This window comes from Bacillus pretiosus, from assembly GCF_051294775.1.
In the GTDB taxonomy this organism is placed as follows: domain Bacteria; phylum Bacillota; class Bacilli; order Bacillales; family Bacillaceae_G; genus Bacillus_A; species Bacillus_A wiedmannii.
The window spans coordinates 1,294,072-1,351,742 of sequence record NZ_JBPPHF010000002.1; the positions used below are offsets into that span (position 1 = coordinate 1,294,072).

Here is a 57,671-nt window from a genome sequence, read left to right on the forward strand (position 1 = left end):
TTCTTCCGTACCTTCTTCAAATACATCTTCAATTTGGTCGTATACCATGTCCATTACTTGTGTTTTCATAATTTCAGGCATAGAGCGTTCGTACTCGACGAATTTTAAGAAGTCCTCAAAATAACGGGCGTGAGATGCTTGGTGAATTTTTAGTTCGCCTACTTCGACCATACCTTCTTCAGGCATGTACGGATATTGGATAGATTTCATGTTTTTTGTTGTGATGGCCATTTCAACGTTACGAATCAGTGTGGATTCATCTGAAATAGAAGCGACTTTCGGTTCGAAGTCACATTTCATAACGAAAACGAATGGATCATCAAAGTATTTGCGTAGTTTTGCTTGCGCAATTAAAAATACACCACCGCGTACAGCGCTTGTGTCCAGATATGTATAAACGAGAGGTTCACTCATATCTTTGAAGTTTTCTTTTGTTTCCGCAAAGCGAATGCGATTAAAGAGGTTGTAATGGGGGTTTGAATCAAGTTCGTGCCCTTCTTCTACAATGAAGCGACCGATCTTTGTCGGAGCTTGTTCTGTTTTCGCATGACGTTCTACTTTTCGCTTTGAAATTTTTAATAATTCACCATTTAAAAATTCTTTTAAGGAGCTATCTTCATACTCTTCAGCGTCTAACGTTTGAAAATGTTTGTAGCGTTTATCAACAGCTTCACCTTTTCCTTCTACTTGTACAACATAAAAGGAAAGATAATTTATTTCAAAATCCATATTTATCACCTTGTTTCATTTCATTAACTCTTATCAGTATAGAGATGGAAAAAACTTTCGTCAATTTATATAAAGGAAGGGGGAGCCCCTTCCTTTATATATTTTTTACTTTCGAAATTAAAATCCGTCTTCTAATGCTGAAAATGGAATGTTTAGTCTGTTTTCTATTGTACGTAAACGCTGGTTTAATCGGTTTAATCTACGTGTATGACGCTCAACCGTGTTTTCTAATTGACGTACTCTTTGTTCAAGCTCATTTACTCGTCTTTCTAGTTGACGGTTTCCAGTACCAGGAAAAGAGATGGGAAGTTGGAATTGTCGATTTTGATCATATGGATTAACTTGTTCTGCTGGATCTATATATTGTTGGTATTGTGCTTGTAAATCATATTGAGGTTGATAACCATTTTGGTTATATGGATCGTATGGATTGTAGGGGTACATAAAAACATCCTCCATTTCTTTAAAATAGGTTAATTCACCATAATGTATGTGTAAAAGTGGAGTGTGGCACGGCAAATACCTATTTATGTTCACAAGGTGTTCCTTTATAAATAAGAATATGGAGTTTTACATTTGTATTTCTTTTGTTTTATGGTATATACTGGATAAAAAGGTGAGGTTACATAAAGGTTACAATTCTATCGGACTCCAACTTTTATATAAATATGTATAGACATTTAGAAAAGAAAAGAGTAATTTATATAGAGTAAAAAATAACTTGTAACATTTTATAAATATATTGTAAAATGATTGTAACAAAACATACATAAAAATGAAATAATACATAAAAGTAATATTGGGAAAAAGGGGAGAGTATATTGTTCCGTAAAGTAAAGGGTATATTAGTTGGGGTGTTATGTGTAGCTATAGTGAGTGGTTGTGGTGCAAAAGTAAGTGATGTTGCATTAGTAAGTGACATTGGTGGCCACACGGTAGAGGCTAAAGCAGAGGTACAGGATTCTATTAGTTTAGTAGATGGTCGTACTGGTACGGAAGTGAAAAAGCTAGATTTATCGAGTCTAGGTTATTTTGAAGACGAAGCAAAATTTAAAAAATCGGTAACGAAGGTTGCTAGCGAGGTTGGAAAAAGCGTTGACAAAAAGATGGTCCCTTCACGTGTAGCACCTGATGGAAGTTGGCAAGAAGGAAAACCTTCTTATGAATTAATGGAAAAAGAATTAGTAGATAAATTATTAAACGTTGGCATGTGGGATTCTTCATATCAATTACCTATTGTTGAGAAAAAGCCTATCGCAACATTAAGTGATGCGCAAGGAAGTGGTACGGTAATTGGTAGATATGAAACGAATTTAGGTGGCTCAGCAGGTGGCCGTATTGAGAATATTCGCTTGTCAGCAGCGAGCATAAATGGAGTTGTATTAGCAAAGGGAGACAGTTTCTCTTTCAATGCATTAATTGGTGATACAACGCCAGATAAAGGATATCAACTAGGAAAAGAAATTGTAGATGGTAAATTAGTAGATGGATACGGCGGTGGTGTTTGTCAAACATCATCAACATTATACAATGCAGCAGATCAAGCTGGTTTGAAAATGGTAGAGAGAACGACACATTCTAAAACGGTAGGTTATGTTCCACAAGGAAGAGATGCTACAATTGCATATCCATACTTAGACTTAGTGTTTGAAAACACGAATGATGCACCTGTGAAACTTTATATGGGCATTCAGGGTGGAAAGTTAGTTGCCGAAGTACATAAACTGAAATAAGAGTTACAGCATACTGTTTTTGTAAAGTCACCTTTTCTGAAAGTTAGAAGAGGTGACTTTTTTATTATGAAAATAAAAATGTGTGTAAATTCTGACTTTTCTTATTTACATAGGATGATTTTAGTTGTATCCTTCATAGTAACGGTTATATGAAATAGGAAAATATCGGGATAAGGAGATGGAGTAATTCATGGTACAAATTCATCCGAAAACACGTATTGGTCATGTTGAATTTAAAGTGCAAGATTTAGAGCGCCAAATTGCATTTTATGAGAATGTAGTAGGCTTAGAAGTAATTAAGCAAGAGGAGAATAAAGCATATTTATCAGGAAAAGGTGGAAAGGACACGTTACTTGTTCTTGAAAAATTAGAGGACGGGGTACTGCAAGAACCGCGTACGACTGGTATATATCATGTAGCCTTTTTAATTTCGACTCGTGAGGCTTTTGCTTCGGCATTATTTGGTGTGATTCGTAATAAGAATGTAATTGATAGTCCGGCTGAGCAAGAAGGACGTTATACATATTCAAATGAAATTTTACCGATCTCAAGGTTTAATAGTGCAAGTGATCATACGTATAGCGAAGCGTTTTATTTACAAGATTTAGAGGGGAATGGTATAGAAATTTATGCAGACCGTCCGCGCGAACAATGGGGAGAAGGACCAGGAGGCAGTACGCCGCTTGATTTAAAAGAACTGGCAACACTCGTTGATTATGAGGTTGATGGGTTGCCTGCTAATACTGTCGTTGGGCACGTACATTTACGAATAGCAGATGTAGAGAAGTCACACGAGTTTTATGTAGAGACAGTAGGATTTGAAGTGCAACAGCGTGAAGATGACTGCTTATTCATTTCTGCAGGAGGATATCATCACCATATCGGTGCAAATACGTGGAACGGAGTAAATAATCCACACCCACCCGCACATGCAACTGGACTTAAAGTGTATACAATTGTATTACCACATAAAGAAGCGTTAGATGAAGTGAAAGAAAGATTAATAGAAAAACAACATAAAGTAAACGAAGGTACAAACGGATTTACAGTAGTAGATCCTAGTGGTATTACAGTGCAGTTTGAAATAGAGAAAGCATAAAAGAAGTCGGAAGGTGTATAATCACTTTCCGACTTCTTTTTGGTACGTAATCCAAGTAGCACAAGGATTGAAAGGAAAAGATTTTAATATCTCCATTGCGTATATACTCGTTGAATCGAATTCACCTTGAATGAAAGAATAACCGTGTTTACTTGTATACATAGCTTGTTTGAAAACGAGAAGTTTCAGTAAGGATAAATTTTCTGTAGTGTGAGTCCCACACCATCCTAGTTCTACCGTATTATCCTTTTCTGATGTATGGAGGAAAGAGTACGCAATAATTTTATTGTCTTCATCTATCATTACAAAGCTCCCATCTAGTAACACATCATCAGTTAAAATCTGTTCTTTCCAAGTTTCGAGCGGGTATGAGGCAACGGGATTTGCTAAGTGAGTATCCTCATAATTCGTTTTTACTAAGTGAGCTAGCTTTTCAAAGGAGCTATTATTGGATAGGATGATTGATAAGCTTTGTACAACATAATTTGAATGAAGCTTTGTATCGATAGCTATGATTTTGCGTACTTCTAATATCGGCATATATGTTCTTCGGATTTCCATAAAATTATGTTCTTCATAATAGGCTTTTAAATGAGCCGATGTTCCCCATATAGAGGTTTGTAATGGTAGTTTGAAGTTTTCTCGTTTTTGAATCTCGTTTAATAAAAATTGTTCAATGTGTACCTCTGAATAGAACGGATTTGTATACATTCGAAAGTATGTGCAGTATGGATGGAAGTTACTGTTCCACGTGAAAAAGACGCCTACTACATCTTTTTTATAGTAGGCAATATACACACATTTTGTTTTATTATCTCGTAATAAGTTAAATAGATAAGAGTCTTCATTGTATAAATCAATAAGTTGTTTTACTTTTAGCTCATTACTTCTACTATATTTCTCTATAACAAGATTATTTTCATCGGATGACTTCTTCATAGCTCAATCCAAAATCTTCTTACTACATTTCCATCTTCCTCAATGAAATCATCATCACGAAGCCCGCCGTTATGTAAAATTGTTTTTTTTGAAGCTGTATTCACTTCGTCGCAAACGACAAGTGCTTTCGTAATGTTTAATTCCTTCGTTTTTTCTAGCGATAATTCTAATAACTTCGTAGCATAACCTTTTCTTCTTTCAGAAGGGCGAATGCCATAACCGATATGACCTCCAGCGTTAAATAAATGCTCGGTTAAACTATGACGTATATTAACAGCTCCTACAATTTTATTTTCATCTGTAACGAGCCAATACGTAGAGTCTGGTACCCAAGATTCAGGGAGGTTTATTCCGTTATGCGCATCGAGCAATTCTTGAATCATAGCCGGAAAGTTAGAAGGGTCCTTTGAAATAACCCACGGAATCATCGTTTCACCGCTATCTTTCCATTCGTTATAAAAATCTAAGTATTCTTCTTGTAAATCGATAGTAGGTGTAAGTAAAGAGACGTTCATCGTTAGTAAGCTCCTTTATTTATTTAGTATGTATAAAAAAATACAGTATAAAATGTAAGCGTTTTCTTAACTTTCTCAACCTCATCTCATGTAATCCACCTTTGTTTTTTTAGAAAATTAGTGGAGTTTTAAAATTAGAAGTTATTTATTTTATGTTAATATTTAAAATATTAACATAAAACGGTCGGAGTATTAAGTGTATTTTAGCAAGATTCCTTCATATCGATAAAAGGATGTGTGTGATAATTTTTGTTTTATCTATCTATAATGAATGAAAGGGGGAAGGGCTCGTGAGTGTAAATTTTGATTTGATTATACGAATCGGTGTTGCGGGTTTGTTAGGAGCAATAATCGGTATTGAAAGGGAAATTCGATCAAAAGAAGCGGGATTAAAAACACATTTCCTAGTAGCGGTAGGAAGTGCATTAATAATGGTCGTTTCGAAATATGCTTTTTCAGATATTATGAATGAGGAACATATGGCTCTTGATCCGAGCCGTATTGCAGCACAAGTTGTAAGTGGAGTAGGGTTTTTAGGTGCAGGTACAATTATTATTCAAAAACAGGCAGTGAAAGGATTAACGACAGCGGCTGGTTTATGGGCTACAGCAGGAATTGGATTAGCAATTGGGGCTGGCATGTATGTAGTAGGCATTGGAGCGACGATTCTAGTTTTAATTGGTTTAGAGATTGTGAGTCGTATTTTTAAGGTGCAATTTTTATTTCCACAAAATATAACAGTGCAAATGTGTATAAATAAACATGAGGCGGTACAACAAATAGTAGAAACGCTACAAGTGAAAGGTATTCCAATACTGTCATATGAAGTGGAAGCTTTGCAGCGAGGTACAGAAATAGTTTATAAGGTAGGGATGCAACTGAAAAATATATCGTCAGAAGAAAAGAATGAATTTATTCAGCATATGCAAGCATTACCGGAAGTTACGTTTATAAAGTTAAAATCATAGCGTTGAAAACGAGGATAGATATAGCAGGAATTTCGCTATTATCTATCTTTTTTGATATAAAATTCACATAAAGTCAAGTGTTAATTTTGCGCGGTATGGATACATATGTGAACGTTCCCTTATTTTTTCTCAATACAGAATAAAAAGTAAGAATAGTAAAATAATGGTGCGGGACACTAAAAAATGTAAGGTAGGGGAGAGCATGAAAGGCTATTCAAAAAAAGTGTTAGTAGGGGTATGTTTTGCTAGTTTAATGTTAGGGAGTTTTCAAGGGAGCACATTGGCAGAAAGTAAAAAGGGAGAGCAAGTTTCTTATCGGAATGTGCTCAAAATGGAGCCAGTTGGTGTACAACTGCCAATGCAAGAATTAGCTCATTCATCAAAAGTGCTTGAAAATAAGTCTTTTGAGAAAAGGCTACAATTTGCTGATTTGTCGCAAAGGCCACCTGAAGTAAAAAAAGAAAGTAAGCAATTAGCTGCAGCGAAAACTTATACAATTGCTGAATTAAATCAATTAAACAATCAGCAATTAGTAGATCTACTCGTAACAATTGATTGGGAGCAAATTACGGGTCTATTTCAATTTAATAAGGATAGCCTTGCATTCTATCAAAATGATAGTAGGATGCAGGCAATTATTGATAAATTGAAGCAGCAAGGACAAGCTTATACGAAGGATGATTCTAAAGGGATTGAGACTTTAGTAGAGGTATTACGCTCAGGGTTTTATTTAGGATTTTATCATACAGAATTAAGTAAACTAAATGAGCGGAGCTATCATGATAAATGCTTACCTGCATTAAAAACGATTGCGAATAACCCGAATTTCAAACTCGGTACGTTAGAACAAAATAGAGTAGTATCATCATACGGAAAATTAATAGGAAATGCTTCGAGTGATGTGGAAACGATAACATCAGCTGCAAAGATTTTTAAACAATATAACGATAATTTTTCTACATTGGTAGACAATCTTTCAGCTGGAAATGCGATTTACGATATTATGCAAGGTGTTGATTACGACATTCAATCGTATTTGTACGATACGAGAAAAGCGCCGAAAGATACAGTATGGTACCAAAAAATTGATAGCTATATTAATGAATTAAGTCGTTTTGCTTTAATTGGAACGGTGACAGAGAAGAATGGTTGGTTAATTAATAATGGTATTTATTATACAGGTAGACTTGGTACGTTCCATAGTACAGGAACGAAAGGATTGCAAGTTGTAACGGACGCAATGAAAATGTATCCGTATTTAGGAGAGCAATATTTCGTAGCGGCTGAGCAAATTGCGACGAACTATGGCGGGAAAGATGCAAATGGAAATGTTGTGAATTTAGATCAAATACGAGAAGACGGGAAGAAAAAGTATTTGCCGAAAACGTATACGTTTGATGATGGGGCAATTGTTTTAAAGGCTGGAGATAAAGTGACAGAAGAAAAAGTAAAACGTTTATATTGGGCGGCAAAAGAAGTAAAGGCACAATTCCATCGTACAGTTGAAAGTGATCAACCTTTAGAAAAAGGAAATCCTGATGATGTATTAACGATGGTTATTTATAATAGTCCAGCTGAATATCAATTTAATCGTCAATTGTACGGATATGAAACGAATAACGGTGGCCTTTATATAGAAGGAACAGGTACGTTCTTTACTTATGAACGTACGCCAGAAGAAAGTATTTATAGTTTAGAAGAATTGTTCCGACATGAGTTTACTCATTACTTACAAGGTAGATATGAAGTACCAGGGCTTTGGGGACAAGGTAAGATGTATGAGAATGAGAGATTATCTTGGTTTGAAGAAGGGAATGCGGAGTTTTTTGCGGGGGCAACGAGAACGGATAATGTTGTACCGAGAAAGAGCATTATAGGAGGAATATCTTCAAATCCAGCAGAACGTTATACGGCAGAGCGAACGTTAAATGCAAAGTATGGAACGTGGGATTTCTATAATTATTCATTCGCTTTACAATCGTATATGTACAATAAGAGATATGATATGTTTGACAAAGTTCATGATCTTATTAGAAAAAATGATGTAACAGCATATGATGCATACCGCTCTGCATTAAGTAAAGATGCGAATTTAAATAAAGAGTATCAAGACTATATGCAAATGCTAGTCGATAACCGAGAGAAATATAATGTTCCATTAGTATCAGATGATTATTTAGCAACTCACGCACCAAAACCAGTTTCAGATATTGCGGCAGAAATTACAGCAGAAGCAAAATTAAGTAATGTATCAGTTAAGAAAAATAAATCACAGTTCTTTAATACATTTACACTGCAAGGAACGTATACAGGTACTACTGCAAAAGGGGAATATGAAGACTGGAAAACAATTACACAAAACGTAAATGATACGTTAAAACGTTTAAGTGCAAAAGAATGGACAGGCTATAAAACAGTAACAGCTTACTTTGTAAATTATCGTGTGAATGCATCAGGACAATTTGAATATGATGTTGTATTCCATGGTATGAATACAGAAGAAGGTGTTGTGAATAAAGCACCAGTTGCGGTTATAAATGGTCCATATAACGGAATTTTAAATGAAACAATTTCGTTTAAAAGCGATGGATCAAAAGATGAAGATGGAAAAATTGTTGCTTATAAATGGGAGTTTGGTGATGGTACTGTAAGCAATGAACAAAATCCAACTCACGTGTATACAAAAGAAGGAACGTACACGGCAAAATTGACAGTAACAGACGACAAAGGATTAACGAATACTGTTACAACGAATGTAACGGTTCAAAAGAAAGAAGATAACAGTGTAGAAAAAGAGCCAAATAATTCATTCCAAACAGCAAATAAGCTGCAATTAAATCAAGTTTTACGTGCTAGTTTAGGAAATGGTGATACGAGTGATTACTTTGAAATAAATGTGGAAACTGCGAAAAACCTACAAATTAATGTAACGAAGGAAAATAATATCGGAGTAAACTGGGTTCTTTATTCAGAAGCGGATTTAAATAATTATGTTACGTATGCTCAGCAAGAAGGGAATAAGTTAGTAGGAAGTTACTATACGTATCCAGGAAAATATTATTTACATGTGTATCAGTATGGCGGGGGAACAGGGAATTATACGGTAGAAGTGAAATAGCAAAAGAGAAATTGTCTTTCAATAAATGGAAATGAATTTAAGCCTATATCAAGTAATGCAGGTTACAATATCAGTTATGAAGATAAAAATTGGTATCTTTATGAATAGTAAAAAGTTAATATTTTAAATAAAAGAATAACTGTAGGTAATGTATCTAATGATATTAAGAAATCAAGTATCAAGAGATCTTATCTTGAAGTTAAGTAGACCTAATCAGTAAATGAGATACAATCGATGAATTATGATTTCATAGAGATGTGAGCAAAGTAATAAAATTTAAGTATATTTGATTTAATTAAAGGACTAGGCTATATCCGTAAAAACAGATATAGTCTGGTCCTTATTACGTTTAATTTATTCACGAAATCAAGATGATTAATGAGTTAAGTAGCGGCATTTTTGAAATTTATTTTATAAGTTAAATAGAAAAAATAATTATTTGAATAATTCCGTCATATTAGCAAGGGATACTAATGGAAAATCGTGTACCTTGGCCTAATTTACTCTCTATTTCTATATCACCGTTTAATTCTTTAATAATACTATAAGCAATCATAGTACCAAGCCCAGTTCCTTTTTCTGTTGTTGAATAGAATGGTAAAGCAATCCGCTTTATTTGTTGAGAGGACATTCCAACCCCTGAATCAATAATATCGATTATAATATTACCTTTAATTTTCTGTATATTTATTTGTAATACTCCACCATTTATCATGGCCTCAATTCCGTTTTGTATGATGTTGTTTAGACAGATCCTGAATTTTTCGGGGTCTCCATTTATATAAAAGGAATTTGTACTATTTTGTATTATTTCAACTTTGTATGATAGAGCGAGTGGTGAAATAGTGTCTTTCACTTGATTTAAAATATGATTAATATCTATTTTCTCTTTTAGGGTGTTCTGTGGTTTTGTTAAAGATAAATAGTTATTAATAGTAGATTGTATATGTTGCATTTCAATTAACATGATTTCTAAGTACTGATTCTGAGGTAGCTTAGAGGCATGTTTTTCATTTAACAATTGAGTGAATCCATGTACTGTGGTTAGTGGATTGTGGATTTCGTGTGCAATGGACGCGGCTAGTTCGCTAGCTATATAAAATTTTTCAGCCCGTTGTAGCTTTTCTTTCATTTTATACTTCTCAATCATTCCCTCTATTAAATACACTGATAATAATACTGTAAATATATTAATGATTATATAATTTAATAAAAATTCTATGAGAGTAGAGTCAATTTTACCACCTGTATTTATTTGAGTTACAATACCGCAGATAGAAAGTGAAGTTGTACATACTAAAATAAGAAGCAAGCTTAATAATATCTTTTTTTCTTTAACATACATTGGTAATAAGTAACGAAAGAGCATTGTTATAACAGAAATAATAGTAAAGATAATAAATGATGGAAGAACTCCATTTCCGCCTAAGAAAAATCGATAAGAAAGATATAAAATTCCTATAAAAACAATGTTTTTTGTATTTCCATATAGAAAAACTAATATGATAGGAATAAAACGTAAATCATAAATAAATCCAGCATGTAAATGAAAAGGAAAAGTCATGCAAAAAATAATAGCAATGGAGGAAAGGATAGAAATCAATATATTATTACATGTTTTTTTTTCTTTAAATTCTAGCCAAAATACGTGGTAGCTAAGGATACAAATTATTATTATAAAGGTATTTAATAAAAGAGTAGATATTCCCATAGGTTTGCATCTCCGATAGTTTGTATATTGGATTATGTATGAGTTAAACTTAGATGTTTAGTTATCAGTAGACTTTCTATCTAAAAAAGGAAGAGCGCTTGAAAAAGTACTATAATATTACTTTTATCCCGCATTAACGGGCAGTAAGACCCCCACCTCAAAATTCAGCGGAAGCAAAGAAGTTAGGTAGGGGATCAACTGCCCATAAAAGCCCGATTGGTTCAACTAATAATCAGTGGGGGATGAATAAAACCCCACTGATTAAAGTTTCGCTTTATTAGAATTGATAAGGACGTTAGGAAAAATAATAGATAAAAAAATCTACTTAGATATTTATACATATGAAACTAGAAATTGACTTTTGTATAAGGAAAACTAGGATTGAGTTACTAATAAAATAATAGGATTTTAAGTATGAATATTCTATGAAAAAATATATTTTGTGGATTCTATTTGTAGCCTTCGTTATATTAACATGGAATATACCAAATTATAAAGTGTAAATTTCAAAATTTTTCATTAGTATATTTTATCTAAAATGGAAACGCTATTTATTTGAGTGCTTGGTACTTAATTGTATGAATTCTCGTTAAAAAGATTTTGAAATTTACATGTTTTTTATGAATCATAATACTGTAGCTTTATCAATGTGAGTTTTTCAGTAACTATTAAGGTGTAAAGTTAAAATATATAGGTTTAAAGATATGAATTATTACATAAAAACGCACCTGAAAAAGAATGTATGATGGTAATAGATTACAAACATCAAGGGGGAACTTAAAATGAAGTTAAATAAACTAGTGCTTAGTTGTGGAGTAATTTCAGCATTAACACTTGGTGTGTTAGGAAATAATACTTATGCTGAAGAAATACACAAAACGAATGATACAATTAATATAGTCGAACATGTTCCTGTAGACTTATTATTAACTCAAACAATGGATTATAGTGGAGAGGCTGTAACTTCTTTTGTATATAATGGGAGTGAAAATTTAAGCTTCTTTATGAAAAATAATGGCCAAAATACAATGGGATATAGTGTGAAAGGTCCAAATATGGAGCTAATTGTTGGTGGTTATATAAAACCTGGAGAACAAAAAATTAATGTTACAAATGTACGGAATGCTTTATCTCCATTACCAATTGGAACATATAAAATTTACGTTTCAAATGATGATGGTTCTAAGGGACAATTCCAAGTTGCAGTAAGATCTATAAATTAAATTTAAAAAGCCTTGTTTATAAGTTAATTTAGTTTTTACTTACTAGAAAGTAACTATATTAAATCGAGAATTACACATAAAAATAAAAACGAGCACCTTATGTAATTACGAGAGGGTGCTTGCTTTTTACTATTAAACAGAAGAGAATTGTTTTCAACAATTTATAAATACATTTTGATATTTTTCTAGCTTTAGGCTATACATTTAAAATTAGGCTAAGTTAAAGTAATAAGCATTTTATTTGTTTTGATTATTTTGGTTCTGGATAATGATTGTAGTACGAAATTCTAATAAATTCTTGGTATACATTTGTTAATTTAGCAGCTCTAAGGGCATCATTGAATTTTTGCATACGGATACTACCTTGAGCATAGCCTCCACCAGGAACATAAGGGTTTCTAGCTTCAAAGTCATCCATAAAGTCTTTTAATTTTTTATAGTCCTGAGATTGATAAAAAGCAGCAGCTTCTTCGGGAGTGACATCAAAGTAAGAAGCTGATGTTGAGTTATAAGAAGCTGCTTGAGCAGTAGGTGTTTCTAGCATAGTTGCAGCCCCACCCAACATAGTAAGCGTCATAGAAGATACAATAATTTTTTTAAACATAATAAAACCTCCACGTAGAGTATTTGGATTAATAGTAATCCTGTAACTATTATAGTTACAATGAAAACGATTATCAAATGAAATATTGCATAATTCATTATTTGAACGAGAAGTCTCCTTTATCTCTACATGGAGAAGTCTAGTAGGAGATTAATAGATTAAAAGAAGTTTACATAGCATTGAGGTTAAACAGAAAATGAAATAAAAAGGATATTTTAATTGAGGAAAGTTAAAAGGATCTGTTATTAAAGACAGTGATTTTTTAAAAAGGTATGACAGTTACCAGCTAGAGAGACCATTATAGGGGAGCTAGCTACGTTTATTGGTGTTGAGAAATACATAATATATGCTGTCTGTATAAGATAAAATGAAGAAACATTTCTTTTGGATTTTACAATATGTGTAAGGGGAATCAAGATTTTGATTTGTACTTAAACAAGGGAGAAAAGTATTACTATTTAAGTAACAAAGAATGTTAAGTCTCATTCAAAATCATGTAATAGACTATAAAATAATCCTTTTAAAACAAAATATAGTTTGGCTGAAAATTAGAGGGCATCAATTCATTGGAACAGTAAAAGCTGTTTATTGGATTGGTGTCTTTTTTTGTTTAAGAACGAGAATACATTTTCTCAACAGGACAAATGGTAAATATCTATAAGTACTACTTATAAGGATAATTGGAAAATAGAAATTAATAATAAAGGGGAATGCGAAATGACAACATTAATATCTAATAGAGATCTAGCTAAAATCCGAGAGGAAGATGTAGATGTATTAAAGGTAATGGCACATCCCGTTCGATTAAAAATTGTAAATGAATTAATGCACCATAAACTGTGTAATGTTACACAGTTGACAGAAATATTAGGACTCCCACAATCCACTGTTTCACAGCATCTATCAAAATTAAGGGGAACTGTGCTCCGTGTAGAAAGACGAGGATTAGAGATGCATTATTATATTGATAATGTTAAGGCTCGCCGGATTGTAGGAATTCTAGGTTTGTAGCTTCATAATTCTTAAAAAGAGCACTTTTCAAAAGTGCTCTTTTTAAGATGGACATTAGGAATTGAAAGAGGCATCAATGATAATTTAGAAGGAGTGTGCTTTTTCTTAAAATAAAAGATAATTATTTACATTGTTTAATAATTACTTGATATATTATTAATTTTGTTACCTTACAAAAATGTAAGATTGTTTTAATTGACACTCGTATATATAAGTAACTATACTAGTTACACAATGTTGGTGAATATATGAAATAGTCTCAATCTATAAGTGTATGTCGAAGGGTTCTTTTCGGAATGATAATTCTATACTAGATTCTTTATCTTATAATAGTGATGACGCCAACTTAATCTATACTTTATTCGAATTCATATTATTTAAAGATTAACTATATTTTACATAATTTACCGACTTGTAATAATTTTTTAGAGGTGCTAAATTTTGAAGAACAAATTAATTGCTACAGGAATTCTTGCTGGAAGTTTACTATCTTATTCTACTAGTATTTTTGCAGATACTCACAAATTTCCAGATGTTCCTGCATGGGCTGACAAATCCGTTACTTATTTAGTTGATAAACAAGTATTGAGTGGTTATCCAGATGGAACTTTTGGTTCAAGTGATACACTAGATAGAGCTTCTGCAGCAACCATTATGACAAGGGCTCTTGGTATACACATTGATTTAAATGCAAAACCATCTTTTAAAGATTCACAAAACCACTGGGGAACCCCTTATATCGCCGCAGCTGAAAAGGCAGGAATAATTAAAGGTGAAGGAAATGGAATATTTAATCCTTCTGGAAAAGTTACTCGTGCTGCTATGGCTACTATGCTAGTAAATGCATATAAACTACAAAATAAAAACACTAGCAATGGACAAAGTAAATTTGAAGATTTAAAGGGACATTGGGGTGAAAAGTTCGCAAATACTTTAATTGATTTAAAAATTTCAGTTGGTACAGATAATGGTTGGCAACCAAATAGGTTCATAACACGCGCTGAAGCTGCACAACTAGCCGCAAAAACAGATATGCTTCAATATAGTCAAAGTAATCCTTTAGAAAATAAGACAATAATTATTGATCCCGGACATGGTGGCGCAGATCCTGGAAAAGACACAAAGGGATTACCTGAAAGTAAGATTGTACTTGACACTTCTTTACGTCTACAACAATTGCTTGAAAAACATACACCATTTACAGTTTTACTAACTCGTGAATCTGATACTAGACCTGGACATGATCAAAAAAGCTCTTTACAGGAACGTGTTAAATTTGCTAAACAAAATCAGGGGGATATCTTTATAAGTGTTCATGCAAATGCTTATAATGGTAATGCAAAAGGGACAGAAACATACTACTATAAATCTTCTAAATCTGAAAAAACAAATCCTCATGTGGAAGAAAGTCGTGTTTTAGCTGAAAAAATTCAAACCCGATTAGTAGACGCTCTTCAAACACGTGATAGAGGCGTTAAACATGGAGATCTTCATGTTATAAGAGAAAATGAAATGCCAGCTGTGTTAACGGAACTCGCTTTTATAGATAATGGTATTGATTACAGTAAGTTATCTACAGAAAACGGAAGGCAGGTTGCAGCAGAAGCCATTTATGAGGGGATTTTAGATTATTATGAATGGAAAGGGAATAATGTATCTGAATATAGGTTGCAATAAGTAAATGAAAATATAGTAATTCTCGAAATAAAGAATTCTATAATTTTTTTGCATTTTTTTAAACAACAATTTTAAATGTGTATTTAAAATTGTTGTTTAAATCGTTATTATGTGTTTTAATAATATTGATAATAGTTATCAGTAAAAAAAGAGATGGAAATTAGAAAAACAAGTGTTGATAGTTATTGTCATAAAGATTAATAAATTTCTACATTGTAAAGTTATGAACCTATCTCTAGTATTGAGAGCTAAAAGTAATATGTTTATACCTTTTAAATGTTTAAGAAGGAGTGGATGTCTGTATGAAAAAAGCAAAAGGAATAGCTAAAAGTGTTGCGGTAGCGTCCGTTATTATGTCTGGATCACTTGGTGCACAAGCAACATCTGCATTTGCAGATTCTAAAGGAAATGTAGAAAATCTTCAAAATGGTGGAAAAGTCTATAATAGTTTTAAAACTACTTATGACATGAAGCAGAATATCAAAAATTCAATAAAGGTTTCTTTTATTGAGGATCCTTATGCAGATAAAAAAATCGCAATTGTTACAACAGATGGTAGTAATATAGATGCTAAATATACAATTAATGGCGGATTCTATAACGCAGGTTTAAAATGGCCATCGGCTTATCATACTGAAGCAGAAATAACAAGTGGTGATAGCGCTCAATTCCATAAAGCTGCCCCAGTTAATACAATGACTTCAGCAAAGGTTACTTCTGAAGTAGGGTATACACTTGGCGGAAGTGTTAAAGTTGGGGTAAATGATAAAGGCCCAAATGCTGATGCAAGTATTACAGGTAGCTTTGCTTGGAAAGAAAGTGTATCTTATGATCAAGTAGACTATAAAACGGTATTAGAGACTCACACAGATAAAAAATTAAATTGGAAAGTAGGATTCCAATCATTTAATTACCCGGAGTGGGGAATTTATAATCGTGATTCATTTAATACTTTCTACGGTAATCAACTATTTATGAAATCACGTAGTTATAATGAAGGAACGAATAATTTTGTATCAAAAGATACAGTACCAGCTTTAACAGGATATGGTTTTTCTCCTAATGTAGTAGCAGTTATTACTGCAGATAAAACAGAATCTACATCTGATTTAAAAATAACAAATCGTAGAATATCAGATCAGTACAATATCGAATGGGTAAGTTCGAAATGGTGGGGAACAAATAATAAAGATACATATAATGAGTTCTTTACAAACAACTATAAGTTAGACTGGAAAAACCATCAAGTTACTCTTGATAACCAAAAAGCCCTTGAAGAACAAATGAGTAGTATCAACAATGTGAATAACCAACTTAACAAAGGCAAAGGGAAATTATCTTTTTCAATGAATGGAAATCAGCTCAAAGCGACATCTAGCAATGCTGGTTATGGTATTAGTTACGAGGATAAAAATTGGGGTATCTTTGTGAATGGTGAAAAGATCTATACGTTTAATGAAAAAACAACTGTAGGTAATATTTCGAATGACATTAACAAATTAAACATCAAAGGACCTTATATTGAGATTAAACAAATCTAATCAGTAAATGAATTGCAAATGAAAGGGCCAGAGTTTATCTGTAAAGATAGATAAACTCTGGCCCTTATTATTTTTTTCATTCTTATACGCAATTAGAAAAGAGCGTGAGGTATTTGAAAGCTATTCATGCCATGCAGGGGGATATTATTTTAAGTATGGTGTTTATTTTTATTTCATTTTTAAATGAATTCTTTGTATGATGACATAGGGTAGGCGATGTTCAGGAGATGTTTCTTTTTGAGGAGTATGTTGTGTGGAGAATAGTTTAAAGTAAGCAAGTCTTCATCGGTTGTTAAGTTATTACTTTAAATATATAATTAAACTTCATTAAAAAGATACTCTATTCAAAGTCCTTAGTGGATTTTTGAAGTGAAATATATATTATTTGAGGTGTGTGAAATGGGGAAATCTCGAGAGCAGACGATGGAAAATATTTTGAAGGCTGCTAAGAAAAAATTTGGAGAGCGTGGTTATGAAGGTACGAGCATACAAGAAATTGCAAAAGAAGCGAAAGTGAATGTTGCTATGGCTTCTTACTATTTTAATGGGAAAGAAAACCTATATTATGAGGTGTTTAAGAAATATGGTCTTGCTAATGAGTTACCTAATTTTCTTGAGAAGAATCAATTTAATCCTATTAATGCTCTAAAAGAATATTTAACAGTCTTTATTACACATATAAAAGAAAATCCTGAAATTGGCACATTGGCATATGAGGAGATTATTAAGGAAAGTGCAAGATTAGAAAAGATTAAACCGTATTTTGTAGGTAGTTTTGAACAGTTAAAAGAAATATTGCAGGAGGGGGAGAAACAAGGAGTATTTCATTTCTTCTCTATAAATCATACGATACATTGGATCACTTCTATTGTTTTATTTCCAAAGTTTAAAAAGTTCATTGATTCTTTAGGACCAAATGAATCGAATGATACAAATTACGAATGGATGCCAGAAGATTTGGTGAGCAGAATTATTTCTGCTTTAACAGATAAGCCTAATATGTAAATTAGTCATTGTTTATGAATCCTAATTTTCCTGTTAAAAAGCCTAATTTCTCAAAGGATTGTAGAGAAATTAGGCTTTTTTGGACACTTCATTCAAATACTTTATAGACTAATGGCTTGATTTATTAATAATTCGAGTGGAGTTACATAGATATAGTTTTCGTTGCAACGGTTTGTTGAAATGCCTTATCATGCTCAACAATAATCATTGTGGGATTAAATTGTTGAATTAGCTCTTCAATTTGCATACGTGAATAAATATCTATAAAGTTTAATGGTTCATCCCATATATACATATGGGCTTTTTCACATAAACTTTTAGCGATAAGCAGTTTTTTCTTTTGTCCACCAGAATAATGAAATATATCTTTTTCAAATTGAATTCGGTCAAAATCCATCTTTCGTAGGATGGATTTAAATAATGTCTCATCAATCTTGTTTTCTTCAATAAAATTTGATAGCGATCCTTTCAAATGAGAAGTATCTTGTTGAACATAGGAAATGGTGAGTCCTGTACCTAATGTAACTAAACCTGTATGCTGTATCGGATACCCTAGAATTAGTTTTAGGATACTGCTTTTCCCGCTCCCATTCTTGCCATCAAGCACAATTCGGTCACCTTGTTCAACTACGAAGTTAATTGGCTCATTCACGACTTGGTCATCGTACGTAACAGACACGTCAGCCAAAGTAACTAATTCATTTGACTTGAACTTCAATGCTTCTAATTTTAATGACTCAGTTTTCTCCACATTTTTTAGTAATTTTGACTTTTCTTCAATAGCTTTTTGTTGCCTTGATTCTAGGTTTTTTGCCCTTTTCATCATCTTGGCTGCTTTATGTCCTACAAATCCCTTATCCAACTTAGAACCTGAATTCCTTGTTCCATTTTTTGAAGCTTCTACATCATGAGACCAATTTGCTGAACGCTTGGAAGACTGTTTTAATCTTCCTATGTCTTTTTGTAGACGATCATTTGTAGCCTCTTCGTGCTCTTGCTGTCTATCAAAATTTAATTTCCAAGAAGAATAGTTCCCGCTTTGAACTTCAATATTTGCTCTATTTATAGATAAGATATGGTCAACGCATCCATCTAAAAAGATTCTGTCATGTGAAATTAAAATAAACCCTTTTTTCTTCCTTAGATAATCAGAGACTATTTTTCGTGCATCCGTGTCTAGGTGGTTTGTTGGTTCGTCAATTAATAGGAATTGGCCCTCATTTAAAAACAGTGCAGCAAGCAACACCTTTGTTTGTTCTCCATTTGATAAAGTTTTAAACGGTCTGTACATGACCTCGGCATCAACATTTAAATAGGATATTTCACGTAGAAATTCCCAATCTTCTGCTTGGGGACAAATTTCTTCAAGGATTTCATGAGTGAATTTGTTCTTATCTGCAACAGGGTAGGGGAAGTAATTGAATTCTACAGAAGCAAGGATTTTTCCACTATACTCGTAATTTCCTAATAATAAATTAAAGAATGTCGTTTTACCTCGTCCGTTTCTACCGATAAATCCTAGTTTCCAATCCGTATCTATTTGAAAGTTTACACCTTCAAAAATATTATCAAAGCTACCTGGGTATGAAAAAGTTAAGTCTTGAACTTTTATCATTGACATAATAATTCCTCCTTTATATATCGAAACGTTTCATATAAAGTCGGAACATCCATCCATTTTTTAATTTCTCTATATAAGTTTGATGGATATTAACGACTTATATAGAGCATTACATGTGTAACAATAGTATCTGAATTAGCCATTTTTTTCGCTCCTTTATTTGTTAGGTAAATTTAGCGATTAATAAATTTTAACTTACATAAAAGGGAATAAAAAAATCCCCCGATTTTTAACCGGAAGGATTAGTCTGTCGCTTAAGTAAGTACTTATTAATCATTTGAATCAGGACAAATAAAGTATGAAATGAATTATAAAAATGGATAGACTAACCCTATATTTTGTAGTTTGAAGTTATAAAATTCAACTTAAAATATAAATTAGTTAATCATTATTCATCCATCATTCCTTTCATCATTCTATTTTTAGAGTAACATTCTTTTTGGGGAGATGCAATATCATCTTCACTTAATGATAGATCATTTATATTTCTTTGGTTAGGTCGATATAACATTACATCTTTCTTATAAACATCTTATTTTTGTTCAAAATGTCACGTCTTTTGTCCATTAAAAGGGGAGGTATTTGAAATTGACAGCACCCTTTAATGTAACTATAATAGTTACATTAAGTTCGGTCATTTAATTCGAATTTCTAAATTAATGATAGTATATTACCCTTCTTTCTAAGTGTGACAATAAGCGAATAACTATGTTGCTATGGAAGTTTAGATTCTATCTCATATTCAAAGAACAGCTAAGTTTTATTATTCAAATTTACGATGAGTAAATACCGAAAAATAACATTTTCCATCGTATTCTTTTTGGAATGCTTAGTTAAAAAAGAAGAAGTATCTGCAGAAAGTAAATCAGGCTGTGGTATGTAGAAAGAAATCCTATAAAAAGTTCATAATATGGAATAATAAGTAAGTTCATTTTGATGAATACGAGCAGTGCAGCATCAGGTCATTTTTAATAAAAATCTAGAAAAAATTAAGAAGGTGAGTCCGTTGCGTAAACATTCACATGTGCAATTTTATGTATTGATATTAGCTCTACTAGCTTATTTAAGCTTTTGTTTTATATTTTTATTTGTTTTTCCGAATCATTATTTTGTATCAGATTTTAATATACGACTATCATCCTTAGTTGTTGAAACTACTGTATTTATCTCATTACTTTACTCTATGGTATCAAGAAAAATTAAACTAGGAGTCTTTTGGGTTTGTATTACTATTGCAATAGGGTGTTTCTTGATAGGGAATTTTATATCTGCTTTTCAAGTACTTAATGTAGAATTACCAATAGAAAATTTTAATATCTCTGATGTATTTTTGTTGTTTTTCTTATTCTTCTTTCTCCTTGCGTTCTTTTATAAAATCATTATGGAATGTAACAAGTGGGAAAAAGCGTATTTAATTTGTGATTTATGTATTGTTGTTACTGCTATTTTTACCTTAGAATGGTACCTATTTAATAAACCTTCTGCAAATATCTTATTCTTATCAATTGGAGATGTTTTTCTTTCATTTATTTTCCCAATTATAGATCTATTGCTTCTATTACTAGGAGTTAGCCTTATTTTTCGACCAGCAATTTTTAATGCGAAAAGTAAATTATTTATTTTTATCTTAGTATTAACTGGCTTGTCTATTACGGACTATTTATATTTCTATTTACAAGATGATTTATCACATCGTTCACTTATATTATTAAGGTGTTTGTATAGAGTTTTTCTATTATTTATTGCCATTGCTGCTACTATTCCAAGGAGTACATCTTCTAGAAGAGATTACTTTATTATTAATCCGACATTTGGAAAGAAACTTCTTGTCATATTTCCTTATCTTTCAGTTGCAATTTTAATTGGTTTTACTTTCAAAGAGCAAACTTCTTCCTCTACACTGATTACGGGAAATTGTATTGCCTTTGTATTTGTACTGATTCGTCATACAATTGTACGAATGCAAAACAAAGATTTAACCGAAACATTAAAAGTGTTTAATAATCAATTAGAGCAAAAAGTATCTAAAAGAACAGCAGATTTAATAAAAAAATCTAATGATTTGGTGAAAAATCAAGAGAGGTTTAAGTCTTTATATGAGTACCATCCAGATCCTATATTAACAATTGATTCAAATGGTACCGTATTAAATATAAACCAGTCTGGAAGTATGTTATTAGGAAAAGACAGTGCAGCATTAATAGGAAAAGAGTGCTTTTCTATTTTTTTAGATGAAGATAAACCTGAATTGGAAGCAGCTCTAAAGATGGGGAAACGATGTAGTTCGTCTGCGTTACAGTTACGTGTGAAAAATAATAATGAGAAGGATATACATTTTTGGTACGTTACTATTGTTCCTATCATGATAGAAGGACAAACTTTTGGGAGTTATATAATGGTAAAAGACATAACGAGGATGAAGCAACAACAGGATGAGATAAACTATCTAGCATTTCATGATACAGTGACGGGGATTGGAAATCGAATATTCTTCCAACAAGAATTAGACAGATCTATTGAGCGTGTACAAAAAACACAGGATAAGTTTGGACTTCTGTATATAGATTTAAACCGCTTTAAGACCATTAATGATACACTGGGGCATGCAATTGGTGACAGTGTTTTAAAAGAAGTTGCCAAACGTTTTAGGACATGTCTGTCACCAGCTATTCCTTTAGCAAGAATAGGGGGAGATGAGTTTGCAATCATTGTCCATAACAAAACAGAGCAACAGCTATTAGATTTGTGCGAAATATTATTTCGTATAACTGAAGAACCATTTGTAATAAATCAACACAGCTTTTATTTATCCCTTAGTATAGGAATAGCGTTGTATCCATTTGGAGGAACAAATGCCACAACACTTTTACAACATGCTGATATCGCTATGTATAGCGCAAAGGAAGAAGGTAGCAATGCTGTTTGTATATACGACGAGACATTATCTCTAAAAATAACAAGACGATTACAATTAGAGCAAGATTTACCGAATGCAATTGAAAATAATGAGTTGTTTTTATTGTACCAACCACAAGTTGATAGTAAGGCAGGAAAGGTTATTGGTGCAGAGGCATTAATACGTTGGCAACATCCAGAGCTGGGGCTAATTTCACCTTTTGAGTTTATACCTATCGCGGAAGAAACATCACAGATTATTACAATTGGGAAATGGACGCTACAGCAAGCGTGTTCACAACTGAAAGAATGGCATTCTGCAGGTTATACAAATCTAAAAATGGGGATAAATTTATCAGCTATAGAGTTTGAACAGAAAGATTTTGTTCAAACGATTATATCTACCATAGAAGAAATAAGAGTACCAGCTAATTTGATTGATTTGGAATTAACAGAGCGAATTGCCATGGTAGATGAAAAAGAAACTTTATTGAAGTTAAAAGCATTAAAATCATATGGTGTACATTTATCAATTGATGATTTTGGTACAGGATATTCTTCATTAGCATATCTACCTTTATATCCAATTGATACTTTGAAAATTCCAAGAGAATTTGTGAATAGGATTGGAACTTCGAATGATGGAGATGAAATTATACAAACTATTATTTCGCTAGCTCATACTTTAAATATGAAAGTGATTGCGGAAGGAGTAGAAACGAAGAAACAATTAACAGTGTTACAACAAAATGCATGCTATTTAATTCAAGGCTATTATTACAGTAAACCTGTAAATGAAGATGAGTTTCTCAAGTTTTTAAGCAGGGAATAAGTGAGAACTATGTACTTGTGAAGTAAAGGGAAAAGAAGTTCTACCTATATTAAGTAGAACTTCTTTTTTAGTTAACTAGCAGTTAGGTGTCCAAAATATTTTGCATTAAGATGTATCATTACTCAAGCTGTTATCTTGTTCTTAAGTGATTCCTTTTTCATGACTTGTCTTCTCGTCAAGAAATTTGAAGGGATCGTATTAAAGGTGCAGGTCATACTGTCTAAAGTCATTTTATTATTTATCGTTTATTACATTTGAAATGACTTTTAATGTGTATATAAGCACGTGATAAGTAAATTAAATAAACAAAAGGCCCTGTAAAAAATACAGGGCCGGATACAGGGTTAAGGGAACGCATAGTTTCTTATTAATATATTAGCATAAACTTTTCATGTAGCTACATAAGAGTTTTGACAACTTTAAGAACAAAATAGAGTGTTTGTAAGAATAAATACACTAATTTAAATTAGAATTGTGATTTAAATTAGTGTGGTTATAATGTGAAAAAACAGATGAGTATTTTAATCATAATAACTTTTAGGAATGTATATGTAAGAAATATTTTTTGATTAGATTAAAAGTGAACTCTGACAATTTATTATATGTTATACCCAAATAACTTTAAGTTTTCTCCAGAGTCTGAAATTATCTCTTCGAACTGAAATCCTACTTTTTCTAAAAGATTTCCTGAATTGATGTTATCAATAGTAGTAATTGCTACAATTCGTTTCAGCGCGAGCTTTTGTACACCGTAGTCGATTACAGCAGAAGCTGATTCAAAGCCATACCCCTTCGAACGGAATTTCTCTAAAAAGGCAAAACCGATATCGACATCTTCTAATGAATCTCTTTTAATAAGTCCGCACATACCAAGTGGAGTGAAATCTTCTTTTCGTTCAACTAAGTAAAGACCAAATCCCATTTTATTATACATATCAACTGGTCCGTTTAAGATATATTTTTTTGCATCTTCTAAGTTTTTAATCCTTTTATCACCAATAAACTGAATCCAGGCAGGATCGTTTACTAATTCAAGAATAAATGGAGCGTCTTTTATATGAAACCAGCGAAGAACGAGTCGTTCAGTTTCAAGAACTATCAAGCTATTGCACCACCTTTAACATTTATAATAATTAGTATGGAGTGTGTAATACGAAATCGCAACATATTTTAAAATAGACCTGCTTGTTCACATAAAGTTCGTTTGTTTTGTATAAAGGGATATCCTATAATTAAAATTGATTGTAAAGAGTGAGATGCTTATACAATGACTCCTAGGTGACTAGGAGTTTTTACTATATAACTATCATTATTACTAAATATGACACACTACACATTCTACTCAAGGAGGTACATAATGAAGAAATTATATAATGCATCGTTTACGTATTTGATTATCGGTTTATTATCAGGAATTTTCGCCAGGGAGTATGGAAAGTATAAGGGGATTTTAGGTTCTACTTTGTTAAATTTATTGCATACACATACACTTGTACTTGGCTTTTTCTTCTTTTTAATTGCTTTAGGATTAGCAAAAGTATTCGCGTTTCATGAAGCGAAAAGTTTTAATAAGTGGTTTGTTGTACATAATATCGCATTAATTTTAATGTTAGGTTCATTGGCCGCAAGAGGGCTTCTTCAGTTAAATGGAGCGGACTTTAATGGATTAACTTATATTGTTGGGTTTTCTCATTCGCTGATGGCAGGTACTTTAGTTTGGTTTATGTTGTTAATAAAGAAGTCATTTAAAATGTAGTTTTATAGTAAAGAACTTGCGATAGGTATTGCAAGTTCTTTTTGTTTATTCGACAGTATGAAACTTGCATATGTATAAAACTTGAATTATTTAATTTTTCGGATTATTATGTATAAAATAGTTAACATATTTTGTAATTCAAATGTATAGAAAGTAGGAGAGTGTACGATGGAAATAACGGTAGAGCGTTTAGTAAATGAATTAAAGGGTGTACTTCCCGAAGATCGAGTAGTTGTAAATACGACAGTAAGAGAGTTACATAGTAAAGATGAATCTTATCATACTAGTAGTTTACCTGATGTAGTAGTTTTTCCAAAAACGACTGAAGAGGTTAGTAAATTAATGAAAGTAGCGAGTGAGCATAAAAAACCTGTCGTTCCTTTCGGTGTAGGCTCTAGCTTAGAAGGCCACGTTATTCCATATGAAAAAGGAATTACAGTGGACTTTTCGCTTATGAATAAAATACTCGAAATAAGAGAGAAAGATTTCCTTGTAAGAGTACAGCCGGGAGTGACTCGCTCTCAGCTTAATAAAGAATTGAAAAAGTATGGATTGTTTTTTAGTGTGGATCCAGGAGCAGATGCAACGTTAGGTGGAATGGCTGCTACAAATGCGAGCGGAACGACAGCAGTTAAGTATGGTGTAATGCGTGATCAAGTTCGTGATTTAGAAGTCGTTCTTGCTGATGGGGAAGTAATACATACTGGAAATTTAGCGGCGAAGTCATCATCAGGTTACCATTTAAATGGTGTTTTCGTAGGATCAGAAGGTACGCTTGGATGCTTTACAGAGTTAACATTAAAAGTATACGGCATACCAGAGCATATTATGGCTGCGAGAGCATCGTTTCCAACTATAAATGATGCAGTAGAAGCTGTAATTAATATACTACAAGCGGGTATTCCAATTGCGAGAATTGAACTTGTAGATGAATTATCTATGAAACAAGTAAATCATTATAATGAAACAAGTTACAGAGAAGAACCTACACTGTTTTTAGAATTTCATGGCAATGAAGCAGGGCTTAAGCAAGATATTGAATTCACGAAGGAAATTGTTTTTGATCATAAATGTAAAGAAGTTGCTTTTGAAACGGAAACTGCGGCGAGAAATAAATTATGGGATGCACGGCATAATCTAGCATACTCTTACGTTCATAGCTATCCTGGTAAAAAGCTTATGAGTACAGACGTATGTGTACCCATTTCAGAATTAGCTGGTGCAATCCAACATGCGAAAGAGACGTTAGATAAAGTAGGGCTTGTCGGTGGTATTCTCGGTCATGTAGGAGACGGTAATTTCCACGTGCTCTTAATGATTGATCAGAACGATAAAGAAGAAGTGGAAAAGGGTGACGAAATAAATGAAAGTATCGTTTTATATGCTCTTAAACGAGGTGGAACGTGTACGGGAGAACATGGCGTTGGAATCGGAAAACGGAAGTATCAAGAAGAAGAACATGGGGCGGCATTGCTCGTAATGGAAAAAATAAAAAAAGCTCTTGACCCGCAAAATATTTTGAATCCGAATAAAGTTTTTCAGTTGAAGGATAGGGGATGATGGGGTGAAAGTACTAGAAGCGATAAGTAATATAGCTGGAAAATATTTTGCATTTTGGGTTATTTGTATGGCAGCTATTGCATATTTCATTCCTGGACCATTTCTTGGGTTAACTAGTTACATCACAATTTTACTCGGGGTTGTAATGTTTGGGATGGGATTAACATTAAAGGCTGTTGATTTTAAGATCATTGCTACAAAACCATTGCCAGTTATTATCGGTGTATGTGCTCAGTTTATTATTATGCCACTTGTCGCATACGTACTAGCTTACGTTATGAATCTGCCAGCTGAATTAGCAGCTGGATTAGTGTTGCTCGGTTCAGTACCGGGTGGCACTGCGTCAAATGTTATGGTTTATTTAGCGAAAGGGAACTTAGCGTTGTCTATTGCAATGACGTCATTATCAACGTTACTAGCACCAATTGCTACACCTCTTATTTTATTATTACTTGCAGGACAATGGATGCCAGTGAATGCTATGTCTATGTTTCTTTCTATCGTACAAGTTATTATCCTACCAATTATTTTAGGATTAGTAGTGAAGAAGTTTTTCCCTAAAACTGTTACGAAAGGAATGACTGTTATTCCTTTAATATCAGTTGTAGCAATTATTATTATTGTTTCTGCAGTTGTTTCAGCGAATGTAAGTAGCATTACTTCTTCAGGCCTGCTTATCTTTATTGCAGTAATGCTTCATAATGCATTTGGTTTTTTACTCGGATATATAACAGCGTTCGTACTTGGACTAGACGAAGGAACAAGAAGGGCTATTTCAATAGAAGTAGGAATGCAAAATTCAGGCTTAGGAGTTGCGCTGGCAACAGCACATTTTGGACCAGCAGCTGCGCTTCCGAGTGTATTAGCGGCAGTGTGGCATAACATTGCAGGACCGATTTTAGCAACTATCTGGTCAAAAAATGCAAAGAATACTTTCAGTGATGAAAATGTATCTGTAAATATAGAAAAATAGGGATGGTAAAGAATGCAAAAGCGTATTTTACATTTTGAAGGACTAGTTGTTTTCTTAGCCACGATTTATGCGTATTCAATATATGAATTTAGTTGGATTATATTTTTTGTATTCCTTTTAGCTCCGGATTTATCAATGTTAGCGTATAGTATAAATAATCATGTAGGCGCTAAAATTTATAATATTTTTCACACGTATATTATATCAATAGTAATAGCTATCATAGGTGTCTATTTTAAGGTAGATACAGTTATAATGATTGGCTTAATATGGACAGCGCATATTGGAATGGATCGAATGTTTGGATATGGATTGAAATATGAGACGGATTTTAAGGATACTCATATTCAACGGTTATAATTTGTTTTGAGAAGAGGGATAGGTTGAAACAGAGAATTGCTATCGAAGAATATAATGTCAAATGGGAAAGTGAATTTAATAAAATACACACTCTTATTAACAATGTAATGGAAGACAGCATTGTAGTTATTGAACATGTTGGGAGTACATCTGTTAAAGGACTTGTAGCAAAACCAATATTAGATATTGATATAGTAATAGAAGAGTACGAAATTTTTCCTGAAGTAGTAAAAAGGCTTGAAACGATAGGATACTATCATCAGGCAGAATGGAGTTACAAAGGGAGAGAGGCGTTTGGTAGAAAGGATGCTTTCGTTCCGTGGAGTGAAGAAAATACAGTTTGGATGGAACATCATTTATATGTGTGTGACAAAAATAGCGAAGAGTTAAGAAAACATATAGCGTTTCGGGATTACCTTCGTGAACATGAAGACGTTGCTGTTGAATATGGTCGTTTAAAGGAAGGGTTAGCAAGAGAATCGAAAAATCGATCCAGTTATAGTGAAGGTAAGACTGCATTTATTACAAATATATTGGAAAAAATAAACTAAGGTCGCATTGAGTATATGCGGCCTATTCTTTCTAAATTGAAAGCTGCCACTATAAAATAATGGCAAACTGTCCCTGTTGATTGATGCGATTACTAAATATAATAGGAAATAAAATAGAAAAGACCGGAAAAGAGGGAGCTTATGTACGTACCAAAATATTTCGCAATAGAAGATGAAAAGATGAAGTATGAGATAATGGAACAAAATAGCTTTGCAACATTATTTTCTCAACATAACGGGGAACCATATGCAACGCATTTGCCGTTGTTATTAAATAGGGAGACTCTAACTTTACATGGTCATTTCGCACGTCCGAATGAACAGTGGAAAGATAGTGAGAATCAAGAAGTGTTAGCTATATTCCAAGGACCACATAGCTACATATCTCCATCGTGGTATGAAACAAACAATGCAGTACCAACATGGAATTACGTTGCAGTGCATGTATATGGGGAATTAGAAATTGTTGAGGATGAACAGGAATTATTAAATTCTCTTCAAGAGTTAGTACATAAATATGAAGATCCAGAGAGCACCTACTCACTTAATGATGTAGATCCGAATTATATGGGAGGATTAAGTAAAGGGATAGTTGGTTTTAAAATTAAGATTAGTAAAATAGAAGGAAAAGCGAAATTAAGTCAAAATCATTCTGTGGCAAGAAGAAAATTAGTTGTGGAGGAACTTGAGAAAGTTGGTAGTGAGGGGAGTAGGGGGATTGCGGAGTTGATGAAAGAAATAAAATGAGTTTTGTGAAAAAAGGTAATTTGCTAATTTTGTAGAAAATATATTTTACTTAAAAGAAAACTGCCTCCGTAGCTCTAGAAGGGAAGAGCAACGGAAAACATGTCGCACCGGGTCGCAAGGCGAAGGTTTCAGAAGCACCGAAAAGCAAATAAGCTGAGACAGGTGGAATTCCTGTCGGTGAAATTCCGTAGGGAAGCGTGTTCCCCTTAGCCTATGCTAACGAAAGGAGTGCGGGTTCGAATCCCGTCGGAGGCATATAGTGAACCCCTGTATGAAGAAAGAGATTATTTATGTTATTCTTATTTAATGGTAAAATTAAAGTTAGGGTGTTTTATAGGAGAAAACAAAATGGAAGTGTTTTTAGTAGCTACTTTTTCAGCTATTATCATAATGATGGGTGTTTTTGTTATAATAAAAGCTTGTTTTACTGGGTACAAGAGGAATGATATATCATTTCGGAAATTTATCCTTTTATCCAGTGCTTCCATTGTGATGGGTTGCTTAGTGTCATTGGTACTACCATTTGGATATGAAAAAATATTCGAATACATTAACTAAATAAGTGCTTTAAAAAACGAAAGACCTTCTGAATTGAAGGTCTTTCATTTTTTAAAGTGTTTTTTCAGCTGTTGTTGAGATGTAGTCTTTACTTGCGTCAACGGATTGAACAAAGTCAGGTTTTTGTGGTGCCGGGAAATCTGCATGGCCTGCTTGATATGTAAATGAACTATTTAGACCAATAGATACAATACCTAGTACAGATAATCCTAAAACGATAGAACTAATTTTCTTTATCATTTTAATGCCCCTTTCTCAAACGTTTTTTCTTTTGCTTGTAACGCTTTATGAAAATACTCACTTGCTTTTATATGGTTATTTTCATCGTAAAGTTTAACGGCTAACTTTTCTGAATATTCCTGAGTGTAGTTATATAAAGATTCTTTGTCGAAATACGTAATTCCTTCAAGAATAATTTTTTCTAAGTCTTCAGTTGATTCATTATTGTTAAGGGACTCTAAAATTTTAAAGTGAAGCATATATTCTTCATTGTTAAGTTCTGTACAAATTTTTAATCCTTTTTTAATAAATTTTGAAGCGATATTTATTTCACCAAGTTTAGAATGTTCCCTTGCTTGTAAGAAAATTGCTTTAAAATGTGTAGGCATTTTTGTTGTCACTTCAGATAGATGACGAATAGCTAATGTTGATAAGTTTTGATTAGCATATAGCCAACCTAAGTTATTACGCACTCTTAACAGTAATGATTCTTCACCCTGTTTCTGTAAAATATTGATTGCTGAATTATATTTTTCCTCTGCTTGCTCGTATTGTTTTAAATATACAAATGCTGCACCTAATACGCTTTCACAAGAAGCGACATTCTTTTCATACCCTACAGCTTTTATGAAGAATTCTTTTGCTTTGGTTGCATATTCAATAGCCTCAATTGGCTGGTAAAAATGATAATAGAAGATAGCCATTCGATAATTAAATTCCCCTTTTTCTAGATCATCAGTGGCATTTACCAGTAGTCTCTCAGCTTTTTCATAATGTTCACTTGCTAAATTATAATTTGTTGTTAAAGTAGCATGAATTGCTTTAAATAAATGATAGTAGTAAGAAAGTTGGTGATTAGGTGAAATCGCGTAAGAATCTATTTTATTGAAACTGTCTTTTGTGATGCTTAAACCATCAGTTAAAACTTTGAAACGAAAATCTAGTAGAGAATAGTATAATGCTAAGTTTTCATCTTCTTCAAAGTTTAGTTCCTTTTCCTCAATTTCATGCTTTAAGTTTGTCGCCTGGGACACACCTTGTTTAAGCATAGCTAAATACCAATCATTAAATAATTTCGTAATTTGTTCATTACCTTGTAGTTGAACGTTCATGAAATCCCCTCACTTTTTGAATATTCTTATAAAATATATTATCAAAAATAACAATATTTAGAAATGTAATTTTTATTTCTCAATATTTGTTTAACGAGCTTATGAGTAAGTCTATTGGAATAGTTTAATTTTTGTTTTGGAGTAAAGAAAAGGAATCGGGAAAGGTGCATTTTAAAGTTCTAGTTGAGAGGGGAGAATATAAAAAAGTGTGTTCACACAATCTGTATGAACACACCTTTTTACATGTTAAACAATCAAGTCCCACAAAAAGTACGATAAGGACGATTCGTCGGTGCAGGTGGAACACAGTATTCTTCTTGATCTGTAGCATACGCATAAGGATTGGATAGAGCTTCAAGAAGTTTTTCCATTACGCTATAGTCGCCATTTGTGACAGCTGCTTCTAGTGCTTCTTCTACGCGGTGGTTCCTTGGGATGACCGATGGGTTATTATTTTTCATCATTTCGTAGGCGTTTTCCTTCGATTCTTCTTGTCTTTCTAATCGAGATTGCCACAGTTTGTACCATTCTTTAAATTCAGGACTTTCAAATAGAGCTGTATTTTCGATCGTATTAAGAGTTAATGAACGGAATGTATTTGTGTAATCTGCTTTATGTTTCTCCATCATTTTTAAAAGTTGCTCAATAAGTGATTGATCTTGTTCCTCGCTGCTAAATAGTCCTAATTTCTTTTTCATTCCAATGAACCACAGGTTTTCATATTGTACGCTAAATTTTGAAATTTCGTCTTGAGCAATCTTTAATGCTTCTTCTTCATCTTCATGCAGAATTGGTATTAAAGATTCTGCTAATCGCGCCAGGTCCCACGCGGCCATATATGGTTGATTTCCATATGCGTAGCGACCTTGTGTATCAATAGAGCTAAATACGGTTCTTTGGTCGTAATTGTCCATAAACGCACAAGGGCCGTAATCAATCGTTTCTCCACTAATCGTTATATTGTCAGTGTTCATTACACCATGGATAAATCCAACAAGTTGCCATTTCGCGATGAGGCTTGCTTGTTTTTTTATGACTTCTTGTAGTAATGCAGTATATCGGTTTTCATGATCCTCAATTTCTGGATAATGCCTTTTTATCGTATAGTCAGCTAGTGATTGAAGATCCTCGATAGAACCACGAGCGGCAGCATATTGAAATGTGCCGACGCGTATATGGCTACTTGCTACTCTAGTTAAAATTGCTCCAGGTAACTTTGTTTCACGATATGTTGGTTCACCAGTTGTAACAACTGCTAAACTGCGGGTAGTGGGAATATCAAGTGCATACATTGCTTCACTAATAATATACTCACGTAGCATCGGACCGAGTGCAGCACGACCATCTCCTCGGCGTGAGTACGGAGTAGGGCCAGAACCTTTCAGTTGAATGTCAAAACGTTTACCTGAAGGAGTAATTTGTTCACCTATTAAAAGCGCACGACCGTCGCCTAACATATTAAAATGTCCGAATTGATGACCGGCATACGCTTGTGCTAATGGGTGAGCTCCTTCTGGGAGTGCATTACCAGCAAAAACAGCAATTTCAACTTCTTTTTTCAATTCTTCAGGATTAAAGCCAAGAGATATTGCGAGTGAATGATTTAGTTTAACTAGCTCCGGTGAACTTACGGGAGTAGGGGGGATTTCTGTATAAAATGATTGTGGTAAAGTTGTATAACTATGATCTAAATTCCAACCAGCTTCATTATTTTTAGTCATTTTATCTCCTCCTTGTTTATTTTTTATTATGTATTGGTACGTATGTATTCTTTGTAGAATTAGCTAAAAGTATAATATAATATTTCCCCTTGCAATCTATTGTAAGGACTTCACTGCACTATGTCTATTTAACAGTAAATATAAAAACTCCATTTTTTTAATGGAGTTTTTATGATTACTTAATTTTTACAATTATTTTTCCTTTTGCTCTTCCAGCCTCTGAATATTCTATTGCTTTTTGAGCATCTTCAAAAGGGAAAAATCGATCGATTACCGGTTTGATTTCACCAGCTTCAATATATTTTGCGATAGTACGTAATTGATCTCCGCTTGGCTTCATAAATAAAAATGAATATTGCGCATTATGCTTCTTTTCAAGTGCAGTAAGTTTTCTACTTGCTAATGAAAATAAGAGCGTTTTAAAAAATCCGGAACCAAATTCTTTACCGAAACGAGCATTTGGCATTCCTGAAACGGAAACAATGTTGCCGCCGCTTTTTATAATATCAAATGATTTTTCAAGTGTTGTACCGCCGATTGTATCAAATACTGCATCATAATCTTTTAGTATTTCTTCAAATTTTTCTGTTTTGTAATTAATAATCTCATCTGCGCCAAGAGACTTTACTAAATCGGAACCAGCTTCACTAGCAGTTGTTGTAACGGTAGCGCCCATTATTTTTGCTAACTGAATTGCGAAAGTACCAACACCACCAGACCCAGCGTGAATTAATATTTTTTGTCCTTTTTGTAAATGCATAATGTCATGTAGTGCTTGATAGGATGTTAAGCCAACGAGTGGAATCGACGCCGCTTCCTCGAAACTTAAATTTTTTGGTTTTAAAGCTATATCATCCTCATGAATGGCTATATATTCCGCGAAAGTACCGATCTTATTTTTTCTTGGACGTGCATATATTTCATCGCCGGCTTTAAAACGAGTCACTTTTGATCCAACCTTTACGATGACACCGGAAAAGTCATTCCCAAGAATTAAGGGCATTTCATATTTAAGTAACATCTTTACTTTTCCATCGCGGATTTTAAAGTCAATTGGGTTAATACTAGCTGCATGAATTTCTGCGAGTACTTCATGCTCATTTATTTCAGGAGTAGGTACTTCTGCCATACGCATTGGAACTTTCCCGTACTTATCAATTATCATTGCTTTCATTTCTTATACCTCCAAATTTCAATAAAGTGAAACTTTAATCAGTGGGGGTTTTCTTCATCCCCCACTGATTATTAGTTGAACCAATCGGACTTTTATGGGCAGTTGATCCCCCACCTAACTTCTTTGCTTTCGTTGAATTTTGAGGCGGGGGTCTTACTGCCCATTAAAGCGGGATAAAAGTTGTGCAATAGCTTTTCAATATTTAATACAAGATTTTTTAATAAGCCTAATTTTGTACATATATCAATATAATAAAAGTTTTTTGTACCTTCTTTTCGCATTAAAATAATACCGGCTTCTCGTAAAATTCTAAGGTGATGCGATACTGCTGGTCGAGAAAGGTGTGTTTGCTTCGTAATTTCTCCTACACGTAATCCGGTTTGACATTCCGTTTCCATGAGAACGAACAAAATAGCTTGACGTGTTTCATCGCCAATTGCTAATAATATTTTTTGAGAATCAATAAAATCTTTTTTTATAACATTTAATTGTTCTTGTTTATTCATTTCAATCACTTTACCTCCAAAAAATCAGTCGAAAGGTTTAAGATGATGAACCATTACATCGATACGGTAATGCTACATGATTGTTGTATGAGCTGCAATATTGGGAAAGAAAATCGAGACGAATGGAATTTTATGAGTTGAAAATGGTAGGGGATAGAAAAGGCTTTAATGATATGTTGTTTACAGATGAGAAAGGATAAGGATTTAAAAAAAATAAGCGGTCGTACCCTGAATAACTTATAGGGTTACGACCGCTTATCATGTTTTTATTATGTTAGTGTCTACTAAAGTGAAATGTTTCGTTGTACTCTTTCATACCTGCATAATTCAAGCAGATTATAGATGTATGAAAAAGTAAAAGTAATTTGGGGCGTAATCTATCTATATGATAATTTAAAATTAAATATAAGTCTATATCTTTGTTGTTTTTTTGATTATATTTATGTCACTGAGCTCAGAACAATGATGTGGAGGGTAAATATATGAAATCGAATTACGTACCAGTTTTAATTATTGGAGGAGGATTATCAGGGTTAGCATCTGCGCTATTCCTTGCAAAACATAACGTTGATTATTCGCTGGTTGAAAGGCACCCGTCTACTGCAATTCATCCAAAAGCAGGTGGAATCACTTTTCGTACGATGGAGTTATTTCGAGAATTGGGTTTAGAACAAAGAATTAGATCGGCGGGTAAAGCATTAGAAAATTGCCGAGGAAGAATAGCAGTTCATACAATAGCTGAGGCGAATAAGGAAGAATTGGCACAAATGCGGGCGACTCAGTATGGAAATGATGAAAAGTTACTTCAAAAAATAGAAGAGATTAGTCCATCAAAACAAACGGCTTGTTATCAAATTATTTTAGAAGAGATGATGTTACAAGAAGCGAGGTCATTAGATGGAGAATTATCTTTTTATCATGAATTGGTTTCTTATGAACAAAATGAGCACGGAGTAATCGCAACGATTCGGAATCGTGAAACGGAAGAAGAAAGTATTATTCATTGTGACTATGTAATTGCAGCAGATGGAGCGAAAAGTAAAATACGTGAGCAGCTAGGGATAAGTACTGAGGGACGAGGTACAATCGGTGGCTATTATATGAATATTTATTTTGAAGTGGATTTAAGTGAGTTTATACAAGGAGATGCATTTGGTTTTACTATGGTACTTCATCCGGAAGTTCTTGGTGCGCTTATTCCAGTTGATAACGAAAGAAGATGGATTTATCATGTATCCTACGATCCATTAAAAGGAGAGCGACCAGAGGATTTCACTATAGAACGTTGTAAACAAATTATTCAAACAGCAATTGGAAGCACAAATGTTGAGCCAGAAATAGTAAGTGTTTTACCGTGGGAAGCGACAGAAAGTACTGCTACAAAATTTCAAGATAATCGCATTTTTTTAGTTGGTGATTCAGCACATATTATGCCGCCAACTGGAGGATTCGGTTCAAATACAGGAATACAAGATGCGCATAACTTAGCTTGGAAATTAGCAGCTGTTATAAAAGGGAAAGCAAATCCAAAATTGTTAGAAACATATCATAAAGAGAGATATCCTGTTGCAAAATTAACGACAGAGTGTGCGAGTAGTTTATTGTTCCGTGCTGCAAGTAGAGAGGAAGGCAGTTTGAATAATATGGATGGATTAGCTGTAACTGTTGGGTATCACTATTGTTCAGAGGCGATAGTAGATGACTCAGCTACTCCACATAGAATGGATATCGTAGAGTTGAACGGAAGACCTGGAACGCGAGCACCACACTTTTGTGGAACGTATGATGGAAAAGAAATTTCTATACTTGATTTATTAGGAAATGATTTTGTGTTACTTATTGGAGCAGAAAATCACGCTTGGGCCGAGTGTGCACAAGATGTTTCATCTAAATTAGGAATAAATATTAAAGTGTATCGAGTAGGGGGAAACGGAGACTTTATTGCTCAAGAAAATGTTTTTCGTGAATTATATGGAATAGAGAATGAAGGAGTTGTACTAATTAGACCAGATGGATTTATTGGATGGCGTTCGGAAAAAGCGGTGGTAAATCCAGCTGTAATGTTAGAGGAGGTAATGAGTAATTTATTATGTGATTTTTAAGTAACTACGGAAGTATTGTCTAATATAGGACAATACTTCTATTTTTTTGGCTTGCAAAATAAAATTGTTTAGTGAAGAGATATTATTATTATAAAAATATATGTAAATTAGTTCCTTTTCTCTTTGTTGTTATTAGAATTTTTTTAGTTTTTAGTTATAAGTGTTAGCAATTACTAGATTAAATCATTTTTTTATTGTATTATATTTCCTAGAGATTATATATCGCGCTAGAGAGTGGGACTATTTGACTATTGAACCTCTTATTTTATCAAATAAAGAAGTATATGTATTAACTGGTATATTTGACCATGAAACAATGATTGGAATTGAGAACCCCTTTGAAAATTGGTCAGATGAGGAAATAGACAAAGAATTAGATGTAATGTAAGAGAATTGGACAAACGAAGAGCTACTCATAATAAAAGAAGATGAAACATTATGTGACAAACAACTTTTAGAATATTTTCGTATTTGTTTAACTACAGGATTTGTTATTGAAGTACAGATAAGTAAAGACAGTACTTTAGAAAAAACATTTTCTATTTTAGTGAGAAAAAGGTTATACAAAATGTAATAACAGATGATAACGGTGAAAAACAATGTACATTTAAAGAATGCGGGACACCAGAGGTAGCTTGGCAATTTATATATCAAGCATTACAGCCTAAAAATACTTTCTCTCGTCCAAATTATACATTTAAAATCCCTTCTTCTGCATATAAGGAAACTATTTTAAATCAATCAAACAAGCAATTAGTAGATTACTTGAAACTTTACTTAGATGATGAAGCTTCCTTAGAGTTAGCAAACATTATACATAATCGTGAAGAATTAAATACTGTTCAAGTTCATTATTATATAAAGGACTCATGGTCTACAGACTGTATTCAGTTTTTATATAGTCAAAACCAATATTGGCTAATCCAAAAAGTTTTAGATAATGAGCAAACACAAACGAATTTTATTTGCCTTGATACCTTTACAATTACTGAAGAGATAAAGAAAATGATACTTTATCTTAAATCATTAGGGGGTAAAACAAGGTGAGCGGTGAAATTAAGGTTACTCCTGACCATTTAAGGAAACTAGCTTCTAATATAGAACAAACAGCTCATGAGCTATATGAAACACATCAACGTATCAATCAGAAGTTATTTGATCTTCCTTTCCAAGTATCTGGAAGAGCGTACTTTCCAAGAAAATGTATTATCTAAAATACAATAAGAAATAATGTAAAAAACTGTTTAAACAAGCAGTTTTTTTTACATTATTTCTTATTAGTGATGCAGCAAATGGAACCTTTATTAGAGTGGAATAAGCTTGGATGTTTTTATAGAAATTAATATAGAAACTGATGGAATCAAATTTAACAAAGGTGATTGGAATCATGATGGTAAACAGGATTCGATAAAAGATAGAGTTAAATCTGGAATCGGAGCAGCTTTAGATAAAATTTTTTAGTTTTTGGGAGATTAATATGGAAAAATACCACGGAAAAAGTACAGAACAAATTATTCAGAAATTGATGCCTGACAGTGTAAGATCGAGTGTCGTTATGGTGTGGGTAGTTATTAATTTTATGATTTTAACCCCATTTTTATTTCCTCCAACCTTTACTATATACTTATATATAATTTTACCTTTTCTTTTGACTGCTAATATATGGGGGGTATGGGTGTTTTTTTGTAAACCAAATGAGCCAAGGTTGGTACACATTTTATATAATGGATTTATGGGAATAACTTTTTCTTTTGGAAGCTTTATAGTGATTCAAAAGATTGCATATACCTTTATTAAAATTGAAACACCTTTGTTTTTTATTGTTACTTTTCTGCTTTACATTCTTACAATCTATAAATTGATTTCTATTGGAATGAAAAGTTTTTTAAGGCGATTAAACAATGAAGAAAATGACGATATAAAAATTTCTCCAATTGTTTATTTATCAGGATTGGGATATATTATTGGACAAATATGTATAGGTACATTATCACAAAACGGTTTAGCGACGGTCTTAATTTTAGTCTTTTCTTTATTTGCTGTTGTGCTTAGTATATCTGGAGTATATATATGGGTATATGTTGATTTGAAGAGGAAGGAAATGGATGGGATGCATAATGGACAAATATAATGCCAACAACATAGTGGATTATATACGAATATTAATACCATTTGATATAAGGAATATTGTAGGCTTTGTATGGTTCTTTATGAATTTTATGCTACTTATCATTTTATTCATATTTCCACCGTACAATATATACTCTTACGTAGCTTTTCCATTTTATATGATATGTAATCTATGGGGAATTTGGGTTTCTATTCATAAGCCTCGGCAGCCTCAATTGCAACATTTACTATATTCTGGATTTGTTGCGTTAAGTATTTCATTTTGTAGCTTCATAGCTGTGCAAAAGTTAGCTTATGAATTCGTAAAAATAGAGTCACCTTTATTTTTTATTCTATCGCTTATTGCATATAGTTTAATTGTTTATAAATCTGAATTATTCTGGATTAAATATTTTACAGCCCGCTTAAGGGGTACAACTGATCAAAATGTGAAAATCCCTAAAATTTTATTTTGTTCAAGTTTAGGTTATATGATTGGTCAAGTTATTATTGGTGTTTTGAGTCAAAAGGCTATGGCTATTGTATTAATCATTCTCGCTTCATTTTTTTCCATTGTGTTCATAGCTCTAAGTACACATTTGTATTTTTACTTTGATTTCAAAAAACAATGTATTGCTTCAGGACATTTAAAAAAATTACATTCTCAAAAGAAGCCTAGGCTGTCAAGGAAGGAAAGGAGACAATCCGTGGCTGCTTCGGGACATGTAAATATACCATATTCTCAAAAGAAATCTAAACTTACAAGAAAAGATATACGAAATTAAGAATTTGTAATTAAATAAAACCTAGGTTTACGTAAATATCACGTCAAATGATAATAGAATTTTATCTTGTATGAATGGAAATTAAAGAAGTTAGATAGGAATCAGGCTGTACAGAAAAATTCGATAGGTTCAAATACTAATTAGTATGAGATATATAACTTATACTGGTTAAAGCTTCGTCGTACTGAAAAAATAATATTCACAAATATTAATAGGTTTGGTATGATTAATTTCGACAAGTTAATTGAGGCCGGAGATATTTGAGATAAGCCATAAATTATTTAGGGATACAGAAGTGTCCTCTAAATAATTTATGGCTTTTTTATTGATGAACTGTAAAATCAATAGGAAGTTCCATGTGAATAGGAGGGATATAGAAAATACATAGTATAGTAATAACATAGGGGAATTATATTTGTAAGATTGGAATTTTCATATAAGCTTATAAAAATGATGAATGTATATCTTCTATTTCGTGTAAATCTCATTAACTTGTTGAAATTTGCAACGTAGGAAGGGTTAGAAGGATGAGAAAAATTATTAGCGCGTTCGTTATTTTCTTTATGATGGGAAGTATCTTTGCTGGGGGAGCTGTTCATGCGAAATCAGAAGGGAAGCATGAATGGAATACGAATAAATTTTTAAATATTGCACATCGTGGAGCAAGTGGACATGCACCTGAGCATACTTTTGCTTCTTATGATCTTGTGAAAAAAATGAAAGCGGATTATTTGGAGTTAGATATTCAGTTAACTAAGGACGGCCAGTTAATTGCAATGCATGATACAGCAGTTGACCGTACTACAAATGGTACAGGGGAAGTACGAGATAAAACGTTAAGTGAAATAAAGAGCTTAGATGCAGGATCTTGGTTCAATAAAGCTTATCCAGAAAAGGCTAAGCAAGAGTATGTTGGTCAAAAAGTTCCGACTCTTGAAGAAATCTTCCAAAAGTACGGAAGAAGCATGAAGTATTACATTGAAACAAAATCACCAGATGTGTATCCAGGAATGGAAAAGAAATTATTAGCTTTATTAAATAAATATAATTTAGTAGGTCAAAATATGTCTTCTAGCCGTGTTATGATTCAATCATTTAGTAAAGATAGTTTAACAAAGATTCATAGTATGAATAAAAATATTCCGTTAGTTCAACTGCTTTGGTATTATCCAAATGAAAATAATGAGATTGTTGAATGGTCTAGTATTACACATGAACCGAAAAGTGTAACGAATGATGATTTTCAAGAAATTAAAAAGTATGCAGTTGGTATTGGACCGAACTTACGTAATGGTGACGGAGAACTAATTATTGATGAGTCATATATGAAAATGGCTAGGAAAAATGGACTGCTAATTCATCCTTATACAATTAATGAAAAACCAGATATGAGATTGTTAATGAAATGGGGTGCTACAGGAATGTTTACAAATTATCCTGATCGATTACATAGTGTGTTAAAAGAAAAATAAGTAAGATAGCATAAAAGGTATACCGATGTTTTGGTATACCTTTTTCTATTATGCTAGATTATAGTAGTAGGATACATATTCTTCTAAACCTTCAACCTCTTTTTCAGGTGGCTCAATGCCGCCTTTTCTGCCGTAGCAAATATTTCTCAAGTATTCTCCAAAAATCATAGAGCGACTTTTTTCATTTTCCATCCAATTATATCTATTAATGATAAACTCACCATCGAAACTTGTATCAAATGTATATGGAATACAAGTAACAGTGTTAGGGAGATGTTTTTTCAACACTCTATATTGCCGACCGGCTCCTAAACTTTTGCAAACAAATAGTAGCCGATTAATTTTTGTGAAATCAAAAATCTTTTTCGCTTCCATTACATTAGCGATAGAATGGAGGGAATTTGTCTCGAATAGGATAGAGTCTCTGGGTATGCCATGTTCAATTAATTTATGTACAATTACTTCTGCTTCTGATAAATCCCCGTAATTCCAGCTCGGATGTTTCATGCCATGCAAACTAGTACCGCCTGTAACGATAATTTTGTTTCCTAAACCTTGTCGATAAGCTTCTAGAGGAGTTTGCCAATTGCCAGGATGAGAACCGCCGAAAACGAAAATTGCATCACATTTTTGTGGTGGTATTTCTTTTAGAAAAGTGATTTCTGTAATTTGATCGATTTGTTTTTTCGTAAGAGTAGGGACATCAGGATATTTAGGGATTACCATTTGAAAACCTCCTACATAGTAAAATAATAAATTCATTATATAGCGATTTTGTTAGGTGAAAAAAGGGAAGCTTTTCATTTGAAAGTTCCCCTTTTAAGATAATTCTCCAACAAACCAAATCTCTTTTTCATCGATTGTATCCTCATCATAAATGACTTCTTGAAAGTGCAATGTTTGGACAGTAGGACAAATTGAAATTCCCCATGTCTTCCAAAAATCAGATTCATTTGAAAGAGGAATCCATTTTTGAAATTCGCTATTTCTATTAAAGAAATTATGAAAGTACCCCTCATTTTTAAATATAATAATTTGCGAATCCCACAAACTTTCTATAGAAATCAAAACAACAACTCGATATGTATGTGTATCGCTCGGTTTTATTTTTATTAAATGGATTGCTTGATTTAATAAGGTTTGTATACACGATCGTTTTACTTTTCTAGGTGTTTTATACGAATCGATAAAAGCTTGGGAAACTGGTAAAGGCATATAACAATATTCATCGTTATAGAAAGCAGAAGGGAACGTTTTTGTATGTTCTTCAATTCGCTTTATCATCGTGTTTGTTTTACGCTTCATCCCACGTATTTTCTTTTCACGCATTGTTAAATCATCTCCATAAATTTTTGTAATGCAGCTGAGTGATATATATCTTTTCTAGTAATAAAAGTAGTAGGAACCTTTTTGAATCTATTTGGTAAAGGGTTGAATGATAAGTTATGTGCATGACCATTTAAAATAGATTTCATCATAATTGCTACGCCCATATTTGATTTTACACAGGCGAGTATTGCTTCAATTGTTCCGAACTCTAATATTCGTTTAGGCGAGATGCCTTCTTCTTGAAGCCAGTCTTCTAATAAACTTCTATAATAGCAACCTTGACTAAAAGCGAGTAAATTCATATCTTCTATGTCTGTAAGAGAGGGTAAAGGTTTTTTACTAATGAGAACTAATTCTTCTTCACGAAATACACTTGTATGAAGTTCAGCGTGCTGAGTAGAGCCAGCTATAAACGCTCCATCTAGTTTTCTTTCTAACACTAGCCTAATTAGTTGTTCGGTCGTATTTGTTTCTAAAATCAATTCGACTTTTGGGTGTTTCTCATAGTAGGCCGTTAATATAGAGGGAAGCCTTACCGCAGTTGTAGATTCTGTACATCCGATTTTCAACGTGCCCTTTGGCTCAGTTCCATTACTTTGAACCGCTTTTATAGATTGATCCATTAAGTGGATAATTTGTTTAGCGTATGTTAATAAAATCTCACCGTTAGAAGTTAAAGTTACACCTTTTCCGTTACGGTAAAATAAAGGCACACCTAATTCATTTTCTAGTTGTTTCATACGCATTGTTACGCCTGATTGTACATAGTTCAAATTTTTAGCTGCGTGAGAAATATTATTTTCCTTCGCAACTTCGTAAAATACAGTTAAATCTTTTATGTCCACGTTTCATTCCTCCGAAAAGGTATCAATTTTTTTGATGGATTATATGATGGATACTTATTTTATATGATATCAGAACTTTCATACAATGGAAGGGGGTGGAGGGATGATTGTGTTAATCGAAGAAAGAATGAAAAGTACTTATAAGTGGATGATGTTAATTGTTGCGACGATTGCTCAAACAACAGCGACGCTTATAACGTATGGTGTTGGAGTTTTGGCGTTATTTTGGAAAGAAGAATATGCGCTTACGAATATGGAGAGTGGATTGTTAGTAAGTTTTGTAAATGTTGGACCATTATTTTGTATGCTTTTTGTTGGGCGGCTACTTGATCAATATGATGAAAAGTTGTTAATTTCTATAAGTTCATTTTTGCTAGGAGGTTCGCTTTTACTAACTAATATAGTAAATGGATTTAATGGACTGTTATTTGTACTTTTATTAGTAGGAATGTTTTATAGTGTTTCCCAGCCAGGAGGAAGTAAAGTGATTTTAAAATGGTTTCCAAAAGAAAATCGTGGATTAGCGATGGGAATAAGGCAAGCTGGTATACCGATTGGTGGCGCGTTAGCGGGAGTTTTAATCCCGTTTCTTACAATACAATATAATGTGACTTATGCGATAAATAGTATGGCATGCATTTGTATAATTGGAGGTTTATTATTTTTTATGTTTTATAAAGAGCCATATGTCCAAGAGGATGTAAGGAAAGAATATATTAAAAATTCTTTATGGATGCAGCTAAAAGTAGTGATATGTAAAAAAGAGTTGTATCCAATTTATATAACAGGTATTTGCATGATTTCATTACAAATGGTGTTAGTTGGACACTTTATGAAATTTTTAGTAAGGGAACAATCCATTACATCTATTGTAGCCGGAACAGTATTTTCAGTTATGTTCTTTTCTGGAATGATTGGCCGTGTTGCATTAGCAGCTATTAGTGATGTGTTTTATAAGGGGAATCGGCGCATACCTTTATTTATAACTGTCTGTGCTTCTATCGGTTTGATTCTATTGTTAGTAATGAGCATACATACAGTAACGAGTGGAGTATTGTATGGTGTCAGCGCATTGTTAGGCTTCTTTTCAATTGGTTGGTTTAGTCTTTTTATCGTCGAAGTTGCTGAATTGGCAAGTGAAGAATCTGTTGGAATAACAGTTAGTTTGGCGCTGACATTCAATCAAATTGCTATTATTGTTGCACCTGTTTTATTTGGTTATATTGTCGATGAGAAAGGGTATACGTGTGCGTGGTTGTGTATAGTGGTATTACTAAGTATTTCGGCAGTGAGTTTATATAGTAAAAGCAAAAAATAAAAGAAAGTTAGTAATGTAAATTTTATATGAAGAAATTCTAAAGAAATGCCGAATGTGCGACATTTCTATTTTATATGTTGTATAATCAAAAAATAAATGAGATTCGTTTTCAATGACGTTCATTGCCTCTTTTGAAATTACCTGTTACTTTAGCCATAATGAGTTGTTTTTCTGTATCGTTATGTTATGTGCATGATTTATTTTGTTTAAAAATTTTTCAGCATCATTTCCTTTTAATATTTTAATTTATTTTCCGTAATATTCAATTAAAACTATGTTATTTTTTGTTACTCTGTAATAGAACATCATATCATTTAAACGATTGTGTTTATCGGTATTTTTCATCGTAACAACTCCATTTCTTATTATGTGTAACAAATGTTACATAAGCTGTTGAAATTATAGTAGGGTGTATCCGATTGTAAGGTGGAAATTTTGCAAGAAAGAAATACAATAAAGAGTAGCCAAAAACTGAATATGAGAAAAAGGAATCTAGTTTAAATAGGTGAATAATAGATAGATAATATTATGAAATATTTGAAAATTAAAAGATATAGAATAGAATGGATGCATGTTAAGTGAAACTAGATAAAAGAGGGTTCCTATTATGCTAAAGAAATGGTTAATTGTTTTCTTTATTTTTGCTATTTTTTGTGGGAGTGTCGTTACACTAATACATGCAAATAAAGGTAAGAAATATGATATAAAGGCATTTTCTAATGTAAATAGTAAGAAAAAGGGCGATATGCAAGAAGTTGATGCGAATGAGAAAAAGCGCTATGAAGTTGCAGCTGGAAAACTAGATCAATATTTAAAAGATAAAGGATTTAATGGGAGTGTTCTTGTAGCTAGTAAAGATCATGTAATTTTACGCAAAGGTTATGGGTATGCGAATGTGAAAGATAAAGTAGTAACAACGCCAAGAACGAAATATCGCATTGGTTCTATTACGAAAACAGTCGTTGCAATATCTATTATGCAGCTAAAAGAAAAAGGGAAATTAAATATTGAAGACAATGTAAATAAGTATATTCCATCATTTCCGGCAGATAAAAACATTACGTTACGAAATTTGTTGACCCATACGTCTGGGTTGCCAGATCAGGGACAAGGTAGGGTTGATGCGGCGTCACGATTAAAGTTAGTAACGTGGATTGGTGCACAAAAATTGCAATTTCCTGCAGGGACTGGTTGGAAATATACAGATTATAATTATATGGTGCTTGCGTATATTGTAGAAAAGATATCGAATAAACCGCTCGCTGAATATGTGAAAGAAAATATTTTTACGCCAGTTGAAATGCATGAATCTGGAATGGGTGCAACTCTCCCTGAAGATATTTTTTTAGCAGAAGGTTATACGAAAAAAGATAACGAGTTAATAGCTGCGCCTCGGTTAAAAATGAATTGGCTGTATGGGTGTGGTGAAATGTATACGACTATTGAAGATATGAAAAGATTAGATGAGGCTATTATGGATGGAAAGTTGATTTCTAAACAAAGTGTATCAGATATGTTTACTGCATCATCTGTAAGAAAATATGGGTTTAGTTTCTATACTAATCCAGATTATTATCATAATCATGGTGTATTAGCTGGTTGGAATACATTTAATAATTTTAACCGGGATAAACGAACGTTTGTAATATTATTCTCTAACGTACAAAATGGTATGAATGATTCGTTTAATCAGGAGTTTAGGAAAATAGCGAATGATTTAATAGAAGGAAAGGAAGCATGAAAGAGAAAGAGCCTCTAGCGAGAGGCTCTTCATTTTTATAGAGCTGAAAACTCTTCAACAAGTGAGTTGAAACGATTTAGTGCGCTTTCAATCGGTTCTGGCGTAGTTAAATCAACACCAGCTTTTTTCAGTAGATTTAATGAATAGTCCGAACTTCCACCTTTAAGGAATTCAATATAATGTTTTTGAGCATTTAGATCGCCGCTCAATAACTTATCGGCAATTTGGATTGCAGAAGCGAATCCAGTTGCATATTTGTATACGTAAAATGGACGATAGAAATGTGGTATTCTAGCCCATCCGTATTTTACTTCTTCGTCAAATACTAGGGAGTCGCCATTATACTCTCTAAACAAGTTTTCATAAACTTCGCTAAAGACTTGGGCATTTAATGGTTTACCTTGCTGCGCCATTTCATGTGTGATTTTTTCAAACTCAGCGAACATAATTTGTGTAAAGAAAGTGCCTTTAAATTTATCGATGAAATGATTTACTAAATGGTTACGTACATTAGCATCTTTTGCTTCTTTTAATAAATGATGAATTAATAGCACTTCATTTACTGTAGAAGCGACTTCTGCGACAAAAATAGTATAGTGTGCAGAAATTCTTGGTTGGTATCCGTGTGAGTAATGTGTATGCATGCCGTGTCCACATTCATGAGTAAGAGTGAAAAGGCTATTTAAATCATCGTGATGATTTAAAAGAATGAAAGGATGAACACCGTATACACCAAAGTTATAAGCGCCGGAACGTTTTCCTGGCGTTTCTCTCACGTCAATATAACGTTTATCTTTAAAGCTTTTTAATGTTTCAATATATTCTTCACCTAATGGAGCTAGTGATTCGATCATCATGTCAAACGCTTTGTCATATGGAATGTCTTGTTTTACACCCGCTACTAAATCAACGCTCAAGTCGTACTGGCGTAGTTCATCTACATTTAATTTTTCTTGTCGAAGTTCATTATAAGTATGTAGTGATTGAATGTTTTTTTTCGTCGTATCAATTAAATTTTCATATACTTCTTTCGGAACCATGTCGCCAAATAATGATTTTTCTAAAGCAGATGGATAGTTTCTTAGCTTTGAAACAGTAACATTATTTTTAATAGCAGCAGATAAAGTAGAAGCGATAGAATTTTTTAATTGAACGTATGGTTTGTAATAAGCTTTATAGGCTTCTTTACGTTTCTCGCGATTTTCATCTTCTATTAACTTTGCATACATTCCGCGCGTTAAAGTAACTTTTTCTCCCTCATCAGTAGTCACTTCACCAAATAGTATATCTGCATTATTTAACATGCCGTATGTATGCTGCGGGGAGGAAAGTGCTTCACCCATTTGTGATAAAATCTCTTCTTGGTCTTTATTCAATACGTGTTTTTTATAACGGTATAATTCAAATAAGTCTTCTTTATAATATTGTAAACCTTCTGCTTCTTCTATGTAAGAATGTAATGTGTTTTCATCTACGCTAAGTAAGAATGGGGAAAAGAAAGATTTAGCCGCACTTACTTTCACGTGTAATTGTGATACTTTATCGACAAGAGATTGAGCGTCAGTATCGCGCGTATCAAGATCAGATTGTAATCGTGCATAAGCGAACATTAAAGATATTATGCTAGAAATTTCTTCGCTCTTTGTTAAATAGGCTAATAAACTATTGCCATCGTGAATATGTCCATTAAACTCATGTAATTCTTTCGTTAATACTTCAATTTTATGAAAATCGCTTTCCCAATCTTCAATTGTATGATAAATATCCGTTAAATCCCATTTTTCTTTATCATCTACTTGTAGTCGATCTTTAAGTTCTGTCATAATCATTTCCTTTCTAAATATGTAGTTATATTCCTATATAACTATGAAATACAACAAATTGCAAAAAATCCCTGCTGAAAATTGAAAAGCCTTGCTAAAATGGCAAGGCTTGAAAAATTATAATGTAATTCCGAATTTTGAATGTAAAAGATTTTTATATTGTACATCTGTAACGTTTTCTTTCGTTTTTTTACCGTTTTTCGCTATTGTCAGACTATCCTTTGTTAAAGATGCATGCCCATCTTCAGTTAATTTTACAATAAGAGGTACTTTGTTAAATGGTGAGCCCTCATGTTCAACGATAATTTCTTGTGCTGCATTTGCTTTTTCTTCATCCACTTCTTCTATATAAAATGCATAGCCTAACGTCCAATCATCAGCAGAAGATTGATCCAAAAACTCATTGTTTTTACGCATCTCTAACATGTAATTTCCCTTTTCAGTCATTTCTTTACGAATACGATAATCTCCTGTAATGGAGTGAATGACTTCACCTGAGAAAGGAATAGGTGTAAGAGGTAAGTATGATCCGAATCCTACTTCAATTAAATAAAGTTCATTATGATGTGCTAAAACAGTTGCGATGTGTCCAGAATCAACAGCCCATATAGAATTTGCAGCATTGTACACTGTTCCTGAAACGAGATGAACATCAAATCCAGCGTCTTTAAGGAAGTAGTACATAGTAGGATTGAGTTCATAACAAAGACCGCCACGGTTGTTTACTAAAATTTTTTCTTTTAGATTTTCTTTTGATATTTCTGTAAAGTTGTTTTCGAGTATATTTAAGTTTTCAAAAGGGACAGTTTGTGCCATCGCGTACATAATGTTAGGTAAATCTTCAAATGAAACTTTTTGTTTTTCTTCTATATGTAATCGTGCGAAAAATTGTTTTTGAAAGTCGGTCATAGAAATCCCTCCGTCATGCTTTTATAGATAAATTGTAAACAATCTTGAATAAGATGTGAAATGAAAACTACTTTGAAGTATTTGTTAAATATGTGAAGTTAGACTAAAAAATAATGTGGGAGAGTGAGAGATTGCTACTTTACTAATTGTAGAACGAATATTATAATAATTTCGATAAACTATGCAAACGTTTTCTTGAAAGGGGATGATGTAAATATGTTGAAAAGAATAACAGTAGTCAGCTTGTCGGTTGTTTTGTATTTACCTAGTATATATGGGGGGAGTAAAGTATATGCAGATACGGTTAACAATGGAACGTTAATGCAGTATTTTGAGTGGTATGCTCCGAACGATGGAAATCATTGGAATCGTTTGCATTCGGATGCTGGAAATTTAGCTCAGAAAGGAATTACATCTGTTTGGATACCGCCTGCATATAAAGGAACTACGCAAAATGACGTAGGATATGGAGCGTATGATTTATATGATTTAGGAGAATTCAATCAAAAAGGAACGGTGCGGACGAAATATGGGACAAAAGCACAGTTGAAATCTGCAATTGAAGCTTTACATAAGCAAAACATCGATGTATATGGCGATGTAGTTATGAATCATAAAGGTGGAGCAGATTATACTGAAACTGTAACAGTTGTCGAGGTAGACCGTAACAATCGAAATATTGAAGTATCAGGTGATTATGAAATTAATGCATGGACAGGGTTTAACTTTCCAGGGCGTGGAGATGCTTATTCTAATTTCAAATGGAAATGGTATCATTTTGACGGAACGGATTGGGATGAAGGAAGGAAATTAAATCGAATTTATAAATTTAGGGGGATAGGTAAAGCATGGGACTGGGAAGTGTCTAGCGAGAATGGAAATTATGATTATTTGATGTATGCAGATCTTGATTTTGATCATCCAGATGTTGCGAATGAGATGAAAAATTGGGGAAAGTGGTATGCGAATGAATTAAATTTAGATGGCTTTCGTTTAGATGCTGTTAAACATATTGATCATGAATATTTACGCGATTGGGTAAATCATGTCAGACAGCAAACGGGGAAAGAAATGTTTACAGTAGCTGAATATTGGCAAAATGATATTCGAACTTTAAATAATTATTTAGCGAAGGTCAATTATAATCAATCTGTATTTGATGCACCACTGCATTACAATTTTCATTATGCTTCAAAAGGAAATGGGAATTATGATATGAGAAATATTTTAAATGGAACAGTAATGCAAAATCACCCTGCACTTGCAGTTACTCTCGTTGAGAATCATGATTCTCAGCCTGGACAGTCATTAGAATCTGTAGTAAGTCCGTGGTTTAAACCGTTGGCATATGCATTTATTTTAACTCGTGCAGAGGGCTATCCTTCAGTTTTCTATGGTGATTACTATGGGACAAACGGAAATAGTAGTTATGAAATTCCAGCATTAAAAGATAAAATTGATCCGATTTTGACGGCACGAAAAAACTTTGCATATGGTACGCAGCGTGATTATTTAGACCATCCAGATGTGATTGGATGGACAAGAGAAGGTGATAGTGTACATGCTAATTCTGGTTTAGCGACATTAATCTCTGATGGACCGGGAGGATCAAAGTGGATGGATGTTGGAAAGAATAATGCAGGGGAAGTATGGCACGATATGACGGGTAATCAAACAAATACTGTAACAATTAATAAGGATGGATGGGGGCAGTTCCATGTAAGTGGAGGATCAGTTTCCATATATGTTCAGCAGTGAATTGTTAATAGAAAAGAAGAGGTAGACTGAAATATAAGTTTTCCTCTTCTTTTTATATTGTTATCATTCCTAAATCTTTATTTTAATAAATGAACTAGTCGACTTTTGAGACAACAAGAGATGCGTTGGAATAAATAATGTCACCTGTGGCTTCTCTTATTCGTACTCGAATAACATCTCCTTGGTTTAAAGATAATAAATCAGTTCTGGCGGATGTAGCTCTTACTCCAGAACCACCACCAACTCGTGTTTCAATTGCGAATTGAATCGAATCGTTTATTGTAAGATTTAATATGCTAGATGAAATAGATTGTATCGCAAATACGATTGAAAAGGATACAGAGTATACACCAGTGGTATTAATTGTAATGGAGTTGTCTACTGAATTTAGAGTAGTTCCACTAACAGGTCCTGGAATGGTAAAGTTAACATTTGTATTAACTACTGCTGAAAAACCGATACCTATTTCAGAAGTTATTGTTCCAAATACAGGGAGTATCTCTAAACCGGTTGCTCCAGTAGGACCAGTTATTCCAATTCCGGTAGGCCCTGTAACCCCAGTGGGACCAGTTATTCCAATTCCGGTAGGCCCTGTAATCCCAGTAGGACCAGTTATTCCAATTCCGGTAGGCCCTGTAATCCCAGTAGGACCAGTTATTCCAATTCCAGTGGGTCCTGTAACCCCAGTAGGACCAGTTATTCCAATTCCGGTAGGTCCTGTAACCCTAGTAGGCCCGGTCGGAAATGTAAATGGTGGAATTGGTGGTAGTGTGGGACCAATTAAATTTGGTTCAAGGGCAGGCCCATGTAAAATGATGTATTGTTCGCTCATCTAGTAACCTCCTATGATTGCTTGTCATAATTATTAAATGTATTAGGGAAAGTAAATGACATTCGCAATAGCGGAGGCGCTTATTTAATTTTTTTTGCAGCGAAATTAAAGTTATTATTTTAAAGTTCGATACAATAAAAAATAGTATTGTGATTGCTATAGAACTAAATATTAGTATGTTTTTAACGTGATTTTCATAGATATTATATTTGCTTTACGATAAAACACCTATAGTGTAAAATTACACTATAGGTGTAAAGTAATAACTAATGGGTATTTTTACACTTTTGGTTATGAGAAGAAGTTCTTTATATAAATCGTAATTTAAAATCGATAAGGACATTTCTATATAGGTAGTAGTAGCAAAAGGAGAGGCAATATGAAAGAACAATAATGAAATATAGCATAATGTTTAGTTTATTCCTATTAACATCATGTGATATATCGGATAAAGAAATTGAACAAAAAGCACAAAGTTATACAAAATTGGAGCATGGTATTTCTGTGAAACTAGATCGAATTGAAATACCCGAACAAGGTAAGGATTTTTTAGGCCCAAACAAACGGACAGCTTATGTACAGCAAGTAGATGAACCATATTTACAATTTCAAATAGGGTTCGATGGACGAACCTCTCCAAAGGTAAATAATGATAACTATAAAATAAAAAAAGAAGCGAATGATTTACGAGAAAGATTCAATACATATTATGAAGAAAAAGGGACTAATACTATACTTACTTTCGAGAAAATGCAAACAGGGGACGCTGTTTTCGGTAAGAATGAAGAGAAAAAAGTAGCGAAGCAACATCCGAAGCATTATGTTACGGCAGTTTTCAAAAGTAATATCTTTTTAGATGTAAACAACCGTGCGCATATGGAGACATTAGCGGAGGTTGCGAGAAGTATTCAGGAATTTAATAAAACGATTGAAGATAGTAAGAGTAGTGTGGATGATATAACAATTCAGTTGCCAAATGATAATAAGGATGTATTACTACATATTGCGATAGATTATATAGTAACGGCTGAAGATGCGAAAAAGACCCTTGAGAAAAAGGTTGATTATATGAAAGCTTTACAATCTGCAAGGTAATAGTCTGACACCTTTACTTCTCACAAAACATATAGTATGATGATTTCAGTAAATTAGATTTCAATGACTATAATATAAATTAATGAGAGGTGCTTTTTTGTGAGTGCGGTAGGTACTAAATAGGAAAAATTTAATGAAATAAATCGGATAAGACCAGGGGATTTTTATGTATATCATACCCCTAATTTTGTCATGGATTTATTTCGATACCTATGAAGATACCTACAATACTTTATAAAGCGTGTAATAAGGGGAGTGCCATCCGTTTTTTATGGCTTATTGCCTCATATGTTATTACACATGCCTTGTAAATGTAAAAGCTGCGGTATCCCCGCAGCTTTTTTGTATATTTTTTTAATGTATAAAAATGGTAAATGAATCATGTAGAACTCATTGGAATCTAATGAGTAGGTATCTTCATTTATGATAAAAATCAATCATAGTGAGGAGAAACAAAATGAATACGATGACTTTTGAAAAGTTACAATATAATGAATTGAAGGATATAGTGAAATCTTATTGTGTAAGTGGGTTAGGTAAAGAATTATTAAATAAATTAGAGCCGAGTACGAGTATAAAAGTAGTGAGGAATCGTTTGAATGAAACGACAGAAGCACGAGCTATAGTAGATGCAGAGGGGCATGTTCCTTTCTTTGGCATTTCAAATATTGCTAGTACAATTCAAAAATTAGAAAAAGGGATGATTTTAGATCCTGAAGAGTTAGTAAGTGTTTCTGACTTTTTACGCGGCTGTAGAAAGATTAAAAAATTTATGTTAGATAAAGAATTTTTTGCGCCAGTATTAGCTTCTTATGCGAATTCAATGACTGAATATAAAAGTATTGAAGAGGAAATCAACTTTTCCATTAAAGGTAATAGTATTGATGCAGCTGCGAGTAAGGAATTAAAACGAATTCGCAATAACATTGATTCGGTAGACGGAAAAATAAAAGAGCGCTTAACGAAGTTTTTAAATAGTAGTGCAAATAAGAAGTATATTCAAGAGTTCTTTATTAGTAAGAAGGATGATAGGTATACGATTCCAATTAAATCTTCTTATAAAAATCAAGTTGCGGGAAGTATAGTTGAAGCGTCCGCTAAAGGTTCTACTGTATTTGTAGAACCGTATACGGTTACAAAGTTAAACGTGGAACTCGCAAATTTGAAAGCAGAAGAAGCGATGGAAGAGTATCAAATTTTAGCGACTTTATCAGGCATGGTAGTAGAAAATATTTATCATATAAAAATTAACATGGAATTGATTAGTCAATATGATATGGTATTTGCGAAAGCGAAGTTTAGTAAATCGATCGATGGAATAGAGCCGAAGTTAAATGATCATGGCTACATTCATTTAGTGAATTGTAAGCATCCGCTTTTAAGTGGAAAAGTAGTACCGTTACACTTTGAAATCGGTCAAAGTTACCGTAGTTTAATTATTACAGGACCGAATGCGGGCGGGAAGACAATTGTATTAAAAACAATTGGACTACTAACATTAGCGACAATGTCAGGCCTGCACATCGCTGGAGATAAAGAAACAGAAATTGCTATTTTCGAAAATGTATTTGTAGATATTGGTGATAATCAAAGTATTGAAAATGCACTAAGTACATTTTCATCTCATATGAAAAATCTATCTGAAATTATGAGGATGTCAAATAATAATACGCTACTATTATTTGATGAGATAGGAAGCGGGACTGAACCGAATGAAGGGGCAGCACTTGCAATTTCTATTTTAGAGGAGTTTTATCTTGCGGGATGTATTACAGTTGCGAGTACTCATTATGGTGAAATTAAACGATTCTCAGAAATGCATGATGATTTTATGAATGCAGCGATGCAATTTAATAGTGAGACACTAGAACCACTTTATAAATTAGTAATCGGAAAATCAGGTGAAAGTAATGCACTTTGGATTGCAAATAAAATGAACGTAAGAGAACATGTACTGAAAAGAGCGAAAGAGTACATGGAAAATAAAGAATATCGTTTTGAAAAACTGAATGAAAGCAAAATTAGAAAACCGAAATTTGTGCAAGAAAAAAGAGAAAATCATTACGAGTACAAAATCGGCGATCGTGTAAATGTATTAGATTATGATGATTTTGGTATCATCTATAAGGAAATAGATAATTTCTATAACGTCGTTGTATATTATAACGGTGAATTCGTTGAAGTGAATGTAAAACGTATTACGTTAGAGGTAGCAGCAAAAGAATTATACCCAGAGGGATACGATTTAAATACACTATTTGTCGATTATAAAGAAAGAAAAATGCAACATGATATTGAGCGTGGATCGAAAAAAGCGCTTCGTAAAATCCAAAAAGAAATAAGAAAGAATAGAGAATAAGTTAAAATGGTAACGATTAGACAAGAACAACAAAGTGATTATAAAAAAACAGAAGAAGTTGTACAACAAGCATTTTTAAAAGAAGAATTCAGTGATAAAACAGAACATGAACTTGTGAGTCGTATTAGAAAATGTGACGCGTTTATTCCTGAATTATCAATCGTTGCGGTAAATGAAGAAATTGTTGGGCACATTCTGTTATCAAAAATAAAGATAGAACAAGGTGCAACTTCTGTAGAATCATTAGCACTTGCACCGGTTTCAGTTGCTAGGGGCTATCAGAAAAAAGGAATTGGTGGAAAACTTATTGGAGCTGCGTTAGAAAAAGCGAAAGAACTTGGATACGGGTCAGTTGTAGTATTAGGACACCCAGAATACTATCCGAAATTTGGCTTTAAGAAAGCAAGTGAGTGGAATATAAAAGCACCATTTGAAGTGCCAGATGAAGTATTTATGGTGATGGAGTTAAGTGAGAACGCTCTGCAAGGTGTAGAAGGAATTGTACAGTATTCGAGTGCTTTTGCTGAGTAGGAATATCAGTTAAGAAATGTAATCATAAAAGGTGCTATCTTTTGTAGAGATATACAGAAAGATAGCTTTTTTTATTTAGCAAATTCACTTACGTATATTTTGCTCAATGAATAATTAAGGTGGTAAAATTGATATAGAAATGTAAAGGGAGAGAATAGAATGAAGATTCGAGAAACAGATAGCAATGAGAATGTAGTTACGTTATATGTTACGAGACACGGTAAAACAATATTAAATACGAATCATCGCGCGCAAGGTTGGGCAGACTCCCCGTTAGTAGAAAAAGGTGTGGAAGTTGCCTCTAATTTAGGAACAGGATTAAAAGATGTTTCTTTTGCGAATGCGTATAGTAGTGATAGCGGCCGAGCGATTGAAACTGCTAATTTAGTATTAAAATATAGTGAGCAATCAAAGTTAAAACTTGAGAAAAGAAAAAAATTACGAGAATTAAATTTTGGTATTTTTGAAGGTGAAAAACTTGAAAATATGTGGGATGTAGTTGGAAAAGCTGCGGGCGTTGCATCGCCAGAAGAACTTATGAAGTTTTCTATTCAAGAAGTGATTAATTTGATTAGAGCAGCAGACCCTACGAAACAGGCGGAAGATTGGGAATTATTTTCTACTCGTATAAAAGCAGAGATTGATAAGATTAGTGAAGAAGCTGCTGCAAATGGTGGCGGTAACGTTTTAGTTGTCGTTCATGGGCTTTTGATTACTGCATTAATTGAAATGCTAGACAGTAGCAAAACAAAACTTGGAGTGGAAAATGCTAGTGTGACGAAGATTGTATATCAAGACGGAACATACACAGTCGAGTCTGTTGGAGATATGAGTTATGTTGCAAAAGGGAAAGCAAGTGTGGAAATATAAAAATAAGAAAAGGAAGGTAGAGAAATCTAGCTTCCTTTTTATTTTTCAGTATATCATTCATTAATTTTTAAACGGAATATTCTGTTAAAAACAAACTATGAAAATTATTGTAATGGTATAATTAGAGAGTAGGAACAACAAATTAGTTTGCAGTGTATTGGAGGGACATTAGTCTAGCCTTACATTTCATCTCGGAATCTAAAGTAAGTATACGAGAAATAAAACAAAGTAAGGAATGTGTGAATATGGATCGAATATATTTTGTGGACAACCCGTGGCCTAATGGTCATCGAATTGTTAATTTTAAGTGGAGTGCACATTTTAAATATGCAGAGGAAGAAGAGTTAAATGGTATGGCTGGTTTGTATTTTGATTTGCATTTAGAGACCGCGGATTATGATGAGGAAGATTTGGATGAAGAAGATGAAGAGGATGAGGAAGAAGATGATTGGCACGCTAAGATTGTATGGAACAACTTCCATAGATGCACTTTATCATCAGAAGAATGGGATTTTAAAGGGTTTCGTGTAGGAAGTGATGAGGCGCCTTTTAATTTGGATACGCTAAATGGGAAAAGATTTGCAATTGATTGTTTATCGGAAGATGAGCAGCAGGACTTAGATTTAGAGTTAACTGCATTTGACGTTTATTTACTTGGTCATGATGCGTCAGCCTTTCATAATATTAAGTTTACTAGATTAGAAGGGCAGACATATCAAATTGAATGGAAAGGGAAATTGGCACTAGCGTATATTGGTGATTATGAATTTAAATATGATTTTCATACACTAATTACCTCAACATCATTTAGTGGAATTAATATTCCTAATGAAATATCTGATCATGAGGCGTATGTTTTGCTAAAAAGATTTGTTAGTAATCCAGTATTGTTTGAATTGCAACATGATAAAGGGGATAGACAATTTGTATTGAAATAAAAATATATAATTGCATTTATGAAATATATGAGTAAAAGGCTACCGTATTCGACATAGTTAATAACTTCGGTGTCGGAAAATTTAAAGAAGGTACATAGTATGTGATGTATGTTCAGTTATAAGAAGAAAAGAATATTAACAATTATATGGAGAAGTGATTATGTTGATTAAATTCGTTCATTTGTTATTTGGAAAACCGTGTGAAAAAGGTGATTCTTTCCAAACTAAGTTTCCACGTTTTATTTATTGGAGTGCAGTTGTATTTTATTTTTTTGGAATGCTATTATTTGGGATTCTTTCTTTTATTGATACTGTATTTATTGGATCGTTGATATCAGGAGGTTTGTTCTTTCCTTTAATATTTAGATTCGTTTATTACATAAACTTAAAAATGAGG

The 57,671-nt window shown here is 33.1% G+C and carries 50 protein-coding genes and 4 pseudogenes (2 of these 54 only partly in view); 34 read left to right on the forward strand and 20 right to left on the reverse strand.

Annotation, left to right across the window (positions count from 1 at the left end; all coding sequences use genetic code 11):
- On the reverse strand, positions 1 to 729 hold the 5' portion of the coding sequence (locus ACSG5Z_RS14920) for a DUF3900 domain-containing protein (protein WP_000345047.1). 363 nt of this gene lie to the left of the window's left edge; 729 of the gene's 1,092 nt are visible here — the first part of the coding sequence; its start codon is at positions 727 to 729; the stop codon falls past the left edge of the window.
- Between the two features lie 117 nt (positions 730 to 846).
- Positions 847 to 1,188: a hypothetical protein gene (locus tag ACSG5Z_RS14925; protein WP_116480664.1), complete on the reverse strand. Its 342-nt coding sequence runs from the start codon at positions 1,186 to 1,188 to the stop codon at positions 847 to 849.
- A 362-nt stretch (positions 1,189 to 1,550) separates the two neighbouring features.
- Between ACSG5Z_RS14925 and ACSG5Z_RS14930 the strand changes: the two genes are divergently transcribed.
- The gene (locus ACSG5Z_RS14930) at positions 1,551 to 2,462 is read left to right on the forward strand and encodes a VanW family protein (protein WP_435711654.1); all 912 of its coding nucleotides are present in this window, start codon (positions 1,551 to 1,553) and stop codon (positions 2,460 to 2,462) included.
- Between the two features lie 190 nt (positions 2,463 to 2,652).
- Entirely contained in the window at positions 2,653 to 3,561 is a 909-nt protein-coding gene (locus tag ACSG5Z_RS14935) for a VOC family protein (protein WP_435711655.1), read from the forward strand.
- A gap of 21 nt (positions 3,562 to 3,582) precedes the next feature.
- Here ACSG5Z_RS14935 and ACSG5Z_RS14940 read toward each other — a convergent pair whose 3' ends face one another.
- Entirely contained in the window at positions 3,583 to 4,500 is a 918-nt protein-coding gene (locus tag ACSG5Z_RS14940; protein WP_087984028.1) for a GNAT family acetyltransferase, read from the reverse strand.
- Positions 4,497 to 5,015 (reverse strand): GNAT family N-acetyltransferase, encoded by a 519-nt coding sequence (locus ACSG5Z_RS14945; protein WP_435711656.1) that lies wholly within the window; start codon positions 5,013 to 5,015, stop codon positions 4,497 to 4,499. Before ACSG5Z_RS14945 ends, ACSG5Z_RS14940 begins: the two co-directional genes overlap by 4 nt.
- Positions 5,016 to 5,305: 290 nt before the next feature.
- Here ACSG5Z_RS14945 and ACSG5Z_RS14950 point away from each other — a divergent pair, with 290 nt between their 5' ends.
- From ACSG5Z_RS14950 to ACSG5Z_RS14960, 3 genes and pseudogenes are all read left to right on the forward strand, one after another.
- Entirely contained in the window at positions 5,306 to 5,983 is a 678-nt protein-coding gene (locus ACSG5Z_RS14950) for an MgtC/SapB family protein (RefSeq protein WP_088064142.1), read from the forward strand.
- 202 nt (positions 5,984 to 6,185) lie between these two features.
- Positions 6,186 to 9,101, forward strand: coding sequence for a collagenase ColA (gene colA, locus ACSG5Z_RS14955; RefSeq protein WP_435711657.1), 2,916 nt, complete (start codon positions 6,186 to 6,188; stop codon positions 9,099 to 9,101).
- Between the two features lie 18 nt (positions 9,102 to 9,119).
- A pseudogene (locus ACSG5Z_RS14960) lies at positions 9,120 to 9,308 on the forward strand (beta-channel forming cytolysin); the annotation flags it as partial.
- Positions 9,309 to 9,558: 250 nt separating this feature from the next.
- Here the strand turns inward: ACSG5Z_RS14960 and ACSG5Z_RS14965 are convergent.
- Complete coding sequence (locus ACSG5Z_RS14965) at positions 9,559 to 10,812, reverse strand: ATP-binding protein (RefSeq protein ID WP_088064140.1); 1,254 nt, start codon at positions 10,810 to 10,812, stop codon at positions 9,559 to 9,561.
- 782 nt (positions 10,813 to 11,594) lie between these two features.
- Between ACSG5Z_RS14965 and ACSG5Z_RS14970 the strand changes: the two genes are divergently transcribed.
- On the forward strand, positions 11,595 to 12,035 hold the full coding sequence (locus ACSG5Z_RS14970) for a hypothetical protein (protein WP_262749825.1): 441 nt from the start codon (positions 11,595 to 11,597) through the stop codon (positions 12,033 to 12,035).
- Between the two features lie 250 nt (positions 12,036 to 12,285).
- Here the strand turns inward: ACSG5Z_RS14970 and ACSG5Z_RS14975 are convergent, their stop codons facing one another.
- A complete protein-coding gene (locus tag ACSG5Z_RS14975; RefSeq protein WP_435711658.1) occupies positions 12,286 to 12,639 on the reverse strand; it encodes a hypothetical protein in 354 nt (117 codons plus the stop codon).
- 717 nt (positions 12,640 to 13,356) lie between these two features.
- Between ACSG5Z_RS14975 and ACSG5Z_RS14980 the strand changes: the two genes are divergently transcribed.
- From ACSG5Z_RS14980 to hlyIIR, 4 genes are all read left to right on the forward strand, one after another.
- A complete protein-coding gene (locus tag ACSG5Z_RS14980) occupies positions 13,357 to 13,650 on the forward strand; it encodes an ArsR/SmtB family transcription factor (protein ID WP_046954619.1) in 294 nt (97 codons plus the stop codon).
- A gap of 441 nt (positions 13,651 to 14,091) precedes the next feature.
- A complete protein-coding gene (locus ACSG5Z_RS14985; protein ID WP_435711659.1) occupies positions 14,092 to 15,327 on the forward strand; it encodes an N-acetylmuramoyl-L-alanine amidase in 1,236 nt (411 codons plus the stop codon).
- Positions 15,328 to 15,629: 302 nt separating this feature from the next.
- Positions 15,630 to 16,868 (forward strand): hemolysin II HlyII, encoded by a 1,239-nt coding sequence (gene hlyII, locus ACSG5Z_RS14990; protein ID WP_435711660.1) that lies wholly within the window; start codon positions 15,630 to 15,632, stop codon positions 16,866 to 16,868.
- Positions 16,869 to 17,267: 399 nt separating this feature from the next.
- Positions 17,268 to 17,873: a hemolysin II regulator HlyIIR gene (gene hlyIIR / locus ACSG5Z_RS14995; protein ID WP_087984037.1), complete on the forward strand. Its 606-nt coding sequence runs from the start codon at positions 17,268 to 17,270 to the stop codon at positions 17,871 to 17,873.
- A 142-nt stretch (positions 17,874 to 18,015) separates the two neighbouring features.
- Here hlyIIR and ACSG5Z_RS15000 read toward each other — a convergent pair whose 3' ends face one another.
- On the reverse strand, positions 18,016 to 19,494 hold the full coding sequence (locus ACSG5Z_RS15000; protein WP_166703200.1) for an Lsa family ABC-F type ribosomal protection protein: 1,479 nt from the start codon (positions 19,492 to 19,494) through the stop codon (positions 18,016 to 18,018).
- A 1,006-nt stretch (positions 19,495 to 20,500) separates the two neighbouring features.
- Between ACSG5Z_RS15000 and ACSG5Z_RS15005 the strand changes: the two genes are divergently transcribed.
- Positions 20,501 to 23,221: a sensor domain-containing protein gene (locus ACSG5Z_RS15005; protein WP_141542807.1), complete on the forward strand. Its 2,721-nt coding sequence runs from the start codon at positions 20,501 to 20,503 to the stop codon at positions 23,219 to 23,221.
- Between the two features lie 598 nt (positions 23,222 to 23,819).
- On the opposite strand, the gene ACSG5Z_RS15010 is transcribed toward ACSG5Z_RS15005, so the two are convergent.
- The gene (locus ACSG5Z_RS15010) at positions 23,820 to 24,323 is read right to left on the reverse strand and encodes a GNAT family N-acetyltransferase (protein ID WP_087984039.1); all 504 of its coding nucleotides are present in this window, start codon (positions 24,321 to 24,323) and stop codon (positions 23,820 to 23,822) included.
- A 255-nt stretch (positions 24,324 to 24,578) separates the two neighbouring features.
- Between ACSG5Z_RS15010 and ACSG5Z_RS15015 the strand changes: the two genes are divergently transcribed.
- From ACSG5Z_RS15015 to ACSG5Z_RS15045, 7 genes are all read left to right on the forward strand, one after another.
- Entirely contained in the window at positions 24,579 to 24,977 is a 399-nt protein-coding gene (locus tag ACSG5Z_RS15015; RefSeq protein ID WP_435711661.1) for a DUF2871 family protein, read from the forward strand.
- A 168-nt stretch (positions 24,978 to 25,145) separates the two neighbouring features.
- Positions 25,146 to 26,537 (forward strand): FAD-binding oxidoreductase, encoded by a 1,392-nt coding sequence (locus ACSG5Z_RS15020; protein WP_435711662.1) that lies wholly within the window; start codon positions 25,146 to 25,148, stop codon positions 26,535 to 26,537.
- A 4-nt stretch (positions 26,538 to 26,541) separates the two neighbouring features.
- The gene (locus ACSG5Z_RS15025) at positions 26,542 to 27,510 is read left to right on the forward strand and encodes a bile acid:sodium symporter family protein (RefSeq protein ID WP_435711663.1); all 969 of its coding nucleotides are present in this window, start codon (positions 26,542 to 26,544) and stop codon (positions 27,508 to 27,510) included.
- A gap of 12 nt (positions 27,511 to 27,522) precedes the next feature.
- Positions 27,523 to 27,870 carry a DUF4260 domain-containing protein gene (locus ACSG5Z_RS15030; protein ID WP_098346087.1) on the forward strand — a complete coding sequence of 116 codons (348 nt, stop codon included), beginning with the start codon at positions 27,523 to 27,525 and terminating at the stop codon, positions 27,868 to 27,870.
- 23 nt (positions 27,871 to 27,893) lie between these two features.
- A complete protein-coding gene (locus tag ACSG5Z_RS15035; protein ID WP_435711664.1) occupies positions 27,894 to 28,421 on the forward strand; it encodes a GrpB family protein in 528 nt (175 codons plus the stop codon).
- Between the two features lie 141 nt (positions 28,422 to 28,562).
- Complete coding sequence (locus tag ACSG5Z_RS15040) at positions 28,563 to 29,168, forward strand: FMN-binding negative transcriptional regulator (RefSeq protein WP_435711665.1); 606 nt, start codon at positions 28,563 to 28,565, stop codon at positions 29,166 to 29,168.
- A gap of 348 nt (positions 29,169 to 29,516) precedes the next feature.
- Positions 29,517 to 29,726 (forward strand): hypothetical protein, encoded by a 210-nt coding sequence (locus ACSG5Z_RS15045; protein WP_435711666.1) that lies wholly within the window; start codon positions 29,517 to 29,519, stop codon positions 29,724 to 29,726.
- A 51-nt stretch (positions 29,727 to 29,777) separates the two neighbouring features.
- Here the strand turns inward: ACSG5Z_RS15045 and ACSG5Z_RS15050 are convergent, their stop codons facing one another.
- The 5 genes and pseudogenes from ACSG5Z_RS15050 to ACSG5Z_RS15070 form a co-directional block, all read right to left on the reverse strand.
- On the reverse strand, positions 29,778 to 29,966 hold the full coding sequence (locus ACSG5Z_RS15050) for a Phr family secreted Rap phosphatase inhibitor (RefSeq protein WP_435711667.1): 189 nt from the start codon (positions 29,964 to 29,966) through the stop codon (positions 29,778 to 29,780).
- Positions 29,963 to 31,057 carry a response regulator aspartate phosphatase gene (locus ACSG5Z_RS15055; RefSeq protein WP_435711668.1) on the reverse strand — a complete coding sequence of 365 codons (1,095 nt, stop codon included), beginning with the start codon at positions 31,055 to 31,057 and terminating at the stop codon, positions 29,963 to 29,965. Before ACSG5Z_RS15055 ends, ACSG5Z_RS15050 begins: the two co-directional genes overlap by 4 nt.
- Before the next feature lie 254 nt (positions 31,058 to 31,311).
- Entirely contained in the window at positions 31,312 to 32,778 is a 1,467-nt protein-coding gene (locus ACSG5Z_RS15060) for a protein adenylyltransferase SelO (RefSeq protein WP_435711669.1), read from the reverse strand.
- A 175-nt stretch (positions 32,779 to 32,953) separates the two neighbouring features.
- On the reverse strand, positions 32,954 to 33,952 hold the full coding sequence (locus tag ACSG5Z_RS15065) for an NADP-dependent oxidoreductase (protein ID WP_435711670.1): 999 nt from the start codon (positions 33,950 to 33,952) through the stop codon (positions 32,954 to 32,956).
- 173 nt (positions 33,953 to 34,125) lie between these two features.
- Positions 34,126 to 34,467: pseudogene (locus ACSG5Z_RS15070) on the reverse strand (ArsR/SmtB family transcription factor); the annotation flags it as partial.
- A gap of 473 nt (positions 34,468 to 34,940) precedes the next feature.
- Between ACSG5Z_RS15070 and ACSG5Z_RS15075 the strand changes: the two are divergent.
- The 7 genes and pseudogenes from ACSG5Z_RS15075 to ACSG5Z_RS15105 all read left to right on the forward strand — a co-directional run bounded on the left by ACSG5Z_RS15075 (position 34,941) and on the right by ACSG5Z_RS15105 (position 40,926).
- A complete protein-coding gene (locus ACSG5Z_RS15075; RefSeq protein ID WP_435711671.1) occupies positions 34,941 to 36,560 on the forward strand; it encodes an FAD-dependent oxidoreductase in 1,620 nt (539 codons plus the stop codon).
- A 244-nt stretch (positions 36,561 to 36,804) separates the two neighbouring features.
- Positions 36,805 to 37,607, forward strand: a pseudogene (locus ACSG5Z_RS15080) (hypothetical protein).
- Entirely contained in the window at positions 37,604 to 37,774 is a 171-nt protein-coding gene (locus tag ACSG5Z_RS15085; RefSeq protein ID WP_327971541.1) for a WXG100 family type VII secretion target, read from the forward strand. Before ACSG5Z_RS15080 ends, ACSG5Z_RS15085 begins: the two are co-directional and overlap by 4 nt.
- A gap of 106 nt (positions 37,775 to 37,880) precedes the next feature.
- Positions 37,881 to 38,021: a hypothetical protein gene (locus tag ACSG5Z_RS15090; protein ID WP_165762881.1), complete on the forward strand. Its 141-nt coding sequence runs from the start codon at positions 37,881 to 37,883 to the stop codon at positions 38,019 to 38,021.
- 16 nt (positions 38,022 to 38,037) lie between these two features.
- A complete protein-coding gene (locus tag ACSG5Z_RS15095) occupies positions 38,038 to 38,691 on the forward strand; it encodes a hypothetical protein (RefSeq protein WP_137015404.1) in 654 nt (217 codons plus the stop codon).
- Positions 38,678 to 39,454 carry a hypothetical protein gene (locus tag ACSG5Z_RS15100; protein ID WP_435711672.1) on the forward strand — a complete coding sequence of 259 codons (777 nt, stop codon included), beginning with the start codon at positions 38,678 to 38,680 and terminating at the stop codon, positions 39,452 to 39,454. Before ACSG5Z_RS15095 ends, ACSG5Z_RS15100 begins: the two co-directional genes overlap by 14 nt.
- Before the next feature lie 527 nt (positions 39,455 to 39,981).
- Positions 39,982 to 40,926 (forward strand): glycerophosphodiester phosphodiesterase, encoded by a 945-nt coding sequence (locus ACSG5Z_RS15105; RefSeq protein ID WP_435711673.1) that lies wholly within the window; start codon positions 39,982 to 39,984, stop codon positions 40,924 to 40,926.
- A gap of 48 nt (positions 40,927 to 40,974) precedes the next feature.
- Here the strand turns inward: ACSG5Z_RS15105 and ACSG5Z_RS15110 are convergent, their stop codons facing one another.
- From ACSG5Z_RS15110 to ACSG5Z_RS15120, 3 genes are all read right to left on the reverse strand, one after another.
- Positions 40,975 to 41,652, reverse strand: a complete 678-nt coding sequence (locus ACSG5Z_RS15110) for a YdcF family protein (protein ID WP_060487847.1) — start codon at positions 41,650 to 41,652, stop codon at positions 40,975 to 40,977.
- A gap of 93 nt (positions 41,653 to 41,745) precedes the next feature.
- On the reverse strand, positions 41,746 to 42,255 hold the full coding sequence (locus tag ACSG5Z_RS15115) for a DUF3916 domain-containing protein (RefSeq protein ID WP_137035535.1): 510 nt from the start codon (positions 42,253 to 42,255) through the stop codon (positions 41,746 to 41,748).
- 2 nt (positions 42,256 to 42,257) lie between these two features.
- Positions 42,258 to 43,100, reverse strand: a complete 843-nt coding sequence (locus tag ACSG5Z_RS15120; RefSeq protein ID WP_088122765.1) for a LysR family transcriptional regulator — start codon at positions 43,098 to 43,100, stop codon at positions 42,258 to 42,260.
- An 85-nt stretch (positions 43,101 to 43,185) separates the two neighbouring features.
- On the opposite strand from ACSG5Z_RS15120, the gene ACSG5Z_RS15125 reads away from it, so the two are divergent.
- The gene (locus tag ACSG5Z_RS15125) at positions 43,186 to 44,418 is read left to right on the forward strand and encodes an MFS transporter (RefSeq protein WP_142310818.1); all 1,233 of its coding nucleotides are present in this window, start codon (positions 43,186 to 43,188) and stop codon (positions 44,416 to 44,418) included.
- A 109-nt stretch (positions 44,419 to 44,527) separates the two neighbouring features.
- Here the strand turns inward: ACSG5Z_RS15125 and ACSG5Z_RS15130 are convergent.
- Positions 44,528 to 44,763: pseudogene (locus ACSG5Z_RS15130) on the reverse strand (hypothetical protein).
- Between the two features lie 262 nt (positions 44,764 to 45,025).
- Between ACSG5Z_RS15130 and ACSG5Z_RS15135 the strand changes: the two are divergent.
- Positions 45,026 to 46,159: a serine hydrolase domain-containing protein gene (locus tag ACSG5Z_RS15135; RefSeq protein ID WP_327971460.1), complete on the forward strand. Its 1,134-nt coding sequence runs from the start codon at positions 45,026 to 45,028 to the stop codon at positions 46,157 to 46,159.
- A gap of 35 nt (positions 46,160 to 46,194) precedes the next feature.
- Here ACSG5Z_RS15135 and pepF read toward each other — a convergent pair whose 3' ends face one another.
- Together pepF and ACSG5Z_RS15145 are read right to left on the reverse strand one after the other, a co-directional pair.
- The gene (gene pepF / locus ACSG5Z_RS15140; RefSeq protein WP_435711674.1) at positions 46,195 to 47,982 is read right to left on the reverse strand and encodes an oligoendopeptidase F; all 1,788 of its coding nucleotides are present in this window, start codon (positions 47,980 to 47,982) and stop codon (positions 46,195 to 46,197) included.
- Positions 47,983 to 48,099: 117 nt separating this feature from the next.
- The gene (locus ACSG5Z_RS15145; protein ID WP_088609600.1) at positions 48,100 to 48,891 is read right to left on the reverse strand and encodes an arylamine N-acetyltransferase family protein; all 792 of its coding nucleotides are present in this window, start codon (positions 48,889 to 48,891) and stop codon (positions 48,100 to 48,102) included.
- A gap of 216 nt (positions 48,892 to 49,107) precedes the next feature.
- Between ACSG5Z_RS15145 and amyS the strand changes: the two genes are divergently transcribed.
- Positions 49,108 to 50,649: an alpha-amylase gene (gene amyS, locus ACSG5Z_RS15150; protein ID WP_435711675.1), complete on the forward strand. Its 1,542-nt coding sequence runs from the start codon at positions 49,108 to 49,110 to the stop codon at positions 50,647 to 50,649.
- Positions 50,650 to 50,743: 94 nt separating this feature from the next.
- Here amyS and ACSG5Z_RS15155 read toward each other — a convergent pair whose 3' ends face one another.
- On the reverse strand, positions 50,744 to 51,481 hold the full coding sequence (locus tag ACSG5Z_RS15155) for an exosporium leader peptide-containing protein (RefSeq protein WP_435711676.1): 738 nt from the start codon (positions 51,479 to 51,481) through the stop codon (positions 50,744 to 50,746).
- A gap of 408 nt (positions 51,482 to 51,889) precedes the next feature.
- On the opposite strand from ACSG5Z_RS15155, the gene ACSG5Z_RS15160 reads away from it, so the two are divergent.
- From ACSG5Z_RS15160 to ACSG5Z_RS15185, 6 genes are all read left to right on the forward strand, one after another.
- The gene (locus ACSG5Z_RS15160) at positions 51,890 to 52,576 is read left to right on the forward strand and encodes a hypothetical protein (RefSeq protein ID WP_435711773.1); all 687 of its coding nucleotides are present in this window, start codon (positions 51,890 to 51,892) and stop codon (positions 52,574 to 52,576) included.
- A 457-nt stretch (positions 52,577 to 53,033) separates the two neighbouring features.
- On the forward strand, positions 53,034 to 54,935 hold the full coding sequence (locus ACSG5Z_RS15165; RefSeq protein WP_435711677.1) for an endonuclease MutS2: 1,902 nt from the start codon (positions 53,034 to 53,036) through the stop codon (positions 54,933 to 54,935).
- 6 nt (positions 54,936 to 54,941) lie between these two features.
- Positions 54,942 to 55,466 (forward strand): GNAT family N-acetyltransferase, encoded by a 525-nt coding sequence (locus ACSG5Z_RS15170; RefSeq protein ID WP_097889782.1) that lies wholly within the window; start codon positions 54,942 to 54,944, stop codon positions 55,464 to 55,466.
- Between the two features lie 159 nt (positions 55,467 to 55,625).
- Positions 55,626 to 56,336 carry a histidine phosphatase family protein gene (locus tag ACSG5Z_RS15175; RefSeq protein WP_435711678.1) on the forward strand — a complete coding sequence of 237 codons (711 nt, stop codon included), beginning with the start codon at positions 55,626 to 55,628 and terminating at the stop codon, positions 56,334 to 56,336.
- 245 nt (positions 56,337 to 56,581) lie between these two features.
- Positions 56,582 to 57,274, forward strand: coding sequence for a hypothetical protein (locus ACSG5Z_RS15180; protein WP_435711679.1), 693 nt, complete (start codon positions 56,582 to 56,584; stop codon positions 57,272 to 57,274).
- Between the two features lie 160 nt (positions 57,275 to 57,434).
- On the forward strand, positions 57,435 to 57,671 hold the 5' portion of the coding sequence (locus ACSG5Z_RS15185; protein WP_087984067.1) for a hypothetical protein. The gene runs 21 nt beyond the window's last position; only the first 237 of its 258 coding nucleotides appear in the window; its start codon is at positions 57,435 to 57,437; its stop codon lies beyond the right edge, outside the window.

What these genes read in the sequence shown, in the direction of transcription:
- ACSG5Z_RS14925 (WP_116480664.1), bottom strand. Translation starts at nt 1,188, where the DNA reads ATGGAGGATGTTTTTATGTACCCCTACAATCCATACGATCCATATAAC.
- ACSG5Z_RS14945 (WP_435711656.1), bottom strand. Translation starts at nt 5,015, where the DNA reads ATGAACGTCTCTTTACTTACACCTACTATCGATTTACAAGAAGAATAC.
- amyS (WP_435711675.1), top strand. Translation starts at nt 49,108, where the DNA reads ATGTTGAAAAGAATAACAGTAGTCAGCTTGTCGGTTGTTTTGTATTTA.
- hlyII (WP_435711660.1), top strand. Translation starts at nt 15,630, where the DNA reads ATGAAAAAAGCAAAAGGAATAGCTAAAAGTGTTGCGGTAGCGTCCGTT.
- ACSG5Z_RS15165 (WP_435711677.1), top strand. Translation starts at nt 53,034, where the DNA reads ATGAATACGATGACTTTTGAAAAGTTACAATATAATGAATTGAAGGAT.
- ACSG5Z_RS14940 (WP_087984028.1), bottom strand. Translation starts at nt 4,500, where the DNA reads ATGAAGAAGTCATCCGATGAAAATAATCTTGTTATAGAGAAATATAGT.
- ACSG5Z_RS15060 (WP_435711669.1), bottom strand. Translation starts at nt 32,778, where the DNA reads ATGACTAAAAATAATGAAGCTGGTTGGAATTTAGATCATAGTTATACA.
- ACSG5Z_RS15145 (WP_088609600.1), bottom strand. Translation starts at nt 48,891, where the DNA reads ATGACCGACTTTCAAAAACAATTTTTCGCACGATTACATATAGAAGAA.
- ACSG5Z_RS14975 (WP_435711658.1), bottom strand. Translation starts at nt 12,639, where the DNA reads ATGTTTAAAAAAATTATTGTATCTTCTATGACGCTTACTATGTTGGGT.
- ACSG5Z_RS15065 (WP_435711670.1), bottom strand. Translation starts at nt 33,952, where the DNA reads ATGAAAGCAATGATAATTGATAAGTACGGGAAAGTTCCAATGCGTATG.
- ACSG5Z_RS14970 (WP_262749825.1), top strand. Translation starts at nt 11,595, where the DNA reads ATGAAGTTAAATAAACTAGTGCTTAGTTGTGGAGTAATTTCAGCATTA.
- ACSG5Z_RS15100 (WP_435711672.1), top strand. Translation starts at nt 38,678, where the DNA reads ATGGACAAATATAATGCCAACAACATAGTGGATTATATACGAATATTA.
- ACSG5Z_RS15040 (WP_435711665.1), top strand. Translation starts at nt 28,563, where the DNA reads ATGTACGTACCAAAATATTTCGCAATAGAAGATGAAAAGATGAAGTAT.
- ACSG5Z_RS15020 (WP_435711662.1), top strand. Translation starts at nt 25,146, where the DNA reads ATGGAAATAACGGTAGAGCGTTTAGTAAATGAATTAAAGGGTGTACTT.
- ACSG5Z_RS15045 (WP_435711666.1), top strand. Translation starts at nt 29,517, where the DNA reads ATGGAAGTGTTTTTAGTAGCTACTTTTTCAGCTATTATCATAATGATG.
- ACSG5Z_RS14935 (WP_435711655.1), top strand. Translation starts at nt 2,653, where the DNA reads ATGGTACAAATTCATCCGAAAACACGTATTGGTCATGTTGAATTTAAA.
- ACSG5Z_RS15105 (WP_435711673.1), top strand. Translation starts at nt 39,982, where the DNA reads ATGAGAAAAATTATTAGCGCGTTCGTTATTTTCTTTATGATGGGAAGT.
- ACSG5Z_RS15055 (WP_435711668.1), bottom strand. Translation starts at nt 31,057, where the DNA reads ATGAACGTTCAACTACAAGGTAATGAACAAATTACGAAATTATTTAAT.
- ACSG5Z_RS15170 (WP_097889782.1), top strand. Translation starts at nt 54,942, where the DNA reads ATGGTAACGATTAGACAAGAACAACAAAGTGATTATAAAAAAACAGAA.
- ACSG5Z_RS15050 (WP_435711667.1), bottom strand. Translation starts at nt 29,966, where the DNA reads ATGATAAAGAAAATTAGTTCTATCGTTTTAGGATTATCTGTACTAGGT.
- ACSG5Z_RS15175 (WP_435711678.1), top strand. Translation starts at nt 55,626, where the DNA reads ATGAAGATTCGAGAAACAGATAGCAATGAGAATGTAGTTACGTTATAT.
- ACSG5Z_RS15155 (WP_435711676.1), bottom strand. Translation starts at nt 51,481, where the DNA reads ATGAGCGAACAATACATCATTTTACATGGGCCTGCCCTTGAACCAAAT.
- ACSG5Z_RS15180 (WP_435711679.1), top strand. Translation starts at nt 56,582, where the DNA reads ATGGATCGAATATATTTTGTGGACAACCCGTGGCCTAATGGTCATCGA.
- ACSG5Z_RS15110 (WP_060487847.1), bottom strand. Translation starts at nt 41,652, where the DNA reads ATGGTAATCCCTAAATATCCTGATGTCCCTACTCTTACGAAAAAACAA.
- ACSG5Z_RS15015 (WP_435711661.1), top strand. Translation starts at nt 24,579, where the DNA reads ATGAAGAAATTATATAATGCATCGTTTACGTATTTGATTATCGGTTTA.
- ACSG5Z_RS14965 (WP_088064140.1), bottom strand. Translation starts at nt 10,812, where the DNA reads ATGGGAATATCTACTCTTTTATTAAATACCTTTATAATAATAATTTGT.
- ACSG5Z_RS15095 (WP_137015404.1), top strand. Translation starts at nt 38,038, where the DNA reads ATGGAAAAATACCACGGAAAAAGTACAGAACAAATTATTCAGAAATTG.
- hlyIIR (WP_087984037.1), top strand. Translation starts at nt 17,268, where the DNA reads ATGGGGAAATCTCGAGAGCAGACGATGGAAAATATTTTGAAGGCTGCT.
- ACSG5Z_RS15115 (WP_137035535.1), bottom strand. Translation starts at nt 42,255, where the DNA reads ATGCGTGAAAAGAAAATACGTGGGATGAAGCGTAAAACAAACACGATG.
- ACSG5Z_RS15135 (WP_327971460.1), top strand. Translation starts at nt 45,026, where the DNA reads ATGCTAAAGAAATGGTTAATTGTTTTCTTTATTTTTGCTATTTTTTGT.
- ACSG5Z_RS15160 (WP_435711773.1), top strand. Translation starts at nt 51,890, where the DNA reads ATGTTTAGTTTATTCCTATTAACATCATGTGATATATCGGATAAAGAA.
- ACSG5Z_RS15030 (WP_098346087.1), top strand. Translation starts at nt 27,523, where the DNA reads ATGCAAAAGCGTATTTTACATTTTGAAGGACTAGTTGTTTTCTTAGCC.
- ACSG5Z_RS15000 (WP_166703200.1), bottom strand. Translation starts at nt 19,494, where the DNA reads ATGTCAATGATAAAAGTTCAAGACTTAACTTTTTCATACCCAGGTAGC.
- pepF (WP_435711674.1), bottom strand. Translation starts at nt 47,982, where the DNA reads ATGACAGAACTTAAAGATCGACTACAAGTAGATGATAAAGAAAAATGG.
- ACSG5Z_RS14980 (WP_046954619.1), top strand. Translation starts at nt 13,357, where the DNA reads ATGACAACATTAATATCTAATAGAGATCTAGCTAAAATCCGAGAGGAA.
- colA (WP_435711657.1), top strand. Translation starts at nt 6,186, where the DNA reads ATGAAAGGCTATTCAAAAAAAGTGTTAGTAGGGGTATGTTTTGCTAGT.
- ACSG5Z_RS15075 (WP_435711671.1), top strand. Translation starts at nt 34,941, where the DNA reads ATGAAATCGAATTACGTACCAGTTTTAATTATTGGAGGAGGATTATCA.
- ACSG5Z_RS15125 (WP_142310818.1), top strand. Translation starts at nt 43,186, where the DNA reads ATGGAAGGGGGTGGAGGGATGATTGTGTTAATCGAAGAAAGAATGAAA.